General features: G+C 59.3%; 54 protein-coding genes (1 of these 54 running past the window's edge). 12 read left to right on the plus strand and 42 right to left on the minus strand.

The features are described 5' to 3' along the window. The coding region (locus JZX88_RS22065; RefSeq protein ID WP_305853150.1) for a helix-turn-helix transcriptional regulator at positions 1-376 on the plus strand (376 nt) is incomplete at its 5' end. A 406-nt stretch (positions 377-782) separates the two neighbouring features. Here JZX88_RS22065 and JZX88_RS22070 read toward each other — a convergent pair. The 20 genes from JZX88_RS22070 to traA all read right to left on the minus strand — a co-directional run bounded on the left by JZX88_RS22070 (position 783) and on the right by traA (position 22,406). Next, positions 783-1,091, minus strand: coding sequence for a transcriptional repressor TraM (locus JZX88_RS22070; protein ID WP_206914706.1), 309 nt, complete (start codon positions 1,089-1,091; stop codon positions 783-785). A 385-nt stretch (positions 1,092-1,476) separates the two neighbouring features. Further along, the gene (locus JZX88_RS22075; protein ID WP_206914707.1) at positions 1,477-1,776 is read right to left on the minus strand and encodes a hypothetical protein; all 300 of its coding nucleotides are present in this window, start codon (positions 1,774-1,776) and stop codon (positions 1,477-1,479) included. Positions 1,777-3,065: 1,289 nt separating this feature from the next. Next, positions 3,066-4,004 (minus strand): hypothetical protein, encoded by a 939-nt coding sequence (locus JZX88_RS22080; RefSeq protein ID WP_206914708.1) that lies wholly within the window; start codon positions 4,002-4,004, stop codon positions 3,066-3,068. A 46-nt stretch (positions 4,005-4,050) separates the two neighbouring features. Continuing rightward, entirely contained in the window at positions 4,051-4,599 is a 549-nt protein-coding gene (locus tag JZX88_RS22085; RefSeq protein ID WP_206914709.1) for an invasion associated locus B family protein, read from the minus strand. Positions 4,600-4,649: 50 nt separating this feature from the next. Then, positions 4,650-5,126, minus strand: a complete 477-nt coding sequence (locus tag JZX88_RS22090) for an Rrf2 family transcriptional regulator (protein ID WP_206914710.1) — start codon at positions 5,124-5,126, stop codon at positions 4,650-4,652. Between the two features lie 13 nt (positions 5,127-5,139). Then, a complete protein-coding gene (locus JZX88_RS22095; protein ID WP_206914711.1) occupies positions 5,140-5,589 on the minus strand; it encodes a YbaN family protein in 450 nt (149 codons plus the stop codon). Next, positions 5,582-6,229 (minus strand): hypothetical protein, encoded by a 648-nt coding sequence (locus JZX88_RS22100; protein WP_206914712.1) that lies wholly within the window; start codon positions 6,227-6,229, stop codon positions 5,582-5,584. Before JZX88_RS22100 ends, JZX88_RS22095 begins: the two co-directional genes overlap by 8 nt. Positions 6,230-6,361: 132 nt before the next feature. After that, positions 6,362-6,895, minus strand: a complete 534-nt coding sequence (locus tag JZX88_RS22105) for an invasion associated locus B family protein (protein WP_206914713.1) — start codon at positions 6,893-6,895, stop codon at positions 6,362-6,364. Positions 6,896-7,007: 112 nt separating this feature from the next. Continuing rightward, positions 7,008-7,634, minus strand: a complete 627-nt coding sequence (locus JZX88_RS22110) for a biliverdin-producing heme oxygenase (protein ID WP_206914714.1) — start codon at positions 7,632-7,634, stop codon at positions 7,008-7,010. Then, complete coding sequence (locus JZX88_RS22115) at positions 7,631-7,843, minus strand: hypothetical protein (protein ID WP_206914715.1); 213 nt, start codon at positions 7,841-7,843, stop codon at positions 7,631-7,633. Before JZX88_RS22115 ends, JZX88_RS22110 begins: the two co-directional genes overlap by 4 nt. 22 nt (positions 7,844-7,865) lie before the next feature. After that, positions 7,866-9,179 (minus strand): HlyD family type I secretion periplasmic adaptor subunit, encoded by a 1,314-nt coding sequence (locus JZX88_RS22120; RefSeq protein WP_206914716.1) that lies wholly within the window; start codon positions 9,177-9,179, stop codon positions 7,866-7,868. Then, on the minus strand, positions 9,166-11,019 hold the full coding sequence (locus JZX88_RS22125; protein ID WP_206914850.1) for a type I secretion system permease/ATPase: 1,854 nt from the start codon (positions 11,017-11,019) through the stop codon (positions 9,166-9,168). Before JZX88_RS22125 ends, JZX88_RS22120 begins: the two co-directional genes overlap by 14 nt. 10 nt (positions 11,020-11,029) lie before the next feature. Continuing rightward, positions 11,030-11,776 (minus strand): M10 family metallopeptidase C-terminal domain-containing protein, encoded by a 747-nt coding sequence (locus tag JZX88_RS22130; protein WP_206914717.1) that lies wholly within the window; start codon positions 11,774-11,776, stop codon positions 11,030-11,032. 75 nt (positions 11,777-11,851) lie between these two features. Then, on the minus strand, positions 11,852-14,479 hold the full coding sequence (locus tag JZX88_RS22135) for a TonB-dependent receptor (protein WP_206914718.1): 2,628 nt from the start codon (positions 14,477-14,479) through the stop codon (positions 11,852-11,854). Between the two features lie 133 nt (positions 14,480-14,612). Continuing rightward, positions 14,613-15,587: a FecR family protein gene (locus JZX88_RS22140; protein ID WP_206914719.1), complete on the minus strand. Its 975-nt coding sequence runs from the start codon at positions 15,585-15,587 to the stop codon at positions 14,613-14,615. Between the two features lie 118 nt (positions 15,588-15,705). Then, the gene (locus JZX88_RS22145; RefSeq protein WP_206914720.1) at positions 15,706-16,209 is read right to left on the minus strand and encodes an RNA polymerase sigma factor; all 504 of its coding nucleotides are present in this window, start codon (positions 16,207-16,209) and stop codon (positions 15,706-15,708) included. A 549-nt stretch (positions 16,210-16,758) separates the two neighbouring features. After that, complete coding sequence (locus JZX88_RS22150) at positions 16,759-17,388, minus strand: TraH family protein (RefSeq protein ID WP_206914721.1); 630 nt, start codon at positions 17,386-17,388, stop codon at positions 16,759-16,761. 17 nt (positions 17,389-17,405) lie between these two features. Beyond that, positions 17,406-18,656 carry a conjugal transfer protein TraB gene (locus tag JZX88_RS22155; RefSeq protein ID WP_206914722.1) on the minus strand — a complete coding sequence of 417 codons (1,251 nt, stop codon included), beginning with the start codon at positions 18,654-18,656 and terminating at the stop codon, positions 17,406-17,408. Then, positions 18,577-19,107, minus strand: coding sequence for a conjugative transfer signal peptidase TraF (gene traF, locus JZX88_RS22160; RefSeq protein WP_206914723.1), 531 nt, complete (start codon positions 19,105-19,107; stop codon positions 18,577-18,579). Before traF ends, JZX88_RS22155 begins: the two co-directional genes overlap by 80 nt. Beyond that, positions 19,104-22,406, minus strand: a complete 3,303-nt coding sequence (gene traA / locus JZX88_RS22165; protein ID WP_206914724.1) for a Ti-type conjugative transfer relaxase TraA — start codon at positions 22,404-22,406, stop codon at positions 19,104-19,106. The genes traF and traA overlap by 4 nt, the downstream gene beginning before the upstream one ends. Before the next feature lie 257 nt (positions 22,407-22,663). Here traA and traC point away from each other — a divergent pair, with 257 nt between their 5' ends. From traC to JZX88_RS22195, 6 genes are all read left to right on the plus strand, one after another. Next, complete coding sequence (gene traC, locus JZX88_RS22170) at positions 22,664-22,960, plus strand: conjugal transfer protein TraC (protein WP_206914725.1); 297 nt, start codon at positions 22,664-22,666, stop codon at positions 22,958-22,960. A 4-nt stretch (positions 22,961-22,964) separates the two neighbouring features. Next, entirely contained in the window at positions 22,965-23,180 is a 216-nt protein-coding gene (gene traD / locus JZX88_RS22175) for a type IV conjugative transfer system coupling protein TraD (RefSeq protein ID WP_206914726.1), read from the plus strand. Further along, positions 23,167-25,137, plus strand: a complete 1,971-nt coding sequence (gene traG, locus JZX88_RS22180; RefSeq protein ID WP_206914727.1) for a Ti-type conjugative transfer system protein TraG — start codon at positions 23,167-23,169, stop codon at positions 25,135-25,137. Before traD ends, traG begins: the two co-directional genes overlap by 14 nt. Beyond that, a complete protein-coding gene (locus JZX88_RS22185; protein WP_206914728.1) occupies positions 25,134-25,574 on the plus strand; it encodes a thermonuclease family protein in 441 nt (146 codons plus the stop codon). Before traG ends, JZX88_RS22185 begins: the two co-directional genes overlap by 4 nt. Before the next feature lie 96 nt (positions 25,575-25,670). Further along, a complete protein-coding gene (locus JZX88_RS22190) occupies positions 25,671-25,937 on the plus strand; it encodes a WGR domain-containing protein (protein ID WP_206914729.1) in 267 nt (88 codons plus the stop codon). Between the two features lie 83 nt (positions 25,938-26,020). Next, a complete protein-coding gene (locus tag JZX88_RS22195) occupies positions 26,021-26,299 on the plus strand; it encodes an HU family DNA-binding protein (RefSeq protein WP_012648969.1) in 279 nt (92 codons plus the stop codon). A 43-nt stretch (positions 26,300-26,342) separates the two neighbouring features. On the opposite strand, the gene JZX88_RS22200 is transcribed toward JZX88_RS22195, so the two are convergent. Beyond that, positions 26,343-26,651 (minus strand): DUF736 domain-containing protein, encoded by a 309-nt coding sequence (locus tag JZX88_RS22200; protein ID WP_206914730.1) that lies wholly within the window; start codon positions 26,649-26,651, stop codon positions 26,343-26,345. Positions 26,652-27,200: 549 nt separating this feature from the next. On the opposite strand from JZX88_RS22200, the gene JZX88_RS22205 reads away from it, so the two are divergent. Both JZX88_RS22205 and JZX88_RS22210 read left to right on the plus strand, forming a co-directional pair. Next, the gene (locus tag JZX88_RS22205) at positions 27,201-27,812 is read left to right on the plus strand and encodes a hypothetical protein (protein ID WP_206914731.1); all 612 of its coding nucleotides are present in this window, start codon (positions 27,201-27,203) and stop codon (positions 27,810-27,812) included. Between the two features lie 50 nt (positions 27,813-27,862). Then, positions 27,863-29,218: a phospholipase D family protein gene (locus JZX88_RS22210; RefSeq protein WP_206914732.1), complete on the plus strand. Its 1,356-nt coding sequence runs from the start codon at positions 27,863-27,865 to the stop codon at positions 29,216-29,218. A 228-nt stretch (positions 29,219-29,446) separates the two neighbouring features. On the opposite strand, the gene JZX88_RS22215 is transcribed toward JZX88_RS22210, so the two are convergent. From JZX88_RS22215 to JZX88_RS22225, 3 genes are all read right to left on the minus strand, one after another. Beyond that, positions 29,447-30,031 (minus strand): hypothetical protein, encoded by a 585-nt coding sequence (locus tag JZX88_RS22215; protein ID WP_206914733.1) that lies wholly within the window; start codon positions 30,029-30,031, stop codon positions 29,447-29,449. A gap of 689 nt (positions 30,032-30,720) precedes the next feature. Then, positions 30,721-31,371: a hypothetical protein gene (locus tag JZX88_RS22220; RefSeq protein ID WP_206914734.1), complete on the minus strand. Its 651-nt coding sequence runs from the start codon at positions 31,369-31,371 to the stop codon at positions 30,721-30,723. Between the two features lie 81 nt (positions 31,372-31,452). Next, positions 31,453-33,168 (minus strand): ParB/RepB/Spo0J family partition protein, encoded by a 1,716-nt coding sequence (locus JZX88_RS22225; protein ID WP_206914735.1) that lies wholly within the window; start codon positions 33,166-33,168, stop codon positions 31,453-31,455. A gap of 322 nt (positions 33,169-33,490) precedes the next feature. Here JZX88_RS22225 and ligD point away from each other — a divergent pair, with 322 nt between their 5' ends. Beyond that, positions 33,491-34,537 (plus strand): non-homologous end-joining DNA ligase, encoded by a 1,047-nt coding sequence (ligD, locus tag JZX88_RS22230; RefSeq protein ID WP_206914736.1) that lies wholly within the window; start codon positions 33,491-33,493, stop codon positions 34,535-34,537. Positions 34,538-34,701: 164 nt separating this feature from the next. Here the strand turns inward: ligD and JZX88_RS22235 are convergent, their stop codons facing one another. The 4 genes from JZX88_RS22235 to JZX88_RS22250 all read right to left on the minus strand — a co-directional run bounded on the left by JZX88_RS22235 (position 34,702) and on the right by JZX88_RS22250 (position 41,914). Then, entirely contained in the window at positions 34,702-39,789 is a 5,088-nt protein-coding gene (locus JZX88_RS22235) for a helicase-related protein (RefSeq protein ID WP_206914737.1), read from the minus strand. 101 nt (positions 39,790-39,890) lie between these two features. Then, the gene (locus JZX88_RS22240; protein WP_206914738.1) at positions 39,891-40,496 is read right to left on the minus strand and encodes a DUF1419 domain-containing protein; all 606 of its coding nucleotides are present in this window, start codon (positions 40,494-40,496) and stop codon (positions 39,891-39,893) included. 130 nt (positions 40,497-40,626) lie between these two features. Beyond that, entirely contained in the window at positions 40,627-41,559 is a 933-nt protein-coding gene (locus tag JZX88_RS22245) for a DUF3991 and toprim domain-containing protein (RefSeq protein WP_206914851.1), read from the minus strand. 175 nt (positions 41,560-41,734) lie between these two features. Continuing rightward, positions 41,735-41,914 (minus strand): hypothetical protein, encoded by a 180-nt coding sequence (locus tag JZX88_RS22250; protein ID WP_020046815.1) that lies wholly within the window; start codon positions 41,912-41,914, stop codon positions 41,735-41,737. A gap of 466 nt (positions 41,915-42,380) precedes the next feature. Here JZX88_RS22250 and JZX88_RS22255 point away from each other — a divergent pair, with 466 nt between their 5' ends. Continuing rightward, complete coding sequence (locus JZX88_RS22255) at positions 42,381-42,779, plus strand: DUF6088 family protein (RefSeq protein WP_246753521.1); 399 nt, start codon at positions 42,381-42,383, stop codon at positions 42,777-42,779. Continuing rightward, positions 42,769-43,680: a nucleotidyl transferase AbiEii/AbiGii toxin family protein gene (locus tag JZX88_RS22260; protein WP_246753522.1), complete on the plus strand. Its 912-nt coding sequence runs from the start codon at positions 42,769-42,771 to the stop codon at positions 43,678-43,680. The genes JZX88_RS22255 and JZX88_RS22260 overlap by 11 nt, the downstream gene beginning before the upstream one ends. 271 nt (positions 43,681-43,951) lie before the next feature. On the opposite strand, the gene JZX88_RS22265 is transcribed toward JZX88_RS22260, so the two are convergent. The 14 genes from JZX88_RS22265 to JZX88_RS22330 all read right to left on the minus strand — a co-directional run. Next, positions 43,952-44,983 carry an alcohol dehydrogenase catalytic domain-containing protein gene (locus tag JZX88_RS22265; protein ID WP_206914741.1) on the minus strand — a complete coding sequence of 344 codons (1,032 nt, stop codon included), beginning with the start codon at positions 44,981-44,983 and terminating at the stop codon, positions 43,952-43,954. Positions 44,984-44,993: 10 nt separating this feature from the next. Beyond that, positions 44,994-45,941 carry an NAD(P)-dependent oxidoreductase gene (locus JZX88_RS22270; RefSeq protein ID WP_206914742.1) on the minus strand — a complete coding sequence of 316 codons (948 nt, stop codon included), beginning with the start codon at positions 45,939-45,941 and terminating at the stop codon, positions 44,994-44,996. A gap of 18 nt (positions 45,942-45,959) precedes the next feature. Further along, on the minus strand, positions 45,960-46,523 hold the full coding sequence (locus JZX88_RS22275; RefSeq protein ID WP_206914743.1) for a gluconokinase: 564 nt from the start codon (positions 46,521-46,523) through the stop codon (positions 45,960-45,962). Then, complete coding sequence (locus JZX88_RS22280) at positions 46,492-47,259, minus strand: SDR family oxidoreductase (RefSeq protein WP_206914744.1); 768 nt, start codon at positions 47,257-47,259, stop codon at positions 46,492-46,494. Before JZX88_RS22280 ends, JZX88_RS22275 begins: the two co-directional genes overlap by 32 nt. 10 nt (positions 47,260-47,269) lie before the next feature. Beyond that, positions 47,270-47,968, minus strand: a complete 699-nt coding sequence (locus JZX88_RS22285) for an HpcH/HpaI aldolase/citrate lyase family protein (protein ID WP_206914745.1) — start codon at positions 47,966-47,968, stop codon at positions 47,270-47,272. Between the two features lie 14 nt (positions 47,969-47,982). Continuing rightward, positions 47,983-48,789, minus strand: coding sequence for an SDR family NAD(P)-dependent oxidoreductase (locus JZX88_RS22290; RefSeq protein WP_206914746.1), 807 nt, complete (start codon positions 48,787-48,789; stop codon positions 47,983-47,985). Between the two features lie 9 nt (positions 48,790-48,798). Beyond that, on the minus strand, positions 48,799-50,475 hold the full coding sequence (locus JZX88_RS22295) for a hydantoinase B/oxoprolinase family protein (RefSeq protein ID WP_206914747.1): 1,677 nt from the start codon (positions 50,473-50,475) through the stop codon (positions 48,799-48,801). Positions 50,476-50,486: 11 nt separating this feature from the next. After that, complete coding sequence (locus tag JZX88_RS22300; RefSeq protein ID WP_206914748.1) at positions 50,487-52,550, minus strand: hydantoinase/oxoprolinase family protein; 2,064 nt, start codon at positions 52,548-52,550, stop codon at positions 50,487-50,489. 157 nt (positions 52,551-52,707) lie between these two features. After that, on the minus strand, positions 52,708-53,646 hold the full coding sequence (nac, locus tag JZX88_RS22305; protein WP_206914749.1) for a nitrogen assimilation transcriptional regulator NAC: 939 nt from the start codon (positions 53,644-53,646) through the stop codon (positions 52,708-52,710). 75 nt (positions 53,647-53,721) lie between these two features. Then, entirely contained in the window at positions 53,722-54,930 is a 1,209-nt protein-coding gene (locus JZX88_RS22310; protein WP_206914750.1) for an aspartate transaminase, read from the minus strand. Between the two features lie 36 nt (positions 54,931-54,966). Then, positions 54,967-55,707, minus strand: a complete 741-nt coding sequence (locus JZX88_RS22315; protein ID WP_206914751.1) for an ATP-binding cassette domain-containing protein — start codon at positions 55,705-55,707, stop codon at positions 54,967-54,969. Next, positions 55,700-56,473 (minus strand): ABC transporter ATP-binding protein, encoded by a 774-nt coding sequence (locus JZX88_RS22320; protein WP_206914752.1) that lies wholly within the window; start codon positions 56,471-56,473, stop codon positions 55,700-55,702. Before JZX88_RS22320 ends, JZX88_RS22315 begins: the two co-directional genes overlap by 8 nt. Continuing rightward, entirely contained in the window at positions 56,470-57,456 is a 987-nt protein-coding gene (locus JZX88_RS22325; RefSeq protein ID WP_206914753.1) for a branched-chain amino acid ABC transporter permease, read from the minus strand. The genes JZX88_RS22320 and JZX88_RS22325 overlap by 4 nt, the downstream gene beginning before the upstream one ends. Before the next feature lie 42 nt (positions 57,457-57,498). Continuing rightward, a protein-coding gene (locus JZX88_RS22330) for a branched-chain amino acid ABC transporter permease (protein WP_206914754.1) crosses the window boundary here: on the minus strand, positions 57,499-57,671 show its end. It continues 700 nt past the right edge of the window; 173 of the gene's 873 nt are visible here — the last part of the coding sequence; the start codon falls outside the window, past its right edge; the stop codon is at positions 57,499-57,501.

Raw genomic sequence — 57,671 nt, forward strand, 5'->3', positions numbered from 1 at the left:
CAGCGGTAAACGCGAAGCTGATTTTCTAAAGCAACTTGCAAATCCAAAGAGACTTCTGATCTGTTCGCACCTGGTTCACCACGAGGAAGATGTGAACAGTTTGGCCCGAAAAGTTGGCCTTTCCCAGTCTGCTCTAAGCCAGCACCTAACACGCCTCCACAACTCGGGCCTTATCACTTTCAGGAAAGAGGCCCAGTTCCGGTACTATAGCTGTCACCATCGAGGTGTCACTTTGGTCATCGATCTTCTCAAAGGCATTTTTAACCAGGTCGATGAGCTGGAAACCTGCGTTTCGGCAACCTCGTACGCCCCCCTGGCATCAATAGGAAGCGCCGGGTCACACGCCCCCCAAAAGTCTGGCCCTCTTCCGAGATAGACATTTCACACCTGTCATTCCCTGAATCATAGTCGCACCAGACGCCGCACCGCAGTATTTTATACGCATCCGGATGGCCGGTGTGCATCGGTGAAAGAGTCGCTACCAGTCCGGTGATCCGCCTGTTGCGTCGTGCGCAGCCATCCATCTGGTCAACCTGTCGCAGTGCTTTGGGCTTCTCTCATGGGTGCGAGCATCGAACAAGCTGGGTGTTCGACACCGCTTTCAGTGGATGGCGGCACGAATAGCTCGCCTCAAACGTCCGCGGTAAAAAAGCGCGTCAAGGCCCGAAGGGGCGTATCCGCACTTCGCCCGATACAGTCTTTGATCTGCCCGGCAGTTTCGCCGAGCACAGGCGATGCGGTCTCCGAACCCGAAAGTCGGCAAAAAGCTGGAGATGATAGCTTCAGTTTACCGAGACCTTAGGGATATATCCGAGTACACTGAGCAGCGTGCTTAGGGCGCTCATCTGAGCGTGCATCTCGATGCTGGCCTCGATATATTGGAGGTGTTGCTTCCCACCAGCCGCCTCTCCCGACTTGTAGTTTTCAGGTAGAGCCTGGAAAAGCTCGTCAGCCCTTTCAACCAGACGCCGGTGACTTCGGATCGCATCGATCGTCAGGGTCTCCAGGTCTTCTACGGGCAATCCAAGCGTGAGCCCGACTACTGGCCGGAGTTCTACTTCGTGCGTCAACGTCGTAACATCGGCTTCCATCTCGATTCAACCTCTGTTTTGTCCACGGTGCGCCCCCGTCGACGATGAACCCTGTGAACCCTAGCCGGGGGTTAGAATCCGAGATGAATCGGCCCTGAGACCTTTAGCAGCGAGGTGCCTGGACATGAGTCACAGGCCCCCGGCCACGTGGTCAGAGGGTTCCTTGGCACCATTGCGGTCGGCACCAACCTTTCATCAGGGGATTCTAAGCCCCAACACAGCGCGTACTGCGTCATGTGATTATAGAATTTGATCGTACGGGACACCAGTCCAGAAGCGTCGGATTCTTCACTTCTGAACCGCCTGAATGGCTGAAATCACTAACAAAAACTCATTTTTTGCTCAAAGCCGGATCGTTCAACAGACTTAGCTGTAAAAGGCGATTCTAAACCATCAGACTGAGGCTGGACTGCGGCCATGGCCAGACGATCAGTTGCTCGTAGTAGATCAAGTACGCGACCGTCGTTTGCTCTATCTCGACGACCGGATCGGCAAGCAAGGCCGCCCGTGCGCCGCCGTCCCGCCCCGCCCATGCCCACCAAGGCTGCAACCTTAAAAGCGGCAACGACATTCGCGCGATAGAGGAAATGTGCCTTGCCGGTTGCAGTCGCCCCCATGTTGGCAATTTAAGCAGGTTCAAACTGCGCAGCAGGGTCGATTGCTCGGATCCGCTCTTTCCCATCAAACATCGTATCTTCCCATGCCGACTGGACGGTCGATCAGCCTGAGCCCGGATTCGCTAAATTCATGGTCGGGCAGATTTCTCGATTGGCGCATGCAAGCTGGGGCGAACGTCTTCGGCCAGCCATCGCAACGGACACTTGGCCGCACTGATCAGCAGTCTTGCGGTGCGCTCGATCTTGCGCTGGCTATTATGCCGGGCAGCTGTGTTGTACCACAACAGATGCGCAGCGAAAGCCTCCTGCGCAGCCCGGGGCTCGCTACTCAATCCCGACGGTTATGGATTTCGCTTCAAGCTGATCGCGGTGCTCCAGGAGCATAACCTGCCTTTAGACTAGCTCTGCCTTCCCGCTTACGGCTCGGAGTTGCAGCTATCCAGCGTTGCAGACCGCGCGGGACCTGGCCTTGTGCCGCCGCTTTACGCTCAAAAAAATCAGCCTTCCATGATCGACTGATCCCAGTCGAGTTGCACAGTCGTGTCCAACAATTGTTGGACTGCATCGTCGAGATCGTCAACCGGACTGTTCCAGCCAACCTCTTGCCCGACCTTAGGCGATGAACAATGAGAGTTGGATCCTTGTTAACTTTGCGCGTCGGCATTGTTAGCCAGGACGCGGTAGCGCTTATCGGGATATTTCCCGGATGCTGTACCGTTTTGTGGGAACAAACCTTCGGCGCAAAGGCGACAAATCTAGCCGGCCTCTATCGCGAGGACCTAGGGCTCCCGCAACCACGATGTTACGTCACTGGCGGGCTTCGCGGGCGCGGATAAGTTTTTATACAGGGAGGGCTTTCCGTTTCTTTGCTCGAACTGGGTTTTTAACGGCAGATCCAGCACCGGGATGGCCCCGACCTTTCCGCCCAAACCGGGCATTTCGCACGCGGTCCTGCGTTTGCGGATGTTGGATCATCGCTGACGCTACGGGCATTGGCTTCTCGCTCGACAGCAGCATGTATGATGTCGTCCATTTGCGGTCGACTCGGTCCGCCACTCTTCGGCGAACTGTTCATTGTTGCGAGCGAGCTTCAACATTGCGATTTCCTCAAAGTCCTTTCTGGATTCGAGTGACTGAAGTGGCGGTCTTTTACCAGTCTTTGGATCGTTGCACTCTGATACTCGTGCTGGACCCTGGTGAAAGCCGAGCTCGTCTAGAACCTATCTCGGCATATTGCGCTTTACGCAAGCGATCCGGTCGCTGCCTAACGAATATGAAGCCACCATTATCTGACACTCCAATTCGTGCCTCACGAGGCACTATGGGGCGTAATCAGAGGAAGCTGTGCTTTCCGTTCTCATCGTACATTCGGCGAAGCATGAGCGATGACCTTGGCATGCAGGTCCCAAAAATCCTCCTTCAACGAGTCAAACTCATCGCGGCACATATGACCAGAATCCCATAGGCTACCAAACCTGTTGGTGATGTAGCGTCGAATCATCACAGCTTCATTGCTATGGGCCGCAAGCCAGGAGTTGATCTGGTACGCGATCCACTCTTGGCGATCAGTCATTTCTTCTGGACCGATATATGTCTTGACAACAAACTCGGCCGAAGAATGCAGGGTGATCCCTTTAGTGCTCCACCCGTCCCTCCCGATAACCCTGTAGTCGCCAGCGATCTTTTCATGAGGCCGGTTGACAAAACGCCCGATCAAAAGTCCATCCAGCAAAGGGATGAAAAACTCGGTGCCAGCAAGCGACGCCGGTGCGTCGTCTAGCGCAAGTGTTGGAATGATTATCGTGTCCACCAGACGCTGGCCGATTGCGTGAAGCGCGGCTTCCTGGCTGCCGCATCGCTGCAGCAGCCTTTGAGCGGCATGCTCGTAAAAGCTCGTCAGGGTATCATTCGCCCGCATGGATACCTGTTTCCGGCTGCCCCAGGCCGAAAACATTGCAATCATCATCAGCCGGCTTGATATGCCCTCTACGGATTTGGGGTAGATCCAGTAGTGAAGCATCTCGTAGGAGCCTGCGTTGGGACGACCCCGTGTTGATGCAAGGATTTCCAGGTCGGACCAGAGTGGACTAAATGCTGCTTTAGCCTTGTTATGGAGATCGTTGGCCAGACCGGTCATTTCGGATCCGGTCAGGCGACTCCGTTTCTCAAAATGCGGGCAAACTCCCTCATGGAAGGACTTGAGGACCTTACCCGCATGTTCCGTCAGAGCATTCGTCAACTCACGCGCCTCTGCTCTGACAAGACCCTTCGATAATCGCTCATCGATCACAACCAAGGTTTCGAACCTCCCTATCTTTTTTGTGCTACTAACAAGCCCACATTCAGTCACGAATTCCTTCGAGTTCAATGCCTCGCTCGACTGCCGCGGCAAAACCGTTCAAATCGACTTCGAACATTTGAGGTGTCCCATCTATCCTGATTGCACGGAGTTGGAGCACTTTGCCACTGCGGAGCTTCTCAAATGCTGCCCCGGAAAACGTGACTGTAACCGCACATCCCCTGTCAGAGCACTCTTTAATCTCCAGCGGATGGCCTGCGGCATTGCCATCAAGGGCGAAATGGACAACCGCGCCCGGCTGAAGATCCTTGGGCAGCATGATGCCACCTTTAGCGCTCCCTTGCGAGGTGGGGCGTAACTCTATCAGGAGAACTGACTTTTTTGTCTGTCGGTCGGATTGAAGCTGACGCACGGCGCAAACCCGTGCACCATCACGCGGCAAGCACATGACTGTCCACTTTGCGTGGACTTCACCGATCCTGCTTCTTGTTGTCTCGGAAATGTCATGACCCTGTGCAAATCCCGACAGGGGAAAAAGCAGAGCCGTAAACAGCAATGCAGATCTAAGCTTCACGGAGACCGAAAACGTCATGGTGCCGATCCTTCTGGCTGGCCGAGTATTAGGGCACGGCGCCCCGCTACTCATGCAAGAACGTGCTGTCGGTCGTTCGAGGATGGCCTAATGGCAAGAGTGCCGTCGATTTGCGATCCAGCCACCGGCCTCCTGTTCTCGCGACAGGAGCCTCCCCATTCATCCCTTGCGAGATCTGCGATCGTGAAGCGATCGAGATATGCAAACTTCGAACGTTCCGCTTCGTGAAAGACATTGCAAATTGGTCGGGACCCCACCTTCCGGTCTTCGCGTGATGGTTGAAGGATTTGAACGATTTCACCGAGAGATAACGTTTCGGCACCATCGCTGAGCGTTAGCCCTCCTCCCCGCCCTCGATGACTCTCGAGCCAGCCGAGACGCGCCAGTTGTCGCGTGACCTGGGCTACATGAGCCGCAGTGGTTTCGCTCGCCTTGGCTATGACATTGATCTGTACGATCTGTCCCTTCGCCTTTGTGCATACCACCAAGGCTGCAATTGCGATATCGGTTTGACGAGTAAGAACCATGGCCGCTTCCACCTTAGCCGCCTGCGCTCTGCTTATGGCTCGGGGCCGAAGCACACGGCTCGGTTCGCGTGAGGATAAAAGCAATGCATCCCAGGATCAGAATACCAACTGGTATAGCCAGTCGAGGAGCCGGCATTAGGCTTGCGAAAAACATCACATAGCCACAAAGCATTCCAGAGACGGCTATGATCTTTATCCTGAAGGGGATCGCCCCCTCCTTTCGCCAGGCACGCAGGGTTGATCCGAAGCGTGGATGTTCGAGTAACCAATTTTTCAACCGCGGCGACGAGCGTCCAAAGAACCATGCTGCAAGAATTAGAAAGATCGTCGTCGGCATTATTGGCAAAAGTGCACCGATGAACCCCAAGGCGAGCATCAGTCCGCCAAGAACCAGGTTGATGGCACGTAGGGAGCGGTGCGGTATTCCGCTGCTTGCGCGGCCGCGTGAAAGCAGATCAATCATGGTTCATATCCTTCCTGGCCACGCAATTACCGTTCATCTCCTCATCGAGAATTGTCCCGATCAACTCCATCACCTGTCGGGCGGCTTCCGTCATGCGGCGCATGTCGCTGGTGGAGAAAGCTATTTTGTTGATGGTTTCGGCAAAACCGGTCCAGCGCCGACGGATGTCAGAAGCTTCATAGGCCAGATGCCTCGCTCCAAAAAAGGCGTTGAGTCCCAAGTGTTCGGCTTGCTTGCGAAAAAATGGAAACGCAAGTCTGACGCCTTCGGTGACGAACAGGCCACCGCAAAGTCCGGGGACGTCCACGATGGCTCTGGGACTTTGTTGGCCCGGTCGGCTCTCAACGTTTCCCGCGTCGAGGTCGCGTAAATCTTTCTCAATCCGAGAGATGTGACCGCCGATTTCTTGAGACGGGAAGATGTCTGGACAGGAGGGATGGAGGTAAACACCCCGCAATTCCCGGGCGATTCTATGCTGCGCGATCAAAAATCGAGCATAATGTCGGCGATTTTCAAAAGGTCTGGCGGCGAGGAATCGTGCTGTCAAACCGCGTTGTGCGCGATCCCCCGTTAGGGAAAGCTGGTAAAGCCGATTGTTTTGTGGCGCTACGGCCATGGTTGTCGTCTGCAAGCTACTCATGGCCTGTACTCAAAGTTAGCGGCCCCACTTCGGCGTGGAATCTCAGGGGCAGTGAAAGCGGCCATTGTTTTGGTTTCACAATGCCTACGAAATTGAGCACAGGTGTGTGGTGCCCACGACCGCCGGTATTCGTCAGATAATTCGATCGTTGTTGATTTGCTTGAGGCGATCACTCGCTTCGACAAACCCATCAAGCGGCACGGAAAACAGCAGCTTGCGCTTTCCAGCCGCCGGATGGGCTAGAATGTTGAGCCTATGTGCGTTGCGCAGATGCTCCAGCGCTTCCGATTTAATATCGAGCCTCACAATGCCCCCAGATGGCCCGGTCTTCAGGAATGGTAGTTTTGTAGAGAAGTGGCCGTCATCCAACTGAATTCGGACGCCCTCGGAGGCCTTCAGCCCAGGTGGCATTGCCAGAACGCCCAGCATTTGATCGTCCGCTGTCCAGTTCAGTTCAATGACGAGCTTCGCGAAAAGGTAGTGCGGTTGCGAGCGCTCGAATCGCAGCATCGACAACTGGTGACCGCTTTTCTCGACCCGCCGCAACTGCCATTCCTGGAATTGCTCATCTCGGGTGTGCTGATTAACTGGCGCTTGAGAGGCGCTTTGGATCGGAAGTGCTGCAGTCGAGGCAAAAAGTGATGTTGAAATAGTGTCTCTTGTCATCGGCTATCCTCATGAAGGGCTGAAAGATTCTGCTACTTTGCGACAGGACTGCTTCGTTACTTCGTCTTTGTAATTACTTGGATGGAAACGCTGATCTTTCTGCGCCACGGCATCACTCGCTTGAAGCCGGCGCTGGAAAGCTTAGCTGAGCAAGAGCTCGTACCCGCGCAAAGGCTTCCTGCGAGGCCTGGACAATCCGCTGCTCTTGACGTTCGTTCAAATCCACCGCATCGAGAGCTGCAGTAAATGTCTTCCAATGCAGGCCACGTCCCTCGGATGCACCCGCCAGGTGCCGCGCACCAAATTCTTCGTCAAGCCCGATTCTCCCGGCATATTTCAGGAGGAAGGCCGCTCCGAGATTCGATCCTTCGATTACGTAGAGCCATCCGAGAGCTTCGGAGAGATCAACGGAGGTCCCTTCAGCAAAGCGTGGTGCACCCCTGGTGTCCGGAACGACAATTCCAAGGTCACTGAAATCCTGGTGAATGAATGTGAGGCGTCGCCTCCCCGCAAGGTCCGGCAACAACGCGGCCAGATAGGGATCGAAGAACAGTGCATCAAGATCGCGATGAAAAAGGAACTGCATTGCAAGGAAACGGCCGTAATGCTCCCGGTCTGCGAACGGGTTGGCCTGCATTATGAACCTGTCGAGTTCTTCATGAGCCTCTTTTGTCGCGGTCTTTAACCGCACGGTGCGGCTCGTATGGTCTGTGTTGTTGCCTATCGTGTGAATAGTCATGCTGATGCCTTACAGTGGAGGTCTTCCCGTTGTTGGTGGATGGCGGATGCGATGCAGAGCATGTTGGCAATGCCGGATGGCATATCCTCACTATCGACGTAGCAACCGTCACCCGCCGCTTCTTCAGCCACCAAAGAATGGAACTTGAAAACGAGACCGCCGAGACCGATCAGGGAACACGGCAAAACTGCAAAAACATTTACGATCATTGTGGAAACCTCTTCCTCATCCCTATTCCTCCCTAAAGGCCCGGTTGATCTGGTCGGAAAGTGGCTTCACGAGGTAAGAAAGCGCCGTGCGCTCGCCCGTCTTGATCATCGCCTCGGCCGGCATGCCCGGAACGAGATTCAACTCACTCAGCCTGGCCATCTCTTCCTTCGACACGGAGAGACGCACGAGATAATAGCTCATGCCGGTCTTCTCATCGGTAGACAGATCGGCGGCGATGCGGCTGACATATCCATTCAGTTCCGGCGTTGTCCGCTGGCTGAAGGCTGACATTCTCAGCATGGCTTTGTAACCAAGCTGGATCTGATCAATATCCTTCGGCGCGATCTGCACTTCGAGTGCGAGGTCTTCGCCTTCGGGAACGACCAGCATTATGGGATCGGCGGGGCTGACCACGCCGCCCACGGTGTGCACGGCAAGCTGGTGGACGATGCCCGACTGGGGCGCAATGATGTCGATGCGCTTCAGTTCGTCTTCCGCCCCCACCTTGCGCTCGACATATTCACCCATCTGCGCCTGGATTTCGCGAAGCTCCTTGCCAACTTCCGCCTTGAGGTCCTGATCCACCTGTAGGATCTGCAATCTGGTTTCCGTGATCCGCCCGGCGGCCTGCGCCTGATAGGCAATCTTTTCGCCACGTTCTCCGCCATAGGTGGCAAGCTGCGTCTTGAGGCTGTTCAGTCGTTGGACAGACACAATTCCCTGTTCCAGAAGCCCGCTTAGAGAGGCGATCTCCGTTTCCAGCACCTCGATCCCCTTCTCATAAGCAAGTTCCTGCGCTTTGAGCCCTTCGATTTCATGATGGTACTGGGCGATGCGCTCTGCGAGTTGAGACTTCTTGCCGTTGCGAGACTCCGTCCGGAATTCAAACAGACGGGTTTCGCTGTGGATCGCAGAAAACACGTCAGGTTTGTCACGGCGCTCCAGCAACCATTCCGGGAAAATAATTTCTTGGCGATCGTCGCGTTCGGCTTCAAGTCGCGCAAGCCGCGCAGCCAGTTCATCCAGACGCTTGGTGACGATTGCAAGGTTGGCGCGCGTCTGCGTGGCATCGAGCCGCATGACGACATCGCCGGCAGTTATCTTGCTGCCTTCTCCGACCAGGATTTCTCCAACCACGCCGCCCGTCGGATGCTGCACTTTCTTGACATAGGAATCGACCACGAAGTGGCCAGGGGCCACGACCGCGCCCGCAAGGTCCGTAACAGCCGCCCAGGCTCCGGCTCCTCCCACCAACACGACACTCGCAAGAAGGCCTGCCAGAAGGTGATACCTTATCGAGCGTGAAACATTATCGTTGTGGTCAACGCCTGACATCGGGATCCTCCCCGCTGGAACCAATTCCATTGTTTTCCTGTGTTGGCTCACCAGTGGTGTGAACCGGATTGGCGATGACGCGTAGTGGTGTCATACCGAAGCCGCTCGCGGGAAAACCTTTCACAACTGGCTGCGGATTCGGTGCGGTTTTAAGAACCTTGGACAGCACCTCATCCTTTGGACCAAAGGCCTTTTGGCGACCACTTTCTATCATCAACACATAGTCGACAGCTCCGATCGCGCTGGGGCGATGGGCGATAACGACCGCAATACCGCCACGTTCCCGCACCGATGCGATGGCGCGGACAACGGCCGCCTCGCCTTCGGCGTCAAGATTGGCGTTCGGCTCGTCCATCACGACGAGGAAGGGATCGCGGTAAAGAGCGCGGGCAAGACCAATGCGCTGGCGCTGTCCGGCCGAGAGTGCGGAACCAGCCTCGCCGATCGATGTTCCATAGCCTCTTTCGAATTTGAGGATAAGTTCATGTGCACCGGCGACCTTGGCTGCTGCTACGATGGCTTGCGGATCGGGATCGTCCTCAAAACGGGCGATGTTCTGGCCGATCGTTCCGGCAAACAGTTCGACACCTTGCGAGAGATAGCCAATATGAGGGCCGAGTGCTTCACGGTCCAATTGATCGAGGCTCGCGCCATCAAGCCGCACTTTTCCGGCGACAGAGCTCCACGCGCCAACAAGTACGCGCGCAAGCGTCGATTTACCAGATCCAGAGGGACCAATTACGCCAAGGGCACTCCCGGCTTGAACCGCAAAGCCAATACCCATTACGGTCGGGGCGCTCTCTCCAGGCGGAACAATTGTCACGCCCTCGACACGCAATTCCCTTTGAGGCGCAGGCAAAGCGAGAACATCGGCTTCCACGGGCATCTTGCCCAGAAGATCCTTCAGGCGAGCCCAGCTCTGCTGCGCCATCAGAAAAGGTTTCCAGCTCCCAATGGCAAGGTCGACCGGCGCGAGTGCTCGCCCCATCATAATCGAACTGGCGATCATAACCCCGGCCGTTACTTCCTGCTGGATAACGAGATAGGCGCCGACGCCGAGAATGGCTGACTGCAACATCATCCTGAGCGCCCTGGAAATCGAACCGAGGCCGCCGGCAACGTCCCCCGCCTTGCGGTTGGCGGCCAGATATTCGGCATTGGCTGCTTGCCAATGGGCCGCGATCCGCTTGCCGATCCCCATTGCCTGCACAACTTCCGCATTCCGGCGACCGGCTTCCATCAGGCCGTTGCGTGCCATGTTGCTGACGATGGTGTCCCGGATCGGCTTTTGCGAGAGAGCATTGGTCAGCAGGGTCAGCGATATCAGCACAATCGCGCCGACGAGTGCGGTCATGCCGATCCAAAAGTGAAACAGGAAGCAGATGCCGAGATAGAGCGGGATCCACGGCAGATCGAAAAAGGCGGTCGGGCCATTTCCACCGAGAAAGCCGCGAACGTTATCGAGATCGCGCAAAGGCTGGAGACCGTCACCCTGCATGCGCGTCATCAGGGGCAAGCGTATTACAGCCTCATGGACACGCCCGGAGAACCGGTTGTCGAAACGTTCGCCGATGCGCAACAAAACACGGGAGCGTATGATATCCAGAAGCGCCTGGAAGGCGTAAAGTCCGGCGGCCAGCACTGCCAAGCCAATCAGCGTCGGTGTGCTACCGCTGGCAAGCACCCGATCGTAGACCTGCAGCATGAACAATGGGCTGGTCAAAGCCAGCAAATTCACCACACCGCTTATCAGGCCGATGCCTGCTGCACTCATCTTGAGAGGGAAGACGACCGCCGCAGCCGAAGGCTGCGACGGTGCCTGAACCTTTAAAGGGTTCATCATGGGCTGGTCACGCAAAAATGAAATCACTGGAATCAAGCGTGCCGGCGAAGCCGGTCAGCGTGATCGTATTTGTGGTCGAGGTCGAGCTGTCAACGTATGTGATGACGTTGCCCGACACGGTGACGCTGGTATCGCTCGTGAAGTCGGAATAATCCAACCACAGATCCACAAACTTGATTTTGTCGACGCCATCGGTGAAGTCGGTGATGGTATCGTTGCCCCAATCGCCTGTGACACCGACATAGTCGGCATCGAAGACGAATGTGTCCGCACCGGTGCCGCCGGTCAGGGTGTCATCTCCAGAGAAGCTGTAGAGCGTATCAGCCGCGCCGTCATTGCCAGCCTGTGTGGTTCCCTGCTCACTCAGATAGGACCACAGATAAGAAAGGTTGCCTTGAGTTGAGAGGAAGTAGATCGCATAGGTGAATGCGGTCGTTGCGGTCGCACCGCTCAGGTCGAGCCTCAGGACTTCACTGATGTCGTATCCAGCACTGGCGCTGCCGGAAAGATTCGTTCCGAATTCCAGGCTGCTGAGGGTACCTGAGAAACCACCCGGAGGGGCGTAGGTGAAGCTCCCGTTCAGTATGACCCCGGACTCGGCGGAATTGGTGAGATCGCCTGCCGCCCACTGCGTGTACGGCGTCGACGAGTTGAAGAAGCCGTTTCCACGATACTCATAGGCGCCGAGCCATGTCGTCGTCAGGTAGCTGACCCAATCGGTTACGCCGGCGGGTACATCGATTCCTACTGCCATTTTCGTTTCCTTCCTAGCATTTGCCCGCACCATTGCGGACCTCGTATCCGCAGCCGAAACGGCCACGGAAAACTGTCAGAACTTGAAATTCAGGGATGCCGTTACCGTTCTTCCAGGCCCTGGATAACTGGTGGTTCCCAACGCGGGGACATAGGCGACATCCGTCAGATTAGTGACGGCAACACGCAACTTGGTGTTTTCGTTGAAGGCGTACGAGCCATAGAGATCGTAGAGGGTGTAATCTTCGGAGACGTAGCTCGATGTCAGCAGTCCTATGTTGGGCGACGTTCCGCCGACATGGCTGATGCGCCCACCAAGAACCAGCTTTTCCTCGAACACCCGCACGCCTGCATCAACGGTGATCTTGTTGCGCGGCGGTACAAAAATGACCGAGGGCGATACCTCATAAGTCGTCCCGGCATAAGTGTACGAATCCCCGAAATCCGTCTTCAGATGCGTGTAGGAAATGCCGGCGTACCAAGGCCCGGCATCATAATTCGCTTCCAGTTCGATACCCTTCATCCGGGTCGTGCCATCGACGTTGACGTATGCGGTGTGCTCGCGGCCCGTTTCCGGCCGGACGACGGTTCCCATCGAAATATAGTTGTCGATCTGGCGATAGAAACCGACCGCCTTGAACCGAAAACTGTCGTCCGCTGAAAAGAGTCCGTTTTGAGTGATGTTGGCACCAATCTCGAAGGTGTCGCCGACTTCGGCCATAAGATCAGGATTGGGTGCGTATTGAACCACGGTGGCGCCTGGATGCCCGCCGGTAAAGAAGGTTTCCATGATGCTGGGTGGACGCATGCTGCGGGAATATTTTACAAAGGGCTGAAGCCAGTCATACGGCTTGACTGCGACCATGGCGGTCGGGAGAAACTCGCCCTGCGAATTGTCAACGTTCAGGACCGTCTCAGGGTAAACGGTAACCAGTTGGTCGACGTTGCCCCACGCCACGCAGGTTCCAAAGCGGTACCGAGTGCAGCCATAAACCTGACGCGTCACATTTTCTAAGCCGAAAACCGACGTGTTGCCGTGCAGCTTGTAGTAGTCATAGCGGAGGCCGCCTGAGACGACGAGCCAGTCATCGTGTTCCAGGGTTGCGTTGGCAAAGGCACTGTAGACGTCGCGATTTCCTGAAGGCGTCGAGCCAGTGAATGATGCGGTTAGGTCGGTCCCGTCACTGGCATAAAATGTGTCCGCTTCCGTCTTTCCCCGGTCCCAAAAAGCTTCGACGCCGTAATTGAATGACAAAGCACCAAGAGCCGTATCGACGGTACTCGTGTTGTCGAGGCTAACGCCTACCGTTCCGAGGCTATAGTTTACAGGCCAATCGAGGTAGTTCGTAACGGTCGAAGCGCCACGAACCTCTTTGTTGCGCGTGTGGTTGTACCAGAGCCGCGCGTTCAGATTGATCAGGTCGCTGTCAGGATCCCAGTTAAGATTGGCAGTGATCGTGTTGTTGAGAACGTCCTGCGTGTTCTCCGTCAGAACAAGGCCATCGGTATCATACGAGCCGTGAGAAAATTCGGAGTCGTTTCGAATCCAGGCAAGCGAGCCGTTGAGGTCATCTGTGAATTCCGCTTCCGCCTTGAGAATGGTCGCCAGCACTTCCTGACCGGTGGAAATCACAGCTCCGTCTTCGACCGTCAAATCGTTGAGCGTGAGTTCCCCATTTTTGCCGATGTCGTACTCGCCGACTTTCTTGCGGGCAACGCCGCCCAGTACCGAGAAACTGTCCGACAGCCTGAAGGCGGCAATGCCGGAGCCGTCAAAGGTAAACTCATTCGTGCCGGTTCCAGCGTTGACCTCGACTCCCCATTTCTTGTCGCCGGTAATAATATCGTCCGCCCCAACAGTGCGGAAATTGACGGAACCGCCAAGCGCACCTGCGCCGCCAACGCTCGAAGTGCCGCTTTTCTCAACGTCGATCTCACGAATGAAGGCCGTATCGACATAAGTGCGCTGCGTGGCACCGTGACCGCTACGCTGGAAATTCTGGCGTGCGCCATCGATCATCGTCACGACGCGGTTCTGATCCTGAAGGCCGCGAATGTTGACGGCGATGCCCGGATTTTGCGCCTCGGAACGGTTGGCATAGACGCCTGCCACGTTGTCCAGCAGATCCCGCGTATTGCGCACGGGAGCGTTCTGGATCGCCTCACGCGAGATGACGCTGACACTGGAGGGCTGCTCGTAAACCCAGTCTGGCGTTCCCTGAAATCCGGAGCCGGAGTTGCGCGCTCTGTTGCTGGTGATTATGATAGGCGCCAGAACAGTGCTTTCATCGGAGCCGGCCGCCCCGTTTACGGATTGCCGCGCTCCAATCACCGCTGCTCGGTTGCCCGTGAACTTATAAGTGACGCCAGTTCCACTCAGCATTTGCGCCAGCGCCTGCTCAGGCGACATGTTTCCACGAACCGCATTCACGGCAACGTTGCGCGCGGCCGCGCCGGAGGCCTGGGTGACCTGAATACCGGCCTGCCGGTTGAACGTCGAGAGCGCGCTCAAGAGCGGCTGCGCCGGGATGTTGAAACTGCGAACCGCGCTCTGGCTGGAAACTCTCTCAGTGGTGGGTGTTGTCTGTGCGGTCACGTTGGTCGTGCCGTAACCAATCGCTAAGGCGGTCGAACTCCACAACACGATGTTACGGGCAGTTCTCCTGCCTCTTGCGATCTTATTTTTCTCAACCCCGAATGCCATGATATCCCAATTCTCTCCTGTCGGGGCACCCCAGCTTTCCGGGTGCCTTCGACTAAGAGACAATTGGAAGTCGCAATATTTCCGAAGAAATTTTCTCTTTTCTGCTAAATCTTGAGAATCGCTGTCATATTTTTTACAGGCGGGTTACGATCCGGATATAGTCCGACACCTTGCGAACCTTGCCACCGTAAGGATCCACGAGAGCGCCCAATGCCTCATCCGGCGAACTCAGATCGTAGATCCCGGTCACTTTTTGGCGCGCAAGTGCCCGATCTGGAACCGATATCAATGCGGGGTGATAGCGCTGAATCTGCTCGATCACGGAACTGATCGTCTGATCAACGACGTAAAGTCGACCTTCCCGCCAGGAGCCAATTTCCGAAATGGCAATCGTGGCTTCTGTTATCTCCCCGCTTGCCCTATCCAGAGTGAGAACGTCGCCGGGAGCAAGAATGTGATCAGGAGCGGAAGGCACCTCTGGCGAAGCCTTTATCGCGCCGCGAGCCAACGCAACCTCTGTATCGTCCGCACCAATACGAACGTCGAATGCAGTGCCGAGAACTTCAACAGTTAAACCGCCTCCTTCAACGGCAAAAGGGCGTTCCTTGTCCGGCGCGACATCAAAAAAAGCCTCGCCCTTGAGCAGGATGACACCACGCCTGTTGCCTGAAAACGCCAGCGCAATAGCGCTGTCGGGCGCGAGCAGAACGGTACTACCGTCCTCAAGGATGACGTTCCGGCTTTGCGCCGTCTCGCTGCGATAGTCGGCTTGGAGACGGATGAGAAGAGAAGGCCCAGACAGCGCAACAAGACAGAGCATAGTGCCTGCGGCAGCAATTCCTCCGACAATTCTCGAGCGGATCCGGCGGGGAGAAGCAGGCGCTGCTGTCGCAATGCTTCCTAGCTTCCGTTTATGAAACGACGGAACCTCTGCCAAGGCCTGCCACATCTGGCAGGTCTTCTCCCATTCGCGCCGATGCTCCGGCGCTTCGAGTATCCACTTTTCAAAAGCGGATTGTATAGCCGTGTCCTCGGGGCTCTCCCGGATCAGTATAAGCCAGTCCATCGCCTGATCGGACAACGAGGGCGTTTTTCGGTCAAGAGTCATATCAACAAGCTTTTCTGGTACGCGTTTCGCGTCATTCCCCTGTTCTTATTCTATAGACAATCTACCGACGTGAAATTTCCATCGTGATCGTACTTTTTTGAGCACCATGCCTCATTCCTCAACTTTCCATCTTTTCTTTGATCTCGCTTGCAGCTTCGTTCAGCAGCCGATGCACGGTCGTGACTGACAGATCGAGCGCCGCGGCAATTTCCTTGAGCGACAAGCCGTCGAACCGGTACATCTCAAGGACGAGCCGGTTCCTTTTCGGTAAATCTTCCATCGCGGTGGCGACGCATTTCACACGTTCACAAAACAGCAACTGGTTTTCAGGAGTTTCGGCGACCGCCGGCAATGCCCACCATGGAACATCCTCGGGAGGAAGTGCTTCTTCCCGCTTTTTGCGACGACGTCTGTTGAAGGAGAGGTTGCGAACAATCTGGAACAGATAGCCCTTATGCGGAACGTTTTCATCGGCTTTATCCGGGACGAATTGCAGGTAAGCGTCCTGGACCACATCCTCGGCTTCAGCTTTCGAACCTACGAGGGGTGTTGCATAGTCAACAAGTGCCTTGCGGTTTTGAAGGTACAGTGCGTACCGACCGCTGTTTTTTCCGACGCCCATTCAACCACTCAAAACATCAATTGCGGCAAGAGCCATAAGTTTGGCAGTGCATCACTGGCCGACTTATACCTTCAAGGCTATATCACCACAGCGTCCATTCGCAAATAAACATGACAACTTTTATCATATTAATGCAAGTATGATAGATGCACCGATTTTCTGGCCAACCTTTCCGTGTCAGGCTCTATTCCGACGTGATGTGGCTTGACGAAGCTACTAAAGATTTTCCGCCTCCGGTTAACCATCCTTCATGCCGTCGGCGTTTGCGCCGGGAGTGGATGCCATACGTGATGACGATGGTGGCCGTACCGCGCGCCAAGATTGCAACATCTCGGATCGCAAGGTAGCGGTCGACACGACATGAACGTGAAGTGTGGATTTGGCCAGCATCGAGCCTTTCTCGATGGAGCGGTCCGTCTATTTTGTGGCGCTTCAACACGACCACGTTAGGCACTTGATAACGCTTGAGAAGCTCCTTTTCCCGGTTCGGCACGCCAGCATTTGCTGCGGTCGCCAGTTCTGGAACCGAGGTGCTGGCCGGCCAATCGCCTACTGGCGCCCTGCCCCTATGCCGTAAAGGTCGATGCGGATGCCCGCCTTGTTCGGATCGACCGTCGCCGCATCACGCGCGTAAGCCGCGCCGGCGGAAATTGCCTTATCGCCTCCCGACTCGACCATTTCGGTTTCGTTCGCCGGCCTTCGATCGATAAGGTTCAACTCAGTAGGATCCTCTGCCCGGAAAACGGCGGTCCCCTCGAAGTAGCCTGTCTGCCAACCAATAATCGCGTCATCAAAGACCTGGGGGAGCACCTCTTTTTCGGTCGGATTGCCGTACCATTTGGCGACGATGCGATAGACCTTCGCGAACAGCGCTGTTCCCATCCGAAGATTGACGCAGGCATCGACCAGATCCGCTTTCAGTTCGCCGGCTTCCACGACACCGAGCCCGGCCGGATATTGCGTGATACCGACGCGCACGACGTTACGGCCAACATGTTGGCCGATGAGAGCCATTGCCTCGGCCGGCGTAGACGGCCTCGGGACGAGCACGACACGGTTGCCCGAGCGGACCGTTACCGCGAGAGGGTCCTGCGACCCCGCCCGCTCGATGAACTGTTCAACGATCGCTGGCTTGAGCCCCGGATCGGCGCATTGCTGGATAAGGGCGGCGTCGATCATGCCGGTGTCTCCTGTGGTCATGTGTTGAAGGCCGTCACCAGTGGACGGTTGAAGAGTTTCGCCCAGGCGACGGCGCTCGCCTGCTGGATGGCGACGATCGACGTTCCCGCGGTCCACCAGCCGTTGCCGATCGCTACGATGATGTCGGGGGACAGCAGCATCGATTGCGGCGCTGGCCACAGGACGAGCTGCTCGTAGCAGATCAGCGGCGCAATACTCGTTCCCGCGAGATCAACGACGGGGCTGGCAAGCAAGTGCGCTCGAGCGCCGCCGCCCTGCCCTGTCCACGCCCGCCATGGCTGCCACATGGAGACCGGGACTGGCATGCGCTCGCGATAGAGGATCTGTGTTTCGATGGCCGAGACCGCCACCATGACATTGTCGTAACCGTCGGTATCGATGACGGCTGCGCCAGCGATCACGATAAGGTCCGATCCTTGCAAGCCCTGCTGCCAGAGCCTCACCACGGTCGGCGTCCAGAAGCCGAGTGCGCTTTCGGGAAGAACCACGAAACGGGCTCCCGCTCCTGCCACCGCACGTACGGTCGCGATCAGGTCACGGTGATGGTCGAGCGAACCGTCCCGTCCAAGGGTCTGTCCATGTTCAAGGTCGACGCCCTTCCATCCTTCCGGTAACAAAGGATGCGTCCACGTGGCGGCGGACCCGAGCCAGAAGCCTGCAAGGGCGATGGCTGAAACCGGCCAGATCCTCGTCGTCATGGCGAGGAGGTCGGCTGCGGCCGCGATCAATCCCCACCATCCCCATCCCGGAAACAGCACGCCCGCCGCCGTCAACGGATGCGCCCAGCCGGTGATGCCGAAGGGCGGCAACCCCGTAAGCAGCGCCGCCGCCAGATACCGCAACACCCCTCCCCTTTTTGGAAGCGCCTCTTCCGATCGTCCCGGCCAGAGTGCCGCATGGATACCGACGAAGGAGGCCGAGGCCGCCAGCCAGAGCAGGAGGCCGGGCCAGAGATCGGCGCTGTAGAAGTTCGCGACGCCCCGCGGCAGGCCGCGCGAGGCGGCAAGGAAATATCCGGCGGACACCATGCCGGCGACCAGGCGAGAGGGTGACAGCGTCCAGAGCAACGGGAAGAGCATCGCGACAGGAAGGAGGAGTACCTGACCGCTCCAGCCCACAGCGCCCACGACGATCGACAGCAGGATCAGGAACGCCGCTCGCCAGCGGTCACGGATCGAAGGTGAGAACCGGCTTCGCCAGGCCGAGAAGGCCGGTGTCCGGGATCGGCCCAAAGTATCGGGAGTCATAGGAGCTCGCAAAGGATGAGTGAAGAAACAGATGACCGGGCGGCACGATACCGCCGGGCCAGGGATCGATTGCCCTGCCCGCGCCATCCGTCTTCCGGACGCCGGATGCGGGTAACGGCCGTTCGTCGATGACGACCTCGCCGGTGATCCCAACGCGCGCGTCAGGAAGGGCAACGACGGTTTTGATCAGCGGCGCAAAACCGCCCGCGCAAAGACCGCGACGCAGATATCCGCGCTCCCGCGCTTCCACGAAAAGCGCGCTCGATGGCGGGCAGACGAATACCAGATCCCCGACCGCCACGGGACGGTTCAGACTCTCGATGCGCCATAGCCCGAGCGGCTCGCTCGGGGTCAGGTTCAGACGATAGCCGCCCGCAATCCCGATCACGGCCCAGGCCAGAATGACAGTCACCGAGGCGCCGATCAGGACGATGAAGCGGTGCCCGGTCATTGCTTCAGCACCGGCGCCTGACGCAAGGTCTGCCGCAGGTCTTCGGCCTGTTTCAGCGATTGCACGGTGCGTTCGTGGGCGCCGAGCTGCTGGGCGGTGCGCATCACCGGCCAGGCTTGTTTCAGTTGTTCCTTCTGCTCCGGATTCATGCCGTCGGAGAGTTTTTCGTACAGCTTTCCGGAAGGTTCACGCGCCGCATTACTCAGCAATGTCCGCTCGCCGAACCGCTCGGTGACGGCCTGGGTGAAGCCGTCGATCTCCAGCTTGGTCTCGCGATTGCTCATCGCATATCCGAGCGCTGCCGGCAGATCGTTCCGGTCAATGGCATCGCGCACGCGCTCAAGCACCACGCGTGCGGCCGGCGAGAGCGCCGGAATGTCGATCGAGACGCGCTGGCGCAGGGTTTGTTCGCCCGTCTGCAGCCTCTGCGTCGCCGTCTCGCGCATCCGCAGATATTGCTCGAGATCCCGCTTCAGCGCCGGCACATTGACCTCTGCAACGCGGCGCGCCTCGCGCTCGGCCTTGCTAGCGAGAATACCGGTCTTGCCCTTCAGCACCCCGATCGATGCCGCGTCCGTGTCCAGCTTCTGGAGCGTTTGGCGGGCAAGGTCCTTGTCGGCGAAGGCAACATCAAAATTCATGGTCCGGAATGCGGTTTCAGGATCGGCGAAGACATAGCGGAAGCGGGCCGATACATCCTCCCATTGCTGCTTCAGGGCGGGATCGGCGCTGAGCCTGTCACCAACCGTATCGGCGACGGAACCGGAGAATGTCTTGATGCCTGCGACCATGGGTTTGATCTCCTTCATTGTTTGGGTTTTCGGGGATTGGTTGAGGCCAAGGCGCTCGGCGAAGGCAGTAAGGCGCTGGCCGAGATCGGCCAGCTTCGCCTTCTGGCGCAGTGTCCAGTCGAGTCGGTCGCGCAACAACGTGCGGGCGACCTGGACAATGTGCAGCCCACGGTTTTCGGCAAAGCGTAGCGCCTCGCGGTAAAGCTGGCCGCGCTCGTAGTCGAGCGTCGTCTCCTTGGCATTCTTTCGGGACATAACGGCCGCAAGACCGCCATTGTAGGAGAAGGACCGCGTCCCGTAATAGAGCTGCAGATCCTCCCGGTGACGGGTCATCGCCACGTAGGTCAGATGGCGATCGAGTGACAGCGACGCCAGCACCTTGACCCGGTCGACCGTGGCGCCTTGGCTCTTGTGAATGGTCGTCGCATAGCCATGGTCGAGATTGCTGTAGAAGCGTTGTTCGACCACAACATGCCGGCGATGCTCGCCCTCGCCGGTCATGGCAACGATGCGGTTTGGCGCGGCCTCGACCACATGGCCGATCATGCCGTTCTTGACGCCGAGCGACGTCTCGTTTTTCAGGAAGACGATCTGGTCGCCCGCATCGAACTGGCGAATGCCGTCAGCCGTCTTGAAGACGTGGCCATCACCCACAATGCCGCGCTCGACCAGTTTTTCGCGGGCCATGACGTTCAGCATGCGCACGTCGCGCCGCAGATGGGCGAGGATCAGCGTCGTCTTCGTCTGATCGTAGTCGTGGTTCCAGTCGGCTATCAGGCGCTCGACCGCTTCGACCTTCAGACGTTCGCCAACAGTTCTTGCATTGGCATTGTAGGATGCAAGCGCCTTCTCGACATTGCCGCGCGCGAGATCGACCGATGCACGCCGCATCCAGTCCTCGCGCTGGCGATAGATGGTTTCGAGTTCGGCGTAGCCGATGCGGTCGACGATGGCGCGGAAGGCAGCGCCCGCCTTGATCGGCTGCAGCTGTTCGGGGTCGCCGACCAGGACGATCTTGGCGCCGGCCCTGACCACGGCATCGACAAAGCCCGCCATCTGTTTCGAGGCCACCATGCCAGCCTCGTCCATGACGAAGACAGTCCTGTCGTCGAGAACGTCACGGCCGCGGTTCCAGCGCAGCTCCCAGGACGCGAGCGTGCGGCTCTCGATCCCGGCTTCCTTCTCCAACCCTTCCGCCGCCTTGCCGGCGAGCGCACCACCGACGACACGATATCCGGCCAGTGCCCATGCCTCGCGCGCCGCCTTCATCATCGTGGTCTTGCCGGCCCCGGCGCGGCCGACAACGACGGCGATCCGGGCTGGACCGACAATCCGCTCGATGGCTGTTTTCTGTTCCTCCGACAGCCGCCCATGCCGCCCAAACGTTGCTTCGAGCACAGCCGTGGAGACGGCATGCGTCTCCTTGCCCGACAGCCACAGGGCCTGTCGCGCCATCGTCGCTTCCAGGCGGATCATAGCCCGTGTCGAATAGCGCGCCGACACTTTCTCGCCGGTCGCAAAGCCGATCGTATCGCGCTGAAGCCGGAGAACCTCCGGGTTCAGGATGGTTTTCAACATCAACTGCTGGAATACAGCGGGATCGTCGACGTAGCGGTGCAGCACTTTTGCGACATCGCGTTCATCGAAAACGCTCTTTTCCCGCGTGATCAGGTCGAGCACGATGGCTGGATTGCGTAAAATGCGCCGGGTGTTTTCCGAGCGGCGTTCTTCGTTCAGCTCGATCCTTTCGAGCTCCGGGCGAACACCCTGTGGCTCCGCCTTGCGTTCGATCGCCTTGGCGCCAACGCCGAGATGGATGGTCGGTTCAAGCTCGATACCCTGCTTCTCGTAGGAGCGACCGTCGATCCTGAGATCGATGCCGCCAAGCGCCAGATGGTGGTTCAGCCGTTCGAACCAGCCGTCGCGCAGCACGTTGAAATCATCGGTCGAACCGGCCCAGAGCTCATAGAGGATTTTACCGGATTTGGTGCGGACCGGCTGGCCATCCTCACCAATGACCGCCACCTTCTTCGACCCGAACCCGTCCTCGGTCAGCGGCCGCAAAGTGGTCATCAGGTGGATATGCGGATTGCCGGGATTGTCGTGATAGACCCAGTCAGCAACCATGCCTTTGGCGAGGATATGTTTTTCGACGAAGTCTCTGACAAGGGCGACGTTCTGTTCGGCCGTGAGCTCCAGCGGCAGCGCGATGGTCAGGTCGCGGGCAAGCTGCGCATCGGCACGTTTCTCGAAGGCCTCCACCTTGTTCCAGAAGGCTTCGACAGCGCCCGAAACAGAGCGATCGGCGATAAGGGTGCGGACCCATTTTGGGGCATCGCTAGGAAGCACAAATTCCTCGTGCAACAGACCCTGCTTACGGGTGTAGTCGATGGTGCGGGCCTCGCGCTCGTATTCCATCTTGGCGCAGTGCCGGTAGGCAGCAGACAGCACGACACTGCGGCCGGAGCCACGACTGACGATGCTGGCTGAGAAATGGGCAATGGCCACGGCGCGAAAAACTCCCGGTTCGAACGTCGTTCGTCCGGAGCGACACGACCAGGTCGGCAAGTGTCGAGGCCTCTGAGCAAAGCGTCGCATCGCGACGTATAATTGCGCCCTTGGATCCGCTCCTTCGGAACGGCGGGATCATCCTCCAAAGTGTCGGCTTTGCCGACGTGCAGATCTGCACATTCCTTCGGACGTGCTTTTGAGGAAATCTTGCAACGGAACAGAGCCGCCAAGATTTCCAGGGAGATGCGACCGGAATGAAGAAGCCATCATCGAAGATCAGGGAAGAAATCGCCAGATTGCAGGATCAGCTGAGACAAGCCGAAACACGCGAGGCCGAGCGCATCGGCCGGATCGCGCTGAAGGCCGGTCTCGGTGAGATCGAGATCGAGGAGACCGAACTACAGGCGGCGTTCGAGGAGATTGCAGGGCGGTTTCGCGGAGGTAAGGCCGCTTCAACCGGAAGGAAAAATGCCGGGGATGGTCGAACCGGCGGTGAACCGGCGGCGACGATCGCGTCTGGCGCGCCTGCGGGCAGGCCTGGTGAGGCTTGAACGGATGGCCCGCACGATGACGAATGACGCGCGAAAGAAAGACACGCGCGAAAAAATTGAGCTCGGTGGCCTGATCGTCAAGGCAGGACTGCGCTATGAGAAGCGGGCACTGCTACTCGGCCTGCTGATCGATGCCAGTCGTCGCCTCAAGGGCAACGATGCGGAGCAATCGCGCCTCACGGCGATAGGCGCGGAGGCGTTCGCTCATGACGGCGAGTAAACTGTTCCTCGCCGTCATCCCGGCCACGACGATGATCGTCGTAGTGGTCCTAATGCCGGGGGTCGAACACTGGCTGGCCGCGCTCAGTAAGACCGCGCACTCGAAGCTGATGCTCGGGCGGATCGGCCTCGCGCTGCCCTATGCCACCGCGGCTGCAATCGGCACGATCTTTCTGTTCGCGGCAAATGGCGCAGCGGGTATCAAGGCTGCAGGATGGGGCGTCGTCAGCGGAAATGGAGGGGCAATCCTCATCGCTCTCCTGCGCGAGGGGGTTCGCCTGGCCGGGATCGCTGGCGACATCCCGAAAGGTCAATCCGTGCTCGGATATGCCGACCCCGCAACGATGCTTGGCGCATCAACAATGTTTGTCGCCGGCGTCTTCGCACTACGCGTCGCGATGAAGGGAAATGCCGCCTTTGCCAAAGCCGCACCGCGGCGGATTGGGGGAAAGCGAGCGGTGCATGGCGAGGCCGACTGGATGAAAGTGCAGGAGGCCGCAAAACTTTTCCCCGATCCCGGCGGCATCGTCGTCGGCGAACGGTATCGTGTCGATCGCGACAGCGTTGCGGCGGTTTCGTTCCGCGCCGACGATCCATCGACCTGGGGCGCGGGGGGCAAGAGCCCGCTCCTATGCTTCGATGGCTCGTTCGGCTCCTCGCATGGCATCGTTTTTGCGGGCTCTGGCGGTTTCAAGACGACGTCGGTGACGGTCCCGACCGCGCTCAAGTGGGGCGGCGGCATCGTCGTCCTCGATCCATCGAGCGAGGTCGCGCCGATGGTATCGGAGCATCGCCGCAAAGCTGGCCGGAAGGTGATCATTCTCGATCCCTCATCGTCAGGCGTCGGCTTCAATGCGCTCGACTGGATCGGTCGACATGGCAGCACGAAAGAAGAGGACATCGTCGCCGTAGCGACCTGGATCATGACCGACAATGCGCGATCGGCCTCGGCGCGCGACGACTTCTTCCGCGCATCGGCCATGCAACTTCTGACGGCCCTCATCGCCGACGTCTGCCTGTCCGGTCACACGGACGAGGAAGACCAGACGCTGCGCCGTGTGCGTAAGAACCTTTCGGAGCCTGAACCACAGCTACGGGCGCGCCTGACAAAAATCTACGAACAGTCGGAATCGGACTTCGTGAAGGAGAACGTCTCGGTCTTCGTCAACATGACACCGGAGACCTTTTCTGGCGTCTACGCCAATGCGGTGAAAGAAACCCACTGGCTGTCCTATCCGAACTATGCCGCACTCGTCTCAGGCGACAGTTTCTCGACTGACGATCTCGCCGATGGCGGAACCGACATCTTCATTGCGCTCGATCTGAAGGTACTCGAAGCCCATCCGGGACTGGCACGTGTGGTTATCGGATCGCTGCTCAATGCCATCTACAATCGAAATGGCGATGTGAAAGGTCGCGCGCTCTTCCTGCTCGACGAAGTCGCAAGGCTCGGCTATCTGCGCATCCTCGAAACAGCCCGCGACGCCGGGCGCAAATACGGCATCACGCTGACGATGATCTTCCAGTCCATCGGCCAGATGCGCGAGGCCTATGGCGGGCGGGACGCAACGAGCAAGTGGTTCGAATCCGCGTCGTGGATTTCGTTTGCCGCGATCAACGATCCCGATACGGCCGACTATATCTCGAAACGCTGCGGCGACACCACGGTGGAGGTCGACCAGACAAACCGCTCTTCAGGAATGAAGGGATCGTCGCGCTCACGTTCCCGGCAGCTCAGCCGCCGGCCGCTGATCCTGCCGCATGAGGTGCTGCGCATGCGGGCCGACGAGCAGATCGTATTCACATCAGGCAATCCGCCGCTCAGATGCGGACGGGCCATCTGGTTCCGACGCAAGGAAATGAGCGCGTCCGTCGGGGAAAACCGGTTTCACAAGCAAATGATAGAACGGGCGAAGAGCTATAAGGCCGCTCTGACGACAGATACTGAGGGGACATGAAAGTGAGACTTTTTACGGCAATTGCCAGCCTATCTGCCTTAGCCATTGGCTTCCTCGCATCTGGTGCCTCCGCCCAGCCAAGCAGCGCGAGCGAAGCCTTCTCTATCTGCGGAAGCGGGCAACGGATCACTTGCGTGGTGGATGGTGATACGTTCTGGTTTCGAGGTCAAAAGATCCGGATCGCCGACATCGACACGCCGGAGCTCAGCCCGCCGCGATGTGAGCGCGAACGCGAGCGAGGGCTTGCGGCCAAACAGCGTCTGCTCGACATCCTAAATTCCGGTCCGCTCTCGTTCAAGACGACCGCGAGGGATGAAGATCGCTTCGGTCGCAAGCTCAGAATCGTCTATCGGGAGCGACGATCGGTCGGCGATATTCTCGTCGCCGAAGGCTTGGCTCGGAAGTGGGAAGGATCGCGCCGGAGCTGGTGCGAATGATCCGGGCGCCGGCGGATCACTGTCGTGAATCGATTATGCCCGATCGATTCAAAACTGTCATTGGACGGCAGATTCCGAACGCGCGATTCTGCCGTCATGATCACGCAGCCCTACCACCTCTATGTCGAGCGTATCGCGCCGGAAAAGAACATGGCGCGGTTCTACGCGCTTGCTGTTCAGCCGACATTGTTCGGCGAGGTGTCGCTTGTGCGTGCCTGGGGTCGGATTGGAACGCGCGGACAGCAGATGGTGCATCTGTTCGACAATGAGAGCCAGGCCATCAACCTGTTCCTCGCCGTCCTTTGCGAGAAGCGCAAACGGGGTTATCGGCCAAAAGGACCTGTGGACATCGAGCGGATCTGATCCTCGCCCCCATCGTCACCGATGACAATCCGGTCAGAAGCTGACACGGATTTTATCTTTGACAACAGATGCGAGGAATTTCCATGACCACCACCAATGAAATCGCCGACAAGATTGCAGCCGACAACGGCCTGACGAAGGTCCAGGCCAAGGGCATCGTTGAAGCCGTGTTCCAGGCGATCGCCGATGCCGCAGGCTCCGACGCTGAAACCTCGATCCCCGGCTTCGGAAAATTTAAGGTGAAGGCATCGCCTGAGCGTGAGGGTCGCAATCCCGCGACCGGAGAGAAGATGACGGTTGCCGCTTCGAAGAAGCTGACCTTCGCGCCTGCCAAGGCGCTCAAGGATGCACTGAACAAGTGATCCTGATAGTGGAGAGCCCCGCCTTGCGGCGGGGCATCCGGTATCAGTCCCGGTTCGACCGGGACCAGATGAGGGAGAGGCCTTCTTCGCCTTCGACCTCGATCAGCGTTGCGTAGATCGGGGCCGGGAAGCTCGGGTCGTCGAGCTTGACCGAGAGATAGTCGCGGCCTTCGTTCGAGGTCTTCTTCCAGGCTGCGCCGAATTCCGTGGCTCCCGCGAGGATGCGGTAGTCAGGGCCTTTCTCGGAAGTGCGTTCGACGGTGCGGATGGTTGCCTTGACGTTGAGGTTGAGGGTCTTGATGGTGCCGGAGAAGCCGTTGCTGGAAGCGGTGAAAGAGCCGATGGTTGCCATTGTCGTAATCCTTTTCGGTTGTTCGGGCCGCGTCCATCGCGGCCTCGATGGCAGTCGATAGGACCAGGGACGATCGGCCTGCACCTGAAAGGCCGAAACGGAGTGGAGGACGGCCAGGGAGAGGCTTTCTTGGCTCGCGAGGAATGGGCGCTTCAGCGCGCAGGGGAAGAAAACGAGCCGGCCGTTGCGGATGCCGATCGAGCCGAAAGCAGTGAGGCGGTCTTTGGTCAGACATGCCCCATCGAGACCGCAGTGGACGTGCCAGCTAGCAGATAAAGGGGTACGGCAATGGCAACCATCTGGGCGGAATACGTTGCAACAGGTTCATAACGAGGCCAGCAAATAGCGCGGCAATTGTGGACTGAAACAACGCTTTCATTGTCGCAATCAAATCGACTCGGAAACCGAAGCAGGGCATTTGAAAGTGGGCGATGCTGGAAACCAGCCGGGTCGATTGTCGCGGTACAGTCCTGTACGATGTCAGATCAGATGATCCTCGGTGGTGCGATATAAGATCGTCCGGGTAGATCCGGCCAAGAGGAAAAGCCCGTGGTACACAAACGACAATCTAAAAATGAGATCGCCTGGTCATCTGAAGCGGTCGTTTCTTTCTTCGGACGAAGCAATTGGCTCGACGAGTTTGTTCTTCGCCCGCTTTCCCACATCGCATCCTGCTGGGAACTTCGTCGCACGGGAACAATCGGTGTCTTCATGGAAGAGGAAGAAAGCCTGGCGGGTCTCATGAATACTCTCATCGGGGACATTTCCATGGCAACGCCGCCCGCCGACTATCATGGGCACGAGGATGCGGTCATTCGATTGCGCAATGGGCCAGAAAACAGCTCGATATATCTGGAAGGGAAAAGATGGCGTGATCGTAGGACCGGTGAGCCTCTCGGAAAATCCGCCATCGGCGGGCTGCTCGAACAGGCTGCGATTGGTTACGATGACGTTCCCGACCTGATACTTGCCGCAGCTGGCCGCGTCGCGGTCGCCCTGAAGTTTGGTCAAGCAAACTTCGACGATCTCGACGATGGCCACTCTGACATGTTGTCGGAGGTCTTGACGGTCATCCTATTTATTCGAGCGAACGCAACGTGGCTTCCGCAACAGGCAGAGCGCGAAGCGGCACTGGAAGCTGGTCTACCGACCCAGTTCTGATCGGATTGAAGCCAAAGACCGACGCACGTCAACGCGACAAAGGATTTGTTTTGGAACTGCTTCTGAACGGGATTAACGGAAACTACCTGCGCAATATTCTGCTACAAGCCGCAGAAGAGACGCACCGCGTCGATGCTGCAGTGGCCTATGCAACTGAGAATGACCTGCTTTTCGACTGGTGCTGGGAAAACAAATTACCCCTTCGATTTTGGGGGCGTTTCGATGAGCAGGTGCCCGTCAGCATTCCGATACTAGAACGTTTCTTATCCCGAAAATCCGGAAGGTATGTCTGCAAGCTCGTTCGCCAGTTTCATCCGAAGGTAATCTGGTGGAGAGGCTTCGGTGCCTACATCGGGTCCGCAAATCTCACTCAGAGCGCGTGGTGGAACAACGTCGAAGCCGGTGTATTTCTAAGTGAAACGGAGCTTGTCGACGGCGGCCACGATTTAGAGCTTGAGCAGCTTTTCGCGCAAATCGAGGCGCACGCTGCGCCTTTAACCCAAGAACTTTTCGATCTCCTGTCGGCGCGCAACAAGGAACTTACCAGGCGCAAGTTAGCACAGAAAGAAGCCGATGAAGCATTTAACGCCACAACTCTAGTTCCCCATTTTCCGGGACTGGCTCGGACGAGCACCAAATCTGCCAACGAAAAACGCCGCCAAGCCTTCCTTGACGAGTGGAACAGCACGATTCAGACCATCCGGGACATTGCGGCTAAGATTTCCGTCGACGCCAATAGGCCTTCCTGGGTGGGAGCCACTGCTCCGCTGGGCGCTCAGGCCGATCAGTTCCTGCATGCCCATTATTACCAAAACACGTTTGACGGGCGTCGGGCCGACTTTGAAAGCCATTTTACGAAAAACCGCAACGACCCCGATGCTGCCGTTGAAGCCACGATCAAGTGGTGGCGTAAACTCCCGGACAGTTCTGCTGAAAACAGGATGCTCAACAAGACGGCGCCGGCACTGCGTCGGGCGTTTTCCGAGGAGTTATTGCCCCACCTGACTGAAGATCAGTTCGTCAAGGTGCTTGGCAAAGTCCATGCAACTCGCGAATACGCGCGCCGTGCGCCCAATCGCCTAATTGGCCTCAAGGGCGGCCAGCCGTATGACATTCCTGAAAAGGTGGACGCTCTGGCAAGGCAAATCTATCGCGCTCCGACACGAGGCGGTGTTTCCGCTCTGGAGACCTTGTTGTACATCCTTTACGGCGGGCGCATCGACGATGTTCCGCAACGTCTGTGGGATGCCATAGTCGACCCGAAAAGGAAAATCGAGTTGATAGGCGTTAGCGCACTCGGCGAGATTGTCGGCTGGGCGCTTCCGGATCGGTTTCCTCCTCGCAACGGACGAACCAGCAAGGCACTGCGGTCTCTGGGCTACGACGTAACCGTCCATGTCGGGTGATCAGATTAAAGACGGTTTACCAAAAGCGTCGTGTGGATAATCATGATTTCATTCATTCGGGCACTAATTGGTCTTGTTGCTGTGTGCATGGATTTCCGGCTGCGACCGTGAGACCGGACCGGTAGTTCGGCCTCTTGTTTGCCCTTAACACGCTATCGTTCTTGCTCGCGAGACTGAGCAAGATCTGTTAGCGGCAATGAAAGCGGGGCCTTGGCCCCGCCGTAACATTTATTCGAATGCTGACATCTGGGCAGTGGCGGCTTGCCTGTCGACCGAGTTGGCAGGCTGCTCGACCGTGCGCTCGTAAGGCTTCCAAGTTTCGCCAGTGATATCCTCGTAAGCGGAGACAGCACCCTCGGCGGCCATTCGAAGTACGTGGGCCTGCAGGCCCATATCGGCTGCGAACTCGCGCTTGCGCTGGGCGCGGCTGTCGAAGCCGACCGGGCCGTCGAGGTCCTCGTCTCTGGTATCGTTGGAGAGTTTCGTGGTGAGATCGCGGGCTTCTGTGACAGCGCGGCTGTAAAATTGCCCGGCGCCGTAGGCGGAGCCGACAAAAGATCCGACGATGCGCTGCATGTGGATCTGCATGGCCTTTTCGGCAAGGCCCTCCTTGAGGGCATCGGCGCTTTCGATCAACTGGCCGCGGTGGAGATCGCGGATCCCGTCGCTGTCGATGAGGGCAAGGCCGAAGCTTTCGGAGATGCGCAGCGCCTGGCTCATGTCGGGGCAGGCGTGCCTGACCATTTCGAGGGTAGTGGCGCGCTGGGATTTTGCTGGACGGTTTTTCTGGGTGGAGCGGTTGAGCGGTGCCATGATCGGATCCTTTATGAGCGATGTTTCAGCGAAGCCCGGGGTGCCGGTTGTCGTCCGGCTCAGCCCCTCGGGTGCGGGCAAAAGGACACGGGCACCAGCGGCCCGGCCCAAGGTCAGCGCGTTGCCAGGAGGAGCGAGGATGGTTTGCGGATGGTGCTTCCCGCGTTTAAGCGGGCTGCGACAGACGCGGGCCTGCCTTGCGACGCGGCGATGATCCTGCCGCAACGCGGCGCGCCAGCGGCCTTTGACCGGGACGCGCCCATGTCAGACCGCAACAAAACCGAGGTGCTGTGCCGGCCGACGATCTGGTCCACGACAGCATGATGCAACGCCATAGCGATCCGACCATGGGAACGCCGCATCACCCACTAGGGGCACTGACAAATCTCGGGGCAAAGCACACGCCATTGCAAGCCGGTTGCCCCGTGCCCTGTCTTCCGCGCTTCGATCAACGCTCTATCGCACCCTCACCTTGGCCGGCTTTCCGCTCTCACCCGGCTCCGTTTATATGCGTGCAGTAGCCGATAGTGGGCCATGCCGTGCCTTGCATTTCCACCGCGCCTTCGTTTTTCGTGTCCGCTCTGCCCGCCGGGAGCGGCAATCCTGCTGCCGTGCCCAGATCCTGCGATAGTGCTCGATGAAATCGATCACCTGATTTTGGGGAGGGTGACAGTCGGTGAACGCCACAGTCATCGCCGTGCCGCCCAGGTCACAAAGCTGGACGGACCATCATATGGCTCGTGCTTGACCGGATCGATGACGAAGCCATGCCGGCCGATCGCGTAGGAGAAGCGTGGAACCAGGAACCGTCGTTCGCCGGTCTCGCCCCGGATCCCACCCAGCGTCGCGATGCACTCGACAAAGCCAGGCTGGTGATCGGAATTGAGGGCTGCGATGACCACCCAGTCATTGCGGTGGCGACTCTCGAATTGCTGCCGGTCCCGCATATGAGACTGGCTGCCAGTCAGTGTGATGCCCATGACGAGCTCGTAGGCATCAGGGAAATAGTCGCGAAGCGTCCGATCGGCCAACCGACGTTCATAGGTCGTGAATAGATGCGGGAAAGCATGGGCAACCTTCGCCCATTCACAATCCTCTTCGTAAAATTCGGTGTCATTACGATAGAGGGCATGGACGGTGGCATTGGCATTCTCGGCGAGATGGAAACCACCATGGCTGGCGGTCGAATGCAGAACGATACCGTCGGCATATCGCCGCGAGATCTGTGCCATGCCCCAAGGCGTCGACGCTCCTGCTTGTATCGTCGGCCGGTCCAATGTCCGTAGTTCAGTCTCATCGGCCGCTTTTTCCGCGGCCACATCATCATGGATTTCTGCCATGACAAACTCCTTCTGATTGCTGGAAACGAAAACGCCGCCGGCGTGAGCCAGCGGCGTTGGTTCAGATCCTGATGTCTGGTGCTATTCGGCAGCCTCGCGGAAACCTTCGTCCGCCTCTTCCTCGGCCGCAGAATGGTCCACAATGTCACCACCAGAGAGCTGATCTTCGAGCGTATCGGGAACGTCGTCAACATCCCCCAATCCGCTGTCGACGCTGGTGTAGCGTCCGACCCAAGATCGCACCTCCTCAGCGGATGGCGCGAGCAGCGCTGCCGGATGCACCAGCCGTCCGTCGGCAAAATGCTCGACCAGAGCCGCTCGCGTATCCTTCACCTTGATCCGACCGGGCACGCCCGCCGCTTCCGCCGCAGCCTCCAGCGCATTGCGCGACAGGCATGAGAGGAAGTCTTCGGTTGCCATATTGGGCAGGAACTCATCAGCTCCGATGGCGTCGCCGGCAATGCGGGCGATCAGGCCGCTATCGGAGCGATTGCGCCGCAGAGACAGGACTTCGATCAGCACGGAACGTGCAGCCTGCACCAGTGTTTCGCGATCGAAGGAAAGCTTGCCGTCCTCGCCAATCAGCCGTGCGGCATGCGGGCCGCATTTGGCATGACCATAGGGATTGTCCGATGCGCCGCTGGCGACCGTGACATTCGTGCCGGTAAAGGCCAGAATGAGCAGAGCCATCAGCGTGTCGTCTTCGATCGGCGCGCGGGCAAGCGCCTCGTGGAGAGCGTCGGTGCGCAAGTCGCCGATCATGTCGAGACCCTTCTGGGTCACATCGGGCCGCACTTTCGGCGCCTCGACCTCCTCGACGAGGGTTTCGACACCATCGGCGTCCTTGACCAGCTTCGGCTTCTTCACTTCGGGCATGCGATAGGAAACGGACTGCACCGAACCGTCGCGGGCATTGACGTACCAGCCGGTCAGGTCGCCCTTGCCGGGCTTGCCGTAGACCTGTTGTGCCTTGGCCGGTAGCTTGGCCTGGCCGTATTCGTTGGCCTCGATGACCGAACCGCGCTTGGGCAGATTGTTGGCAAGCCACTCCTGCTGCGCCCCGAGAAACGCCTCGACGTTTGTCGTATAACGGCTGTCCTCGTCGGCCGGTGCAAACAGATCCTCGACCCAAGTGATGCCGTAGGCTTGGGCCAGATCGTCACCGAAGCTTGCATGTTTGGCGAGCATCCGGGTCGTGGTCAGTGCGCGGGCAACCTCCCACCACGAGACCTGCGGCTCCTGCTTCTTCGGCTTGTACTTCTTCCACACTTCGGCCTGCTCGTCCTGACTGGCGGCGGCGATCGTGCGCAGCTGCTGCTCATTCGGCATATCGCCACGCGCCATCTGGTCGAGCATGGCGGGCAGGATATTGGCCAGAAGCCGCAGCTTTCTGATCTGCCGACTGGGGAGCGCCAGCGCCATGGCGATCGACTCTTCGGTCCATCCGAGAGCGACCAGTCGTTCTATGGCACGCCACTGGTCGACCGGGTTCAACGGTTCGCGCGCAATGTTTTCCGCAAAGGACTGCATGGCGCCGAGATCGTCTGAGGGATCCGCCAGCAGCAGCGGGATTTCCATGAGATCCGCGGCAATCGCCTGGGCGGCGCGACGGTGACCGAAGACGATGATGTAGCTGTTGCCGCCTTCCGGATCGGGTTTGACGATCGGTGGCTGAACCACACCGATGGCGCGGATCGATGCGCACAACAGCGCGTCGGACTGAGGTGAGGATTTCGACTGACGCGACCGGTCGGGATTGTCCTTCAGGCTGCGGGGATCGGCTGTAATCAACTGCATGGGAATACCCTTTCGGTTTGGGGCGGACGGACTGTCCTTGCCTCCTCATCTTCTTTTCGAAGACATCCTCCGAACCGCAGGACGGGACGGCGGCTGCAATTGCGCCGGAGCAGACCTGGCTTGCGCGAGAGCGAGGCACACCTGCCTTGCGAAACAAGCTGGCCCGGTCTCGGCGACCGGCGCGATTGAGGGAACCGGCAGCCGTTGGGCCGTTCTTGCGAACCAGGTTCTCTCTCCTCGTCCTGATCCTCTCTTTTCCGTTCCCTCTTCCATTTCCCGCTGATGTCACACGATTTTAAGCAATTGCTGCTGAACTCTGGCCATGACAAAGCCGCCGCGCCAAAAATCCCAGCCGCTTTTGCGGGAGACGGACGCTCCGATCCGCTCGCGGCCGCGCAAACCCCGCGATCCAGCGCAACCGCAGCTTCCCTTCGACCCGATGCCCGGTCGCATCGAGCCTTGCCTGGCGCTCTTGAAAGCAAAGCCGCCGTCGGGACCGGACTGGATCTATGAGATCAAATGGGACGGCTATCGCGTGGCGGTCCACATAGAACCGAGTTCGGTGCGGGTCATCACGCGTGGCGGTCATGACTGGACCGACAGGTTTCCCGCGATCGCCGCCGCTGCGTGCAAGCTTGGCGTGGGGACTGCGATTCTGGATGGGGAAGCTGTTGTGCTCGATGCCAAGGGCCGCTCGGACTTCGGCGCGCTGCAGCGGTCGCTCGGTGGGCGCGGAGGCAGACAAGCGTCAGACGATTCCATCCTCTACGCATTCGACCTGTTGTATTTCGACGGGCATGACCTGACGAAGATGGAGTTGTCCGGACGTCGTCATCTGCTGGAAGACCTGATCGGCGAAAGCGAAGGAGTAATCCGCGTCTCCGAGGTGCTCGAAGCGGATGGCGCGACACTTCTCGCGGCCGCGCGCGAGCACGGTCTGGAAGGCATCATCGCCAAGCACCGCGACAGTGCCTACCGCTCGGGCCGGCTTGGCGACTGGCTGAAGATCAAATGCATCCAGAGCGAAAGCTTTGTGATTGTCGGATACGAGCCATCCTCTGCAGCACGCGGTGGGATCGGCAGCCTGCTGCTCGCGGCCTACAATGGCAACGCGTTCGTCTATGTCGGTTCGGTCGGGACGGGCTTCAAAGAGAAAGACGCGATGGAACTGCGTCGGATGCTGAACACGCTGAAGACCAAGCGTGCTGTGGTTGCCGTCGATAAAAAGGGGGTCGTCTTCGTTCAACCGACATTGATTGCCGAGATCGAATACCGCGCCTGGACCGACGACGGCAAGTTGCGGCACGCCTCGTACAAGGGCCTGCGCGATATGCAGGACAATGCCGCGATCTACAAGCTCGGAGAATAGCACCCGAACGTGCCAAAAACGAAAGGGCGCTCGACCCTTTCGGGGAGCGCCCTTTCAACCCGGATAGTTTCGAACGCGCGGCAATCGCCACTGCAGGGAACTATCGAAACGGGTCATGATCAGTCGCCCGGCCCCTTTTCAAGTGATGGCGAAAATGCCGCCGTTCATGCGGCCTGCTGGCTATCCTCCTCTGGTTCATCGGCGGTTGCCGCAAGATCCCTTTCGATCTCGTCCAGTTGCCTCAGCTTGAGTTCGAGCTCGGCTTCCAACGAGAAGCTCTCTCCCAGACGCGGCGTGTAGGAGGCGAGGCGTCGCTTGGCATCGGCGAGCCGATTGCGATGGTTCTCTCGTTCCTGTTCAAACCCGCTAAGCGCGTGTTCGAGCCGGGAGATAGCACCGATCGGCGTCGTGGTGACGGCCAGGTCGATCTCGTAGTCGCCACCTGTTCGTTGAAGCAGGGTGTCATAGCGGTAACCGTCCTTGCCGAACCGTTCGCCATGGTATGCGAGATCGAAGCCGCCGATCGTGGCGATGATCACCTCGTTCTCCTGCTGAAGCTGAGCCAGCGTCAGTATCTCCTTCATCAGCGTGCGGCCGGCGAGCTTGCGCTCGTCGAACTCCGCGCTTCCGACCTGCATAGTAAAAGCTTCCCCCATGGTTGGGACTAGACGGTCGATGTCCTTGCCCACGTCCCCAATGCGGCGGCTGGAAAACTCGATATCCCGTTCGGCATCGCGGATCTGGCGCCGGATCGCATGCTGATCGTCGATATGCGCGGCCCGCAAGCGGTCGAGACGCGCGATCTCGGCCTCCAGCCCGGCCTTCTGCATCAGGCGCTCGTCGCCGGACGCGATCGCCTTGGCCATGGCGAACTGGTTTGCCTGCCCCTCGCCCAGATCCTCAAGACGCCGAACGCTGGTGTCGCCGGACAGGGCCGCCGCAATGAACCGAGCCTTGCGCTCATTGTTCTGCCACATGGTGGCATCAAGTGAACCAAGCGTCGCATAGGCAAAGACATCGACCTCGTCATGCTGGTTGCCCTGGCGGATGATGCGCCCCTCGCGCTGCTCGATCTGCGATGGCAGCCACGGCACATCGAGGTGATGTAGGGCTTTGAGTCGCGCCTGGACATTGACGCCGGTGCCCATCGTCTCGGACGAGCCGATCAGCACGCGGACCTTTCCGGCATTAAAGTCGTTGAACAGCCGCTGCTTGGCGTCCGACTTCTTGTAGTCCTGCATGAAGGCAATCTCGGATGCCGGCACACCCAATCGGACCAGTTCATCGCGGATCCAGCGATAGGCCGAAAAGCGACGGGTCGCCTCCACATTGATCGTGCCGAGATCGGAGAAGATCAGCTGGCCAGCGCCCGGCCGGTCGAACGCCTTACCGTCCTTGCGGCGATACTCGGCCTCCCCCGTTTCCTGCCAGATCCGGTGGGTGTTAGTGACAAGCGCGTTGAGCTTGTTGGCGCCCTCATTCCCCATGGCCTGATCGACCAGGCGCAGATCGATCGCGGCGTGGCGCCCGTCGGTGATGACCGAGAGCAGGATGTCGTCGCCGGGCTTGGCCGGACCGTCTCGCATCTCGATCGCCTTGATCCGCGCGTCCAGCTGTTTCTGGTAGGACTTGAAAGCGGCCGTCGGCTCAGCGGTGACGATCCGGCGCTTGCCGCCGGAGACCTCCGGCACTTTCACATAGGTTTTCAGATCGTCCGGCAGCACGACGTCGGCGAAGGAGCGGAACATGGCAATCAGTTCTGGCACATTGACGAACTGGCTGAAGCGCGTGACCGGTTTGTATTTACCCGACGGTTGCAGTTCGAGTTCGGTCGAGGTATCGCCAAAGGTCGAGGCCCAGGCATCGAACTCGTGCAGACCACGTTCCGACAAAGCCTTTGGATCCATCATCCGCTGCACGGAGAACATCTCGCCGAGCGTGTTGGTGATCGGCGTGCCCGAGGCCAGCACCAGCGCCCTGCCCGGGTTCCTCGTTTCGATAAAGCGGGATTTGACGAACAGATCCCAGGCCCGCTGCGAGCCGTTCGGATCAACACCGCGCAGCGTCGACATATTGGTGGCGAACGATAGCTTGCGGAATTCCTGCGCCTCGTCGACGATGATCTGGTCGATCCCAAGCTCGGAGATGGTGAGCAGATCGTCCTTGCGGGTGGCCAGCGCTTCGAGCCTCTCTTTGTGACCTTCCTTCATGCGCTCGATGCGCTTGCGCGACAGCCGGTCGTCACGCTCGACCTTGACCAGGAGCTCTTCGTAGAGTTCAAGCTCATCCTGGATCATCTGCGCCTCGAAGGCCGATGGCACGGATATGAATCGAAACGCCGAATGGGTGATGATGATCGCGTCCCAGTTGGCGGTCGCCGCCCGTGACAGGAAGCGGTGGCGCTTTTCCCTGACGAAGTTGGTCTCGTCGGCGACCAGGATGCGAGCATTGGGATAGAGCGCCAGAAATTCTCGCGCGACTTGCGCCAGGCAATGGCCGGGCACGACCAGCATCGCCTTGTTGATCAGGCCCAGCCGCCGTTGTTCCATAATGGACGCCGCCATCGTCAGCGTCTTGCCGGCGCCAACGGCATGAGCGAGATAAGTGCTACCTGCCGAAATAACCCGCCAGATGCCGCGCCTTTGATGACCGTACAAAGAAAAGGCGCCAGAGGCGCCGGGAAGCTGGAGATGATCACCGTCGAAGGATCGCGGCGCGATGTTGTTGAAGGTGTCATTATAGACCCGCGCTAAGCGGTCGGTGCGATCCGGATCGGACCAGATCCACGACTGAAAAGCTGACTTTATCTTGGCGAGCTTTTCCTTGGCCGCCTCCGTCTCCACCGTGTTCAGAACCCGGCGCTCGGTCTCGCCATCCCGAACCGTGTCGAAGATCTGCGGCACGGACGAGTTCAGGGCGTCGGATAGAAGCTGTCCGGCATGGCGGCGATGGGTGCCCCATTCCGTGGTGCCTGATGCCGACCATTCCAGCTGCCGGGCATTCACCGTCCAGGTCGCCAGTTCGGGCAGATGATGGATGGATATCTCGGCGTCCATGGTCTGCCGGACGAAGGCGACAACGTCATCGGCGGGAATCCACGGGGCGCCAAGGCGTGCGGTGATATCCGACGGCCGGAGATCGGCAGGCTGGACGCGCTCCAGCGCCGCAACATTGCGCGCGAATGCGGGATCAAGGTCCGCGGCCGTACGTGCGGTTACCAGCTTCGAGCGGACTGGACCGGATAGATAGGCATCAGCCATCTGCCAGGAGCCATTGGACGGATCGCGGAAGATGGCTTCGCCCAACTCCTCGATCACCCCCTCCACGTCGTGGTGCAGCAACTCGGCGATATGATCGGGATCGACATGGCCGCGTTCGTTCAAAACAACGGCGAGCGCATCTGATGCCGAGGTGATCACGGGCGCGGGCGGCGGGGCGATCACCCGTTCAGTAAAGATCGGACCGGGTTTGGCGGTGTTGGTTTCCAGATCGTAGTCCTCGATCGAGGCCACCAGCCAGCAATCGGGATCATCAAGGAAAGGCGCGATATTTGGCCGGCGATGGACCTCCTTGACCTCACCGGTTTCCGGATCCTCCGATGTCGAGACGGAGGTAAAGTTGATCGGGCCGAATTCGCGCACGAAGCTCGACCAGGCAATGCGCAGCACGACCTGCGCTTTTTGCCACGGCTCATCGCGCTCCTGCAGCTTGAGGATGAGCCGGACCGCATCACGGATCGGGATCAGCTTGCGGATGATCAGCGCGTGCTTGGCAAAGATGCCATCGGTGCTGCGGCCCTTCCTAACCTCGACCGGAGCAGCGACACCGTCCAACACCTGCAGCAGCGCCGTGGCCTTGCCTATGAAATAGCTGCCTTCGCGCACCTTGGGATCATCAGGCCGCTCGGCCGTAGCGTCGGCGACCTCTTCCTCAAGCGCGTAGTCGATTGTGGACGCCTCACCGTCGTAGATGCCGGAGGGCAGCTGGCCGATCACTGCGTTCAACCTCGTTTCGAGATCATCACCGATCGGTTGGCACGTGTATGTCTCCCCGAATGGACCTGACGTGGTCGCATGGCGGCCCAGCACCATGTCGGGATGATCGACGAACCACCTGTTGACGTGAACGCTGCCCTCCTCGCCTGCCACTGGGGCATCCGCAAGATCCAGCCAGCTGTCGTCTCCAGCCTGCTCGTCTGCCCGGCGCCTCCGGAAGAAGAGGATATCGGCGACCACATCCGTGCCGGCGTCTGCCCGGAAACTGCCCTCCGGCAGGCGGATTGCACCAACGAGATCGGCGATGCCGGCGATGTGTTCGCGAGCTCGAGCGTCGGCTTTGTCCATCGTGCCGGACGAGGTGACAAAGGCGGCAAGCCCCCCGGGCTTCAGCCGGTCGATCGCCTTGGCGATGAAATAGTCATGCAGCCTCAAGCCGAGAGACCGGAAGACCGGATCACTCTTCACCGTCCTGTCAGAAAACGGCGGGTTGCCGATCGCCAGATCGAAATGGTCGGGCAGGTCGGTGCGGGCAAAATCGCCGCAGACGATTCTGGCCCGTGGCTGCAGCAGCCGGACGATACGGGCGGTGACGGGATCAAGCTCGACGCCGGTGACATGGCTCACCTTGGAGAGAGCATCCGACATCAGCGCCGGAAACATGCCCGTGCCAACACCCGGCTCCAGGATCCGTCCGCCCTTGAATCCGATCCGGACAAGGCCCGACCAAATGGCACGAACGATAAACTCCGGCGTGAAGTGGGCATATTGCGTGCAACGGGCCAGAGACGTGTAATCACCCGGCGCAACGGCACTTTCCAGATTGGCACCGAGCTCCTCCCAGCCTTTGTGAAAGGCGTCTTCGCCCGGCCGCCTAAATATGCCGTTGGCCAGATCCGATGCGCCGAAGCCGGTGAACTTGATCAACTTGGCCTGCTGGTCGGGTCGGGCCGGTAATCCGTGACGCTCGATCTCGTTGGCCAGCAGGATGGCGGCGATATTGTCTCGCGCACGCTCGCGCCAGCTTTTTCCGAGACCGCGCGAATGCTGCAGCTGGAAATTGACCTTCGTCCGTATCTGCGGTGTGGGCTTCGGTTCTTTGCGGACCGGAGCGGCTGGCGCCGGTGTCGAGGGCTGCGGGTCGATATTTATATTGAACCCGAAGTCTGCTGCGAAACCCGGCACACCGAGATCGAAACCGGACGCGAGAGCTGTATTGCCGAACAGGTCGATGGTGAAAGGATCATCATGCGCCATTGGAAAACTCCTGTGAGAAGGCGCGCCGAGGCACACTCGCTGTGTTGGGTGCGGGTATTGCCAAGATGCGGAATGGTGAGACTGGGAAGTGAAGAATGCCGTCAGGCAGCGATCGTTTCCGGCAAAAGACGGCATTGCACCGGCAGCTTGGCAGCGATCTCCTCGTCGGTCAGATCGTCGAGCAGCTTCCAGACCTTGCCCTGAGCTGAGGGATAGACGAGCACGATCTGCCGATTGCGCAGATCGGCTGGAAAGCGTGCATCGGCATAGCCACGAAAATCCGGACCGGTCGCGCTCCAGATATGATCGAGTTTTTCCTGTCGGTTCATCGCGCGGACCGGACGGGATTCCCGGGCGATGATCTCGCCGCGCATTCGGTCGGGCGACTGGCGATCGCTCAGATCGCAATAGCCGTGAAACCAGCGGGAGCGATCATCGATCGTCAGCGCGAAAAAGACACTGGTGACGCTGGCGGCTAGAAACTCGCGCATTGCGAACATGTCACCGCGATAAAAGAGCGGCGGCAGAATTTCGAACATGTGGTCGTGGTCGGCTTCGGATATCTCAAACCACTCGCCGACATATCGCGTGCCGTTCATCCTGTCATCGTCGAACGGCGACTGGCTATGGCGGTTGAAAAGGGCGTACATTTCGTGGCGGCTGGCCACACCTTCGAACACTTTACGGATGGCTGGGGAAACAAACATCTGCGGCTCCTTCGGGGTTACGACTGAAGCGAAGCCTGATCGACCTCTCCTTTCAGTCCTTTGATTACCCCTCCTCAGCCGGCGCCTCGCGGGCAGCGGGTCAAGGGCCGCCGTCAGGCGGGCGGCAGCTTCACCCTTGATGCGCTGTCCGCGTATGCGGCAGCTCTCCTCTCTCCCTCTCCTTCAATTCCTCATTCCAGTCTTCACATCGCGGCCTCAGCCGCGAGAAATCGCAACCGGCGCGATCTGCCATCTGGCGCAGACGATCGGCGAAGACTTCTCCCTGGACATTGTTGTCGGTTGCCGCCACTAGCCACGCGCCCTCCCCGGAGGCTAAGTTTTCCAACGCGAGCGCGGTTAGCGGAGACCAGCCGCCTCCAGTGCTGACATAGAGCGTGTCGGATCGTGTCTGCTCGATCGCGGCCAGGCTGAGCGCATCGATCGCCGCCTCCGTCACACAGATCCGATGAGCGTCATTCATCCCAAACTGGAAGAGCACCTTGGCGCCGCCGGTGGAAAACCCGCGCCAGTCCGGGCCGCGCTCCTCCCAGCCAATCACGGCGCCAGCCTCATCGACATGTTTTGCCCACATCGAGCCGTAAGGCCCTTCGCGGAGAATGTCCGCCTCGATCGCCGCTGAGATGACCTCACATGGCAGGGCCCGGTTCTGTTGAAGGTAGCGCCACGTCGCCGATGCGCGCCATGGCCGTTTTCTATGGTTCCAGCGGTCAGGGATAGAAGCATCTGTTTGCGTTTGACGGAAAGGCTTCTCCCAGGTCGCTGCGGTTGGCTGAAACGCGACGAGATCGCCGACCACCGCCAAGGCCTCAGCAAAGCCGATCCGATGGAGATAGCTTGCGAGCGCGAAAACGTCGCCCTTGGCTTCGGATCGGGCGTCGAACCATCCCCTGTCATCGTGGATCACAATGACGATGTCGTCGTCGCGCCGGAATTTGACCGCCCGGCGTGTGCTCTCTTTCCGGTCTATCGCGAAGCCCTCATGCTCGAGCACTGCTGCGCAGCCCACCCGGGCTCGCAGTTCCTCAATGTCATTTTTCTCCATTTCACTTCCTTTAGTTTTCCTGACTGTTCGGGCTGGCAGCGCCCAGGCCGCGAAGATGGAAGCGCGCAAGGGCGTGGCTCGCAATGTGCAGATCTGCCAGGAGGCCTCGCGGCGAAGCCTCCCTTGCGCGCGCAACAGCGCAAGCGGCAAGCGCTCCCCCGAAGGGGTGATCGGCTCAATGAGCCGATCCATAGGCAAAGGGATCGTATTCGTTGATGATGGCGTCCTCATCGCCGTCATACTCGGCGGAAGGCATGACGCCGATCTCGCCATCGATTTCGAAGAGGGTGACCGGGACCATCAGGGTCCGGGCAAGATCGAGTGCGTGGTTTTGTGCGAGGCTGAGATCCGACATGTGAGGCTCCATCCGTTGGCGGGGCCGATCCCCGCTCGATGGCGCCCGTTCGATCTAGGCCAGGCCGCGGTCACCTCGGCGGCGCAGCCAGAGAGGTCCCAGCTTGCTCGCGAACCCCTTGTGGGTTGACCGTCCAAGGACGGGACTGGATTAGGGATGCCAGACAAGAGAGCTGGGTTCGGCAACGCCATTGGTTGGAACGGGAATGGCATTCGAGCTCGCCGCATAACAATCTCCGTGTCAGCCAGACTTTAGATCCTGCTACGAAATGGAGATCTGGATTGCTTCATGACAAGAGCGCGGCCGCGACGCCACGTCGGAAGCCGTGCATCCTGGACAGGCCCGATTACATGGCCTAAACGAGCATCTCAAGCCGCCAACGAGCTCTTGCGTAGTGTCGGGTTTTTGCATATATTCCGTGTCGGGTGTTTGCAGAAAGAAACGGACCATGCATCAGGCTAGGACATTGAAGCAGAAAATCCAGAAACGCGTCGCGCGAACGAAGAAAACTGATGTCTTTCTTCCGCGGGACTTTGCTGACCTCAGTGGTGAGGATCAGGTTCTGCGCGCCCTCAGGTCTCTGGTCCACGATGGGGCTCTGATGCGGTTAGGCTACGGTGTCTATGCCCGGGCGATGCGGTCGCGTCTATCGGGCCAGCTTATTGTCTCCAGTTCCAACGGCTTCCACAGTGCTGCTCTCCAGGCATTGAACAAGCTTGGTGTGGCTTGGGAGCAAAGCGACAGCACGAAAGCTTACAATGAAGGCCGTTCCACTCAGATCCCGGTGAATCCGACGGTCAAAGTCAAGGCGCGCTTCAACCGACGGCTCTCCGATGGCCGCGCGGAGCTCCGCGTTGAACGGTAATCCGGACCGCAAAACGCTTCTGGAAGTGCAGGAGTTCTTCGGTCTGCCTTCGCCTGCTTTGGTGGAAAAGGACTGGTTCGTCGTTCGCGCCCTGGCTGCCATCCATGATGTGCAGGTCGATGGATTGACTCTGGCGTTCGGCGGGGGAACGGCGCTTGGACGCGCGTATCGTTTGCTCGAACGCATGTCAGAAGACATTGACCTGCGCATCGTCGGCAAGGACAATCCGTCTCGCGGCGAGCTTAAACGCCTGCGAGCCACTGTGAACGAGCGGCTTGAGGCAGCGGGTTTTGCGGTCGAAGGTCATTATGTTGTCAAGCAAAGCGATCGCTACGTTCGATATGATCTGCCCTATGAACCCATCGCTAAGGGCGAGGGCGTTTTGCGACCGGAGATTAAGATCGAAATCGCCGCATTCCCGATTTGCACGGCGCCGGAAAATCGATCTGTTGCATCCTTTGTTGCTGAGGCCACCGGCGCGTCTGCCGAGGCCACGGATGTCGCGTGCGTGAGACTGGTTGAAACCGCGGCAGACAAGTTCGTTGGTCTCGGACGTCGGGCTGGATTTGCGTTTGCCGATCTTGGGCCCCTCGATCACACACTTGTTCGTCACGTCTACGACCTATCGCGTATGGATGGCCACTACGATGCGGATGAGGCGGCCGCAATCGCGTTGGAAACGATGAAGGCTGAAGCCGAGAGCCGTGCCGACGATTATCCTGCCTATAAGGCGGACCCAAGGGCTGAAACGCTCCGCGCATACGAGACGATGTCCAAACACGGAGAGTTCGCAGCGGGTTATGCGAAGCTGCTCGGCGACATGGTTTATGGTGAAAAGCCCGAGTTCGAAGCCGCGTTCGGAAAGGTACAACATTTCGTCGAACGGATCCGCAAGGCCTAGAATTCGAGGGATGCACCTACTCTACGATGATGAGGAACGTGTCTAGAGGCTAGCCAAGAGGCTTCCCAAGCCTGCCCATCCGCCGGCTTAAACAGAAATGAACCTTCGACCCCGTTATGATTTTCGGTCTCTGCGGACAAAAAACCTCTAAGTTTCAACGTCCTAAATCTCGAGACGCGACGTTAGTCACGGCTCCGGTGGATTACCACGAGTCAGACGCGACCTCTTATTGAAATCTGGGCGTGGCGGGACGACGTAATCGATGCACACTTCAAAACGTCAGCTGCACCTTCATCGAGCGGCTTCGATCACCAGCCGCTTCGAATGCCTTTACGGTGTCTTCAAGCGGAAACGTGCCAGTCATCAACGGCTTCAGATCGACACGGCGCTTACCGATGAGGTCGACGGCGAGACCGAACTCCTCGTGGAAACGGAATGTGCCCTTCATCTCGATTTCCTTGGCAACCACCATGTTTTGCGGAATGGAGACATCACCGCCGAGCCCCAGCTGAACCACGGTCGAGCGCGGACGCAGCACTTCGAGGCCTGAACGCACGGCCCGCTCATTGCCGGATGCCTCGAACTGCACGTCGAAATACCCCTTGCCCGCCGCATAGGCAGAAAGCTCTTCCGGGTTTTCTGCGACATTGATGACGCGATCGGCACCAACCTCGAGCGCCTTTGCCAGAACCGCGCCCATCACATCGGTGGCGACGATCTCGCGGGCACCGTGGGCGCGCGCTGCAATGATCGACAAGGCGCCGATAGGGCCGCAGCCGGTGACAAGAACACGCTTGTCCGTCAGTGGACCGGCGCGGTTGACGCCATGCAGGGTGACTGCAAACGGCTCAGCCATCGCCGCCTCGTTGATCGAAACGCCGTCGGCAACCCTGTGGCACTGCCAGGCCTCCGCCACCAACCTTTGCCGGAATGCACCCTGGATATGCGGCATAGGCATGGCCGAGCCGTAAAAGCGCATGTTCAGGCAATGGTTCTGCTGGCCCTTGAGGCAATATTCGCAATGGCTGCAGGGCCGGCTCGGCGAAACCGCCACCCGGTCACCGATCGCGAGGTTGGCTACCCCCTCGCCCAATGCCTTGATCGTGCCAGCGACCTCGTGGCCGAGGATCATCGGCTCTCGCACGCGCACGGTGCCGAAACCGCCGTGATTGTAATAATGCAGGTCCGAACCGCAGATGCCGCCCGCCTCGATGGCGACCTCCACCTGTCCCGGCCCCAGGCTTTCGACCTCGCGCTCTTCCACCCGCAGATCTCTGGCTGCATGAATGACGACGGCTTTCACGGCACTCTCCTTACAATACGGGTGTCGGCAGGGCGGCGCCGGTAAAATGCGCAGCCAGATTATCACGCACCAGCTTGCCCATCGCCTTGCGGGTCTCGATCGTGCCGGACGCATGATGCGGCTGCACCAGCACACTTTCGAGCTTCAGGAAGCGCGGATCAAGTTTTGGTTCGCCCTCGAACACGTCGAGCGCAGCAGAGCCGAGCGCACCGCTTTCCAGCGCGGTCAACAACGCCTCCTCATCGATATTGGAGGCACGCGAGATATTGATCAGCATGCCTTCCGGACCGAGCGCCTCAATCACATCCTTCGAGACGATATGTTTCGTGGCAGCGGAAGCGGCCAGCGTCACGAACAGGAAGTCCGCATGCCGGGCAAGTTCGACCGGATCGGCGATGAAGGTCATGCCCTCAGCATAGGGTTTTGCGCTGACATCGCTATAGGCGATATCCATGTCAAAACCCTTGAGGCGTTTGGCGACTTCGAAACCGATACGGCCAAGCCCGAGCACGCCGGCCTTGCGGCCCCAAACGCGACGTTTCAGCGGATAAAGACCCTTGGCTTCCCAGCTTCCGTCCCTCACCCAGGTTTCCGCGCCGATCATGCCGCGCGACTGCACGAGCATCATGCCGACACCCAGATCGGCCACGTCGTTGGTCAGGACATCAGGCGTGTTGGTGACGCGGATGCCGCGCTCGCGGCAGGCTTGCAGGTCGACAGCATCATAACCGACGCCATAAACCGAGATGACCTCCAGCTTCGGCAGTTTGACGATCAGGCCTGCTGCGGCGCCGAGTTCGCCACGGGTGGCGACGGCGCGGATATTGGGGCCATGCAGTTTCAGGAAAGCATCGCGATCGTCTGCCTCATACAGCTTGCGCACTTCGTATTGCGCTTCGAGTTTGACCAGATCCCATTCCGGGTAAGGGCCAACGAGCAGAATTTCCGGCTTGGTCACCGTTTCCTCCATGATGATTTATTGATTGTGTTTTGCCGATACAAAACCGGTCGCGGTGATGCGGGCGATGGCGTCGGAGACGATCCGTTCAAGCGACTGGTCGATCTCGACCGTCACTACGTCGCGCTCGCCTTGCGGCAGTTCGAGCGTGGCGAGCTGGCTGTCCAGCAGCGACAGCGGCATGTAATGCCCTTCGCGCGCGCCCATCCGCGACACCAGCAATGTTCGCGATCCCTGCAGGAACACGAATGTCATCGGTCGCCCTGCCCTTGCCCGCAACAGGTCGCGGTAGGACCGCTTCAGCGCGGAACAGGAGATGATGGTGCGCGCATCTTCGCCGAGCTCAGTGCCGAGCACGTCCAGCCAGGGCCAGCGATCGACATCGTCAAGCGGAATGCCCTGGCGCATCTTCTCGACATTGGCGACCGGATGACGGCTGTCGCCTTCGATGAAGCGGCAACCGAGCATGGATGCGAGCCTCTCGCCGACGGATGTCTTGCCGCAACCGGAGACCCCCATTACGACAATCGGCCCGATGGCACCGGCAGTTTCAGAGAGACGTGGTGATACCGCCGTCGACATAAAGCGTGTGTCCATTCACGAAAGAGGAAGCCTTGCCGGACAGGAACACCGCGGCACCGACCAGTTCGTCGACATTGCCCCAGCGGGCTGCCGGCGTGCGCTTTTCCAGCCAGGACGAGAACTCCTCGCTGTCGACCAGCGCCTGGTTGAGCGGTGTCTTGAAGTAACCGGGTGCGAGCGCGTTCACCTGCAGGCCATGTTTGGCCCAGTCGGTGCACATGCCGCGCGTCAGGTTTTTGACCGCACCCTTGGTGGCCGTGTATGGCGCGATGCCCGGACGGGCGAGTTCGCTCTGCACCGAGGCGACATTGATGATCTTGCCGCGACCACGACCGATCATGTGTTTCGCCACCGCCTGACCGACATAAAACACGCTGGAGACATTGGTCTTCAGCAACTGTTCCCAGCGGTCAATGGGAAAATCCTCAAGCGGCGTGCGGAACTGCATGCCGGCATTGTTGACAAGGATATCGATCGGCCCGACGCGGGCTTCGATATCGTCGACACCCTTGCGCACCGCTTCGGCGTCGGTCACGTCGAAATCGGATGCCGACACTTTTGCGCCGGCGGCGGTCAACCGGTTGACGGCCGCATCGAGCTTCGCCTTGTCGCGGCCATTCAGCACCACCTCGGCGCCATGTGCCGCAAGCCCTTCGGCAAGAGCAAAACCGATACCCTGCGACGAGCCCGTCACGAGCGCCCGGAGGCCCGAAAGATCAAAAAGGGGGAAAGTCATGGTGCCTTCCTCACGCCAGCGCGTTTTTCACCGCGGCCAGACCGCGACGCAGGAACGGATCCGAATGCACGTAGAAGAATTGCACGCCCTTGCCGCGCCAGTGCGGGATCTCATCAAGCGTGGCGAGGGTTCCGGCAATCTTTCCAGCGGCGCGGATCTTGTCGACGGCAACGGCCACCTTGTCCATCACGACATCCGGGCGCGGTTCGCCGAATGGCGGAGCCGGCGGGTAGCCCATGTCCTGCGACAGGTCGCCGGGACCGATGAAGAAGACGTCGATGCCTTCGACCTTCAGCATCTCGTCGAGTTCCTCGATCGCATCGACGGTTTCGATCATAGCGATCACAAGCCGCTTTTCGTAATCGGTGGGAATGGCGTAACGCACAGCATCCACGATTGCGCGCGCCTCCTGCGCGTTACCGATCATCGGAACCATGATGCCGTCCGCGCCTGCATTCAGATAACGGATGATCAGCGGTCGCTCGTGCGATTGCGGACGAACGATGGCGGCGCCACCCGCGCCCCGGACGATCTGCGCGGTTTCGCGAACATCCTCGAAGCTCCAGGTGCCGTGTTCGCAGTCGACAAAGACCGCATCGGCGCCCAGTTCCACGAGACGGGCCGCCAGACCCGAATTCGTGTGGTGCGGCGTGAACATGCTGATGGCTTCACCCGCCGCAAGACGGGCGCGCAGCTTTGCTCCCTTCATGATTTTCCTCTCCCTTATTTCTTCTTCGGCATGTCCGGCGTATCGGCCGGAGCTCCAACCCAGCGGGCCGTCTCGATGTCCGCCGAGGTGTCACGCATGTGAACCGGGCAGATGTGCAGTTCGGGAATGACGGCGCTCTTGCCGAGGCTGGCGCAGAGCGTGATCGCACGCGCCACTTCCAGCGGATCCATCATCACGGCGCGCTCCTCCTTGAGCGGAGGCCGCGCCCGGTTGTCCATGATCGGAGTATTGGTTTCGCCCGGCAGGATCGTGGTCGAGCGGATACCCTGGTTGCGGTAGGTGTTGTGAAGGAAGGTCATGAAATTCTTCACGCCCGCCTTCGCAGCACCGTAGGCTACGCCGCCGAGGAGGTTGGGATTAACGACCGCCAGCGAGGAGACCGTGATGATCGTGCCGTCTTCACGCGCGAGCATTCCCGGAAGGACCGCCTGCGTCAGGTTGAACACCGCCGTTAAGTTGACGTTGATCGTTGAGTTCCACTCCTCCTCGCTGATGAAGCGGGCGTTGAGAACCTTGCTCGCCGATCCGGCGTTGTTGACGAGGATGTCGATCGGGCCGACAACCTCCTCGACCGATTTGACCGTATCGAAGATGGCCTGGCGGGATTCGATGTCGAGCGAGCGGGCAAGCGCCTTGCCCTTCTTCTTCTCGATCAGATCAGCAACCTCGCGAAGAGGTTCGAGGCGGCGACCCGTCAAGACGACGGTCGCCCCTTCCTTTGCCAGAAGCAGGGCGGTCTCGCGACCGATCCCCGACCCTGCTCCCGTTACGAGAGCGACTTTTCCCTTAAGCAATGCCATCGGTATCTCCTATTCCGCCGCGACCGCGACGGTGCCAGAGTAGCCGAAGATTTCCTTGGCGGCAGTCGGCGTGACGAGGCCTTCGGCAAGATCCTGCTCGATAAGCTCGCGCGAGCGTTCGCTTGCCTTGCCCCAGCCACCGCCACCGGGCGTATTCACTTCGAGGCGCTCTCCGGTCTTCAGGACGATCTTGCCCTTGGGGAAATGCGGATTGCCTTCCTTGAGAACCTTGCCCGCAGAACCGCTCTGGCCTTCGACCACGCCGAAGCACGGATGACGGACGCGCTCGGAGGCGAGATAGATGTTCATCGGCGTGCGGCCGAGATTGCGCAGGATGACGCGCTGGCCCAGACCGCCACGATGCTTGCCCGCGCCGCCGGAATCCGCGATCAGCTCCTTGCGTTCCATGAGAGCCGGAACCGCGACCTCGAACATCTCGACGGCCGTGACCTTGCAGTTCGACGGGAAGCTGAGCGTATCGAGACCATCGAACTCGGAGCGAGCGCCCTGCCCGCCATGAAAATTCTGGACGGAAGCATACTGGCTGCCGTCGTTGCGCTGGCCGACGCAGTTGGCGGCCCAGATCGGCGCACCACCGCTATCGCCAAGCACCTTGTCGGGAACGATGCCTTCGAGCGCCTTGAAGATCAGCGACGGAATGACGTGACCGATCAGGTTGCGCGAGTTGCCGGCAGTCCATTCTTCCGGGTTGAGAATGCAGCCGAGCGGTGCCTCGTCCGTGATCGGGACGATGCAGCCCTCGTTGTTCGGGGTTTCCGAATCCAGCAGGCATTTCAGAGCGTAGACCGAATGCGCGTAGCGATAGTTCGTGCGGCAGTTGATCGAGTGCAGAACCTGATCGGACGTACCGTTGTAATCGACATGGACTGAATCGTCCCGGACATGAACCGTGGCCTTCAGCGTCACGTCGACATCGTAGCCGTCCAGCAGAACCTCGGCGCTATATGCGCCATTCGGCCATTCGCGGATCGCCTTGCGGGTCTGCGCTTCCGAACGCGAATGGATCGCTTCCGCCAGCCCTTCGACGTCATCGAGACCGTATTCGTCGAGGAACTTGACGAGTTCGCGGCCCATGACGTTGTTCGCCGCGATCATCGACTCCAGGTCACCGCGTACTTCGACCGGCATGCGGACCGATGCTTCGATGATGTCGAAGATGTCGTCGTTGGGAACGCCTTTCTTGAGCAGTTTGACGATCGGGAAGCGGATGCCTTCGGCGAAGATGTCGCTGGCTTCTGAATGCAGCGGCGCGCCGCCGATATCGGGAAGATGCGCGATCGAGCCCGCATAGGCGACGACCTTGCCATTCTTGAAGATCGGCGTGATCATCGTCACGTCCGGCAGGTGGCCCGTGCCGATTTCCGGGTCGTTGGTCGCCAGAACGTCGCCTTCCTCAAGCTTTTCCGCCGGGAATTTCGGCAGGAAATATTTCTGGGCGCCCGCCGGAAGCGAGGTGATGAAGACTGGGATGGACCAGGTGCATTGCGCAAGCGCCTGCCCCTTGGCATCGAGAAGAACGGTCACGTAATCGTGGTTTTCGCGAACGATCGGTGAAAATGCGGTTTTGCCGAGCACGTTGTCTGCCTGGTCCGCGATGAACACGAGGCGGTTCCACATGACCTGGAGATTGATCGGATCGTTGAAATCTGTTGCGGGTTTCGACATCTGGACGCCCCTTAGAGAATGTTGATCACGAGGTTGCCGTGGCCGTCGACGTGGAACACGCCGCTCGGGCCAACGACCGCCGTCGATTCACGCTGTTCGACAATGGCAGGTCCCTTGACTGCTTCGCCGACCGGCAGCTTGTAGTGATCGTAGACCGTGGTTTCGACATAACCGTTGATCTCCTGGAAAAAGACCTGACGGCTTCCCTTGCGGGCATCGGCAACGACGGCATCATGCGGACGGGTAACCTGATCCTTCTCGCCGCTAGCGCGAAGTCTCCAGGTGATGACTTCCAGAGGCGCTGCAACCGTGCGGCCGAACAGTTCCTGATAGAGCTTGAAGAAGCTGGCCTTCAGTTCGGCAAGGAACTCCTCCTTCGGCAGGCCGCGATCCGGCAGGACGACGGTGATCTCGTGACCCTGACCGACATGGCGCATGTCGACAGTGTAGCGGTTGGTGATGGTGTCCTTCGGCACGCCGGCGGCAGAAACAACCTCGGCGCCCTGCCCCGACAGATCGTCGAGCAGGCGGTTCATGGCGTCCAGATCCCAGTTGTCGATCGCCATCGGATGGCTTGCCGACAGATCGACGGCGACGGGGGCGATCAGCAGCCCGATTGCCGAGGAGACGCCTGCCCCTGTCGGGCAGATGACGCGGGAAATGCCGAGCTTGCGGGCGATGCCGTAAGCGTGGACCGGACCCGCACCACCAAAGGCCACCATCGGCAGCGAGCGCGGATCGACGCCGAGATCCGTGGCATGCATGGCGGCCGCTTTGCTCATGGATTCGTTGACGAGATCGTGGATACCCCAGGCGCAGCGTTCGACGGAAACATCGAGCGACGCCGCGAGCTTCGTCATCGCCTCATGTGCCGCATCTTTCGAGACCTTGAAGGAGCCGCCGACGAAGGATTCCGTTCCCATATAGCCGAGGAGGATGTCGGCGTCGGTGACGGTTGGCTGGGTGCCGCCGCGCTGGTATGCGGCAGGTCCCGGCATGGCGCCGGCGGAATGCGGACCGACATCAAGCAGACCAAGCGGGTTCTTAGCGGCGATCGAGCCACCGCCGGCACCGATCTCGATCATCTGGATCGACTGAATCTTAAGCGGGAAGCCGGAGCCCTTGCGGAAGCGCTGGTAGTGCGCGACCTCAAGGTCCGTGCCGACATTCGGCTCGCCATCGGGAATGAGGCATAGTTTTGCAGTCGTGCCGCCCATGTCGAAGGAAAGAACGCTATTTTCACCGGCAGTGCGACCGAATTCGGCGGCCGCCACGGCACCTGCTGCCGGACCGGATTCGATGAGGCGCACCGGAAGTTCGGCGGCGCGACGGCTAGGCACGAGACCACCGGAAGACGTCATCCACAGAACCTGGCGATCGATACCCTTCTCGGCAAATTCACGCTCCAGATGGGCGACGTGGCCTGCCATCTGCGGACGGGTGTACGCGTTGACGACCGTGGTGGACGCACGGTCGAACTCGCGCATTTCCGGGCAGACTTCCGAAGAGAGCGACACGAAGATGTCCGGGTTTTCCTCGCGCAGGAGAGCGGCAACGCGCTTTTCGTGCTGGGGATATTTGTAGGCGTGCAGAAGGCAGACGGCGACCGAGCGGATGCCTTTTTCCTTGAGGCGGCCAGCGATCTCGCGGACCGTCTCTTCCTTGAGCTCGGTCATCACTTCGCCATCGGCTGCGATGCGCTCTTCTGCACCGTAGCTGTTCTGGCGGGTAACCAACGGGTCGGGATATTTGATGTTCAGGTCATAGAGATCGTAACGACCTTCGTTGCGGATCCGCAGCATGTCCTGGAAACCGTCGGTGGTGACGAAGCCCGTCTCTACGCCCTTGCGCTCCAGAACCGCGTTGGTGACAACGGTCGTTGCCCCCAGTACCTGCAGACCATCGATGGAGATCGTCGAGGCATGCTTTTCCAGCAGTTCGGAAACGCCCTGAACGACGGCCTCTGCCGGGTTCTTCGGGGTGCTTAGAACCTTGTGAAGATGAAGTTCGCCGCTATCATCAAGCAGTGCGAAGTCGGTGAAAGTACCGCCAGTATCGAAAGCCAGTTTTGCCATTGTTTCCCTCGGAGCGACCTTTGCAGCTTTGGCGCTGCTTTGCGGACCCATTGGCCAGGTCCGTTCACTGGAGGGAGGTTAGGAGAGTTCGGCCGAGCTTGGCCAACACAACTACAGTCTGCCGCCATAGGGTTTGCTTATGACAATGGCTGAGATTTCAAACAGACTTGATACCGGGATGCTTGCCACTCTGCATCTCGGCGACGATATCGAGAAGCACGGATCGCGCCGCCAGTGCAGGTTCCGACAGAGGCAGATGGTCGGACGTGCAGAGCGACACCGTGGCATCAATCACCGGCGTGTTGAGCGGATGCATCTGGGCGCCGCGGAAGCTGGTCGTCTCCAGCACAACCGAGGCCGGCAGGATCGTCGATCCGAGGCCATCGAGAACGGCGGCAGCGAGTGCCGGAACTGATTCCACCTCCGAGATCACCTCGGGCTTCGAGCGTGCCCGCCCGAGCGCATCGTCGATCAATCTTCTCAGGAAATGCGACTTGCTGGGCAGTAGCATTGCCCGGCCATCCAGCGCCGACAGGGGCAGCGCGGTGCCGGCCTTGGCCGGCAGATCCATGTCTTCGGGCGACACAAGATACATTTCCTCACGGAAAAGCGGCTGGAGCGTGACGCCCTTGATCGGATCCGACGTGTAGATGAGCGCCATGTCCATCTTGCCGGTCATGATCAGCTCGCTCAGGATATGGCCAAAGCTGTCGTTGATATGGACGGTGATATGCGGAAATCGTGCCCTCATCTCCTTGATCAGGGGCAGAGAAAGCGCGGTGGACGAGGAATAGGTCGCAAGCCCGATCGACACACGCCCGGATATCGAACGAGTGGATTGCTCGATATCCGTCTGCGTCTGCTCGATCTGCTTGAGCATGATCTGGGCGTGACGATAAAGCACAAGCCCGGCTTCGGTCGGGGTAATGCCGACATTGCTGCGGATGAGGAGCTGATGCTTGAAATGCTGTTCGAGCGAGGCAATCTGCTGCGACAGGGCCGGCTGCGCAACCCGCAGGATGCTGGCCGCGCGCGACACGCTTCCGGTATCGACAATCTTGACGAAGCTTTTGAGTTTTTTGAAATCTACGCTCATTGGTCCCCGCTTTTGCGGAGAACCTAGGACGATGGGGAGGACCTTAGCAAGCCCTCCCCGCCGTTTCGCTGTCGCTTAGGACAATGCTGCGACGGCCTTTTCTATGCGGTTGCACGCATCTCCGATCACGTCCATCGATGTTGCGAATGACAGCCGGAAATACGGTGACAGACCGTATGCAGCGCCCTGAAGGGCTGCGACGCCGACGCCGTCGAGGAGATAGAGAACGAAATCAAGATCGTTCTCTATGACCTTTCCATCCGGCGTCTTCTTTCCGATCACACCGGCGCAGCTCGGATACAGATAGAACGCACCGTCCGGCACCATGCAGGACAGGCCCGGAATGGCGTTGAGACGGGCGCAGGCATAGTCGCGACGCTGCTTGTAGACGGAAACGCTTTGCGAAACGAATTCCTGGTTGCCCGAAAGAGCATGCGCCGCCGCCGCCTGGCTGACCGAAGACGGGCAGGACGACATCTGCGACTGCAGCTTGTTGATCGCGGCAATGAGTGCTGCCGGACCTGCTCCATAACCGATGCGCCATCCGGTCATGGCGTAGGACTTAGAGACCCCGTTGGTCAGAAGAACCCGTTCCTTCAACTCCGGAACGACGGCCACCAGCGTCTTCATCGGCTCATCCTTGAACCAGACCTGATCGTAGATATCGTCAGAAAGCACCATGACATGTGGATTGCGCAGCAGAACCTCGCCGATCGCCTTCAATTCGGCCCAATCATAGGCGGCACCGGTGGGGTTGGAAGGCGCGTTGAGGATGAGCCACAAAGTCTTGGGCGTGATTGCTTTCTCCAGCGCTTCCGCAGTGAGCTTGAAACCTGTTTCCTCCGGGCATGCCACGATAACGGGCGTGCCGTCGTTGGCGATCACCATGTCCGGGTAGGACACCCAGTAAGGCGCGGGGATGATGACTTCTGCGCCATTCTCGACGCTTGCCATCAGCGCAAGGAAGAGGATCTGCTTGGCGCCGCCGCCGACGCAGATCTCGTTGTCCGCGTAGTCTATGCCTATGCGCTTTGCGAAATCGCCGATGATGGCTTTCCGAAGTAACGGCGTGCCGTTCACGGACGTATATTTCGTCTCGCCGCGATCGATTGCCGCGTGAGCTGCTGCCTTCACGTCCTCCGGCGTGTCGAAATCGGGTTCTCCGACCGTCAGATCGGCAATGTCACGGCCTGCCGCCTTCAGTTCACGTGCGCGCGCGGCCGCGGCCGTGCTTGGTGAAACCTTGATCCTGGACACGCGTGATGCGGGCACGAAAGTGCTCATGTTGCTTCCTCGTCTTTGTACAATGTTCAAAAGATGTCAATGAGCGGCTTCAAGCTCGCCACGCATCTTTCCCGTCAGGAACAGTTCGCCCAGTTCATCATGGGTGATATCGGCTGGCGTTCCATCCCAGATGACCTTGCCAAGCCGAAGGATGACCGCCCGCTGGGCGACTTCCATTGCCTTCTTGGTATTCTGCTCGACGAGAAGAATGGTCATGCCGTCGGCATGCAGCCGCAACAGTTCGTCGAACACGATGCCGATTGCGACGGGAGAAAGCCCGACCGAGGGTTCGTCGACCAGCAGGACCTTGGGACGCTGCAGCACCGCCATCGCCACTTCGAGCAATTGCTGCTCGCCTCCGGACATGTTGCCGGCAAGCGTGGACCTGCGCGTTTTGAGAATCGGGAAGAGATCATAGACGTAGTCGCGATCGGCCTTCACTTTGGCATCGCGGATCGTGTACGCCGCCATCTGCAGGTTTTCGTCGACCGTCATGACCGGGAAATTGCAACGCCCCTGCGGCACGAAGGATATGCCTTCGCCCAGAATGCCTTTCGACGTGACGCCGGCAATGTTCTTGCCGCGCCAGTCTATACTGCCTTCCTTGATGGTGGTCATGCCGTAGAGCGTCTTGAGAAGGGTGGATTTGCCCGCCCCGTTCGGCCCCATCAGGGCCACGAACTGGCCGCCGGGAATGTCGAGATCGACGCCGTTCAGGATGTCGAGATTGCCGTATCCCGCACGCAAGGATTTGATGGAAAGATTGCTGTCAGCCACCGAGATAGGCCTCCCTCACACGCTGGTCCTGAATGATGTCATGCGGCAACCCTTCGACGAGCTTCGATCCCTGATCGAGCACGACGACACGCTGGCAGATGCTGGTGACGACATCGATATTGTGTTCGATCACCAGAAAGCTGACGCCAAGCGACTTGTTGGCATACTGGATGGTTTCCACCACACGCTCGATGATCTTCGGATTGATGCCCGCCATCGGCTCATCCAGCAGGATGATCTTGGGCTCGGGCATGAGCATGGAAGCGAATTGGATCAGCTTCTGCTGGCCCCCGGACAGATTGCCTGCAGGCTGATGGCGCACATCCCACAGGCCCGCCATCCTGATCAGTTCACGCGCCCGTTCGCGAAGTCCGTTGATACGGCTGCGCGACAGTTTTCCGAGACCGAAGGTCGATGCCAGCGACGGAAAGGTGAACATCTGACCGGCGATGATCAGGTTTTCCTCGACATCCAGCGCCTTGAAGGTGACCGTGTTCTGGAAAGAGCGCAGCATGCGCCCTTCGCGGGCAATGCGGTTGAGCGACCATCCGGTGATGTCCTGCCCATCGAGGATCACCTTGCCGGCGCTCGGTTGGGCAAGCCCGGTCGTGCAGTCGAAGAAAGTCGACTTGCCGGAACCGTTCGGTCCGATCAGACCGGCGATCTCGCCGCGATTGACATGCATGCTGACATCGTTGACGGCCCGCACGGCACCATAGGACTTGCTGAGATTCTGGATTTCCAGAATAGGAAGATGCGATGTCATTTCGAACCTCCGATCGCGTTCCAGAAGCGGTTGATCAGCGGCGCAAAACCCTTCTTGAACCAGAAGACAAGAACCAGGAGGCAGGCACCATAGGCGATCATGCGGACTTCGGGTGCGACGCGCAGCGCTTCGGTCAGGCCGACGAACAGCAAGCTTCCGAGCACGGTGCCGGAAACCATGCCCGCGCCGCCGCCCAGGACGATGATGAGCATGGTGGTCGAATAATACATCTGGAATGTCAGCGGGCTGACGACGGTCAGATAGTGGGCGTAAAGGCAGCCGCCGACGCCTGCAAACACGGCGCTGATCATGAAAACAATGAGCTTGTAGCGCCAGGTCGGAACGCCGAGCGATTCCGCCAGCGTTTCGTTCTCGCGGATCGCCACCATGTTGCGGCCTGCTGGAGAACGAACGATTGCCCAGGCAATCAGCGTGCCCAGCACACAGACCGCGAGTGCAAGATAATAGAAATTCGTTGTCCCGCTGACGCCGAACGAAAGAGGGCCGAGCTCGAAATATGGTTTCGGAATTCCCGAAAGTCCCATGTCGCCGCGTGTCAGCGAGATCCAGTTCTTGGAAATCGCCTGGCCGATGATGACGAAGCCTAGCGTACACATGACGAAGGAGGTGGAGCGCAGCCTGAGCGCGGGGATGCCGAGCGGCAGGGCGATTGCGCCCGATACCAGGCCAGCGGCGATCAGATTGACATAGAAGGGCGTGTTGTAATGCACGGCAAGCAGGCCGGCTGTATAAGCGCCGATACCGAAGAACGCGGCCTGCGCCAGCGACAGAAGCCCCGTGTAGCCGACGAGCAGATTGAGCCCATGCGCCGGTAGCATGAATATAAGGGCGATGATCAGCGAATGGGTGACGTAGCGTGTACCAATGAAAGGTGCGACGAGCGCGATGACGATCAGGACGGCGGCGAGCGGTATGCGCAGATCGCGGCGGCGTGCCCGGGGAGCGGTGTCCGTCAGAGACATGTCGGGTCCTCAGAGTTCGAGAAGGTTCGGCGGGCGCGGCTCCTAGAAGCGCGCCTGCGTCGAAAACAGGCCATGGGGCCGCCACATCAGCATCAGGATGAGCGTCGCAAATCCGACGGTGTCGCGGAACTGCAGGCCGATATAGGTGGCGACCAGGCTCTCCGCGATGCCCAGGATCATGGCAGCGTAGAAGGTGCCGCGCACATTGCCCAGGC

It is taken from the genome of Agrobacterium sp. OT33, assembly GCF_017313365.1.
GTDB classification, from domain to species: domain Bacteria; phylum Pseudomonadota; class Alphaproteobacteria; order Rhizobiales; family Rhizobiaceae; genus Agrobacterium; species Agrobacterium rhizogenes_A.

Coding starts and splice junctions, on each gene's coding strand:
- JZX88_RS22190 (WP_206914729.1), top strand. CDS start 25,671: ATGATCACGCAGCCCTACCACCTCTATGTCGAGCGTATCGCGCCGGAA.
- JZX88_RS22195 (WP_012648969.1), top strand. CDS start 26,021: ATGACCACCACCAATGAAATCGCCGACAAGATTGCAGCCGACAACGGC.
- JZX88_RS22155 (WP_206914722.1), bottom strand. CDS start 18,656: ATGACTCCCGATACTTTGGGCCGATCCCGGACACCGGCCTTCTCGGCC.
- JZX88_RS22240 (WP_206914738.1), bottom strand. CDS start 40,496: ATGTTTGTTTCCCCAGCCATCCGTAAAGTGTTCGAAGGTGTGGCCAGC.
- JZX88_RS22120 (WP_206914716.1), bottom strand. CDS start 9,179: ATGTCAGGCGTTGACCACAACGATAATGTTTCACGCTCGATAAGGTAT.
- JZX88_RS22085 (WP_206914709.1), bottom strand. CDS start 4,599: ATGACGTTTTCGGTCTCCGTGAAGCTTAGATCTGCATTGCTGTTTACG.
- ligD (WP_206914736.1), top strand. CDS start 33,491: ATGACAAAGCCGCCGCGCCAAAAATCCCAGCCGCTTTTGCGGGAGACG.
- JZX88_RS22200 (WP_206914730.1), bottom strand. CDS start 26,651: ATGGCAACCATCGGCTCTTTCACCGCTTCCAGCAACGGCTTCTCCGGC.
- JZX88_RS22135 (WP_206914718.1), bottom strand. CDS start 14,479: ATGGCATTCGGGGTTGAGAAAAATAAGATCGCAAGAGGCAGGAGAACT.
- JZX88_RS22070 (WP_206914706.1), bottom strand. CDS start 1,091: ATGGAAGCCGATGTTACGACGTTGACGCACGAAGTAGAACTCCGGCCA.
- JZX88_RS22130 (WP_206914717.1), bottom strand. CDS start 11,776: ATGGCAGTAGGAATCGATGTACCCGCCGGCGTAACCGATTGGGTCAGC.
- JZX88_RS22300 (WP_206914748.1), bottom strand. CDS start 52,550: ATGGCAAAACTGGCTTTCGATACTGGCGGTACTTTCACCGACTTCGCA.
- JZX88_RS22215 (WP_206914733.1), bottom strand. CDS start 30,031: ATGGCACCGCTCAACCGCTCCACCCAGAAAAACCGTCCAGCAAAATCC.
- traC (WP_206914725.1), top strand. CDS start 22,664: ATGAAGAAGCCATCATCGAAGATCAGGGAAGAAATCGCCAGATTGCAG.
- JZX88_RS22115 (WP_206914715.1), bottom strand. CDS start 7,843: ATGATCGTAAATGTTTTTGCAGTTTTGCCGTGTTCCCTGATCGGTCTC.
- traF (WP_206914723.1), bottom strand. CDS start 19,107: ATGACCGGGCACCGCTTCATCGTCCTGATCGGCGCCTCGGTGACTGTC.
- JZX88_RS22275 (WP_206914743.1), bottom strand. CDS start 46,523: ATGTCGACGGCGGTATCACCACGTCTCTCTGAAACTGCCGGTGCCATC.
- JZX88_RS22140 (WP_206914719.1), bottom strand. CDS start 15,587: ATGACTCTTGACCGAAAAACGCCCTCGTTGTCCGATCAGGCGATGGAC.
- JZX88_RS22100 (WP_206914712.1), bottom strand. CDS start 6,229: ATGAGTAGCTTGCAGACGACAACCATGGCCGTAGCGCCACAAAACAAT.
- JZX88_RS22095 (WP_206914711.1), bottom strand. CDS start 5,589: ATGATTGATCTGCTTTCACGCGGCCGCGCAAGCAGCGGAATACCGCAC.
- JZX88_RS22150 (WP_206914721.1), bottom strand. CDS start 17,388: ATGATCGACGCCGCCCTTATCCAGCAATGCGCCGATCCGGGGCTCAAG.
- JZX88_RS22125 (WP_206914850.1), bottom strand. CDS start 11,019: ATGAACCCTTTAAAGGTTCAGGCACCGTCGCAGCCTTCGGCTGCGGCG.
- traG (WP_206914727.1), top strand. CDS start 23,167: ATGACGGCGAGTAAACTGTTCCTCGCCGTCATCCCGGCCACGACGATG.
- JZX88_RS22110 (WP_206914714.1), bottom strand. CDS start 7,634: ATGACTATTCACACGATAGGCAACAACACAGACCATACGAGCCGCACC.
- JZX88_RS22245 (WP_206914851.1), bottom strand. CDS start 41,559: ATGGAGAAAAATGACATTGAGGAACTGCGAGCCCGGGTGGGCTGCGCA.
- JZX88_RS22310 (WP_206914750.1), bottom strand. CDS start 54,930: ATGAGCACTTTCGTGCCCGCATCACGCGTGTCCAGGATCAAGGTTTCA.
- nac (WP_206914749.1), bottom strand. CDS start 53,646: ATGAGCGTAGATTTCAAAAAACTCAAAAGCTTCGTCAAGATTGTCGAT.
- JZX88_RS22320 (WP_206914752.1), bottom strand. CDS start 56,473: ATGACATCGCATCTTCCTATTCTGGAAATCCAGAATCTCAGCAAGTCC.
- JZX88_RS22105 (WP_206914713.1), bottom strand. CDS start 6,895: ATGACAAGAGACACTATTTCAACATCACTTTTTGCCTCGACTGCAGCA.
- JZX88_RS22235 (WP_206914737.1), bottom strand. CDS start 39,789: ATGGCGCATGATGATCCTTTCACCATCGACCTGTTCGGCAATACAGCT.
- traD (WP_206914726.1), top strand. CDS start 22,965: ATGGCCCGCACGATGACGAATGACGCGCGAAAGAAAGACACGCGCGAA.
- JZX88_RS22225 (WP_206914735.1), bottom strand. CDS start 33,168: ATGCAGTTGATTACAGCCGATCCCCGCAGCCTGAAGGACAATCCCGAC.
- JZX88_RS22285 (WP_206914745.1), bottom strand. CDS start 47,968: ATGAAGGGAGCAAAGCTGCGCGCCCGTCTTGCGGCGGGTGAAGCCATC.
- JZX88_RS22325 (WP_206914753.1), bottom strand. CDS start 57,456: ATGTCTCTGACGGACACCGCTCCCCGGGCACGCCGCCGCGATCTGCGC.
- JZX88_RS22220 (WP_206914734.1), bottom strand. CDS start 31,371: ATGGCAGAAATCCATGATGATGTGGCCGCGGAAAAAGCGGCCGATGAG.
- JZX88_RS22280 (WP_206914744.1), bottom strand. CDS start 47,259: ATGACTTTCCCCCTTTTTGATCTTTCGGGCCTCCGGGCGCTCGTGACG.
- JZX88_RS22185 (WP_206914728.1), top strand. CDS start 25,134: ATGAAAGTGAGACTTTTTACGGCAATTGCCAGCCTATCTGCCTTAGCC.
- JZX88_RS22295 (WP_206914747.1), bottom strand. CDS start 50,475: ATGTCGAAACCCGCAACAGATTTCAACGATCCGATCAATCTCCAGGTC.
- JZX88_RS22145 (WP_206914720.1), bottom strand. CDS start 16,209: ATGGGCGTCGGAAAAAACAGCGGTCGGTACGCACTGTACCTTCAAAAC.
- JZX88_RS22290 (WP_206914746.1), bottom strand. CDS start 48,789: ATGGCATTGCTTAAGGGAAAAGTCGCTCTCGTAACGGGAGCAGGGTCG.
- JZX88_RS22250 (WP_020046815.1), bottom strand. CDS start 41,914: ATGTCGGATCTCAGCCTCGCACAAAACCACGCACTCGATCTTGCCCGG.
- JZX88_RS22090 (WP_206914710.1), bottom strand. CDS start 5,126: ATGGTTCTTACTCGTCAAACCGATATCGCAATTGCAGCCTTGGTGGTA.